Origin of the sequence: Priestia sp. Y58 (assembly GCF_029522095.1) — a bacterium.
GTDB classification, from domain to species: Bacteria; Bacillota; Bacilli; order Bacillales; family Bacillaceae_H; genus Priestia; species Priestia megaterium_E.
Map to the genome: position 1 here is coordinate 57,672 of NZ_JAKWFL010000004.1, position 57,671 is coordinate 115,342.

The 57,671-nt window shown below is 35.3% G+C and carries 48 protein-coding genes, 3 pseudogenes and 2 riboswitches (2 of these 53 cut by a window edge); of the genes and pseudogenes, 40 read left to right on the forward strand and 11 right to left on the reverse strand.

Features of this window, described 5'->3' with window-relative positions:
• The 4 genes from MMB68_RS13630 to MMB68_RS13645 all read left to right on the forward strand — a co-directional run.
• Positions 1–2,245: the 3' portion of an EAL domain-containing protein gene (locus tag MMB68_RS13630; protein WP_277549035.1), read on the forward strand. 287 nt of this gene lie to the left of the window's left edge; 2,245 of the gene's 2,532 nt are visible here — the last part of the coding sequence; the start codon falls outside the window, past its left edge; it ends in the stop codon at positions 2,243–2,245.
• Between the two features lie 57 nt (positions 2,246–2,302).
• Positions 2,303–2,947: a GTP cyclohydrolase I FolE gene (gene folE / locus MMB68_RS13635; RefSeq protein WP_277549037.1), complete on the forward strand. Its 645-nt coding sequence runs from the start codon at positions 2,303–2,305 to the stop codon at positions 2,945–2,947.
• Between the two features lie 48 nt (positions 2,948–2,995).
• Entirely contained in the window at positions 2,996–3,922 is a 927-nt protein-coding gene (locus tag MMB68_RS13640) for an NAD(P)/FAD-dependent oxidoreductase (RefSeq protein ID WP_277549040.1), read from the forward strand.
• Between the two features lie 525 nt (positions 3,923–4,447).
• The gene (locus MMB68_RS13645) at positions 4,448–6,892 is read left to right on the forward strand and encodes a sensor domain-containing protein (protein WP_277549042.1); all 2,445 of its coding nucleotides are present in this window, start codon (positions 4,448–4,450) and stop codon (positions 6,890–6,892) included.
• A 35-nt stretch (positions 6,893–6,927) separates the two neighbouring features.
• Here the strand turns inward: MMB68_RS13645 and MMB68_RS13650 are convergent, their stop codons facing one another.
• On the reverse strand, positions 6,928–8,430 hold the full coding sequence (locus MMB68_RS13650; RefSeq protein ID WP_277549044.1) for a glycosyltransferase family 2 protein: 1,503 nt from the start codon (positions 8,428–8,430) through the stop codon (positions 6,928–6,930).
• A gap of 24 nt (positions 8,431–8,454) precedes the next feature.
• Positions 8,455–8,540: riboswitch (cyclic di-GMP riboswitch) on the reverse strand.
• A 604-nt stretch (positions 8,541–9,144) separates the two neighbouring features.
• Here MMB68_RS13650 and MMB68_RS13655 point away from each other — a divergent pair.
• Genes MMB68_RS13655 through MMB68_RS13665 form a run of 3 tightly spaced genes read left to right on the forward strand, consistent with a single transcriptional unit; the run spans position 9,145 to position 12,609 of the window.
• On the forward strand, positions 9,145–10,524 hold the full coding sequence (locus tag MMB68_RS13655; protein ID WP_277549045.1) for an APC family permease: 1,380 nt from the start codon (positions 9,145–9,147) through the stop codon (positions 10,522–10,524).
• A gap of 52 nt (positions 10,525–10,576) precedes the next feature.
• Entirely contained in the window at positions 10,577–11,449 is an 873-nt protein-coding gene (locus MMB68_RS13660; RefSeq protein WP_277549047.1) for a carbon-nitrogen hydrolase, read from the forward strand.
• Positions 11,450–11,487: 38 nt separating this feature from the next.
• Positions 11,488–12,609, forward strand: a complete 1,122-nt coding sequence (locus MMB68_RS13665) for a class II histone deacetylase (protein WP_277549050.1) — start codon at positions 11,488–11,490, stop codon at positions 12,607–12,609.
• A gap of 161 nt (positions 12,610–12,770) precedes the next feature.
• Here the strand turns inward: MMB68_RS13665 and MMB68_RS13670 are convergent, their stop codons facing one another.
• Positions 12,771–13,598, reverse strand: a complete 828-nt coding sequence (locus MMB68_RS13670) for a hypothetical protein (RefSeq protein ID WP_277549052.1) — start codon at positions 13,596–13,598, stop codon at positions 12,771–12,773.
• Between the two features lie 400 nt (positions 13,599–13,998).
• On the opposite strand from MMB68_RS13670, the gene MMB68_RS13675 reads away from it, so the two are divergent.
• The 8 genes from MMB68_RS13675 (at position 13,999) to MMB68_RS13710 (ending at position 25,466) form a co-directional block, all read left to right on the forward strand.
• The gene (locus MMB68_RS13675; protein ID WP_277549053.1) at positions 13,999–14,142 is read left to right on the forward strand and encodes a hypothetical protein; all 144 of its coding nucleotides are present in this window, start codon (positions 13,999–14,001) and stop codon (positions 14,140–14,142) included.
• Between the two features lie 153 nt (positions 14,143–14,295).
• Positions 14,296–15,822, forward strand: coding sequence for an Hsp70 family protein (locus MMB68_RS13680; RefSeq protein WP_277549054.1), 1,527 nt, complete (start codon positions 14,296–14,298; stop codon positions 15,820–15,822).
• 3 nt (positions 15,823–15,825) lie between these two features.
• The gene (locus MMB68_RS13685; RefSeq protein ID WP_277549055.1) at positions 15,826–17,415 is read left to right on the forward strand and encodes an Hsp70 family protein; all 1,590 of its coding nucleotides are present in this window, start codon (positions 15,826–15,828) and stop codon (positions 17,413–17,415) included.
• Between the two features lie 12 nt (positions 17,416–17,427).
• Complete coding sequence (gene grpE, locus MMB68_RS13690; RefSeq protein ID WP_277549056.1) at positions 17,428–18,513, forward strand: nucleotide exchange factor GrpE; 1,086 nt, start codon at positions 17,428–17,430, stop codon at positions 18,511–18,513.
• Positions 18,510–19,988 (forward strand): Hsp70 family protein, encoded by a 1,479-nt coding sequence (locus tag MMB68_RS13695; RefSeq protein WP_277549057.1) that lies wholly within the window; start codon positions 18,510–18,512, stop codon positions 19,986–19,988. Before grpE ends, MMB68_RS13695 begins: the two co-directional genes overlap by 4 nt.
• 44 nt (positions 19,989–20,032) lie before the next feature.
• Positions 20,033–21,931, forward strand: a complete 1,899-nt coding sequence (locus MMB68_RS13700) for a TcaA NTF2-like domain-containing protein (RefSeq protein ID WP_277549058.1) — start codon at positions 20,033–20,035, stop codon at positions 21,929–21,931.
• Positions 21,928–23,175, forward strand: coding sequence for a beta-N-acetylhexosaminidase (gene nagZ / locus MMB68_RS13705; RefSeq protein ID WP_277549059.1), 1,248 nt, complete (start codon positions 21,928–21,930; stop codon positions 23,173–23,175). The genes MMB68_RS13700 and nagZ overlap by 4 nt, the downstream gene beginning before the upstream one ends.
• A gap of 38 nt (positions 23,176–23,213) precedes the next feature.
• Positions 23,214–25,466, forward strand: a complete 2,253-nt coding sequence (locus MMB68_RS13710) for a pre-peptidase C-terminal domain-containing protein (RefSeq protein WP_277549060.1) — start codon at positions 23,214–23,216, stop codon at positions 25,464–25,466.
• A 297-nt stretch (positions 25,467–25,763) separates the two neighbouring features.
• Here MMB68_RS13710 and MMB68_RS13715 read toward each other — a convergent pair whose 3' ends face one another.
• Complete coding sequence (locus tag MMB68_RS13715) at positions 25,764–26,078, reverse strand: hypothetical protein (protein ID WP_277549061.1); 315 nt, start codon at positions 26,076–26,078, stop codon at positions 25,764–25,766.
• A gap of 303 nt (positions 26,079–26,381) precedes the next feature.
• Between MMB68_RS13715 and MMB68_RS13720 the strand changes: the two genes are divergently transcribed.
• Together MMB68_RS13720 and MMB68_RS13725 are read left to right on the forward strand one after the other, a co-directional pair.
• Positions 26,382–27,107, forward strand: a complete 726-nt coding sequence (locus tag MMB68_RS13720; RefSeq protein WP_277549062.1) for a flagellin N-terminal helical domain-containing protein — start codon at positions 26,382–26,384, stop codon at positions 27,105–27,107.
• Between the two features lie 355 nt (positions 27,108–27,462).
• Positions 27,463–27,564 (forward strand): flagellin, encoded by a 102-nt coding sequence (locus MMB68_RS13725; protein ID WP_274863981.1) that lies wholly within the window; start codon positions 27,463–27,465, stop codon positions 27,562–27,564.
• 454 nt (positions 27,565–28,018) lie between these two features.
• On the opposite strand, the gene MMB68_RS13730 is transcribed toward MMB68_RS13725, so the two are convergent.
• On the reverse strand, positions 28,019–28,873 hold the full coding sequence (locus MMB68_RS13730) for a DNA endonuclease (RefSeq protein WP_277549063.1): 855 nt from the start codon (positions 28,871–28,873) through the stop codon (positions 28,019–28,021).
• Between the two features lie 109 nt (positions 28,874–28,982).
• Between MMB68_RS13730 and MMB68_RS13735 the strand changes: the two genes are divergently transcribed.
• Positions 28,983–29,171, forward strand: a complete 189-nt coding sequence (locus MMB68_RS13735) for a YjfB family protein (RefSeq protein ID WP_346780478.1) — start codon at positions 28,983–28,985, stop codon at positions 29,169–29,171.
• Between the two features lie 137 nt (positions 29,172–29,308).
• Here MMB68_RS13735 and pcp read toward each other — a convergent pair whose 3' ends face one another.
• From pcp to MMB68_RS13755, 4 genes are all read right to left on the reverse strand, one after another.
• Positions 29,309–29,950 (reverse strand): pyroglutamyl-peptidase I, encoded by a 642-nt coding sequence (gene pcp / locus MMB68_RS13740; protein ID WP_277549064.1) that lies wholly within the window; start codon positions 29,948–29,950, stop codon positions 29,309–29,311.
• 14 nt (positions 29,951–29,964) lie between these two features.
• Positions 29,965–30,930, reverse strand: a complete 966-nt coding sequence (locus tag MMB68_RS13745; RefSeq protein ID WP_277549065.1) for a DUF979 domain-containing protein — start codon at positions 30,928–30,930, stop codon at positions 29,965–29,967.
• Entirely contained in the window at positions 30,931–31,635 is a 705-nt protein-coding gene (locus MMB68_RS13750; protein ID WP_277549066.1) for a DUF969 domain-containing protein, read from the reverse strand.
• A gap of 192 nt (positions 31,636–31,827) precedes the next feature.
• Entirely contained in the window at positions 31,828–32,385 is a 558-nt protein-coding gene (locus MMB68_RS13755; protein ID WP_277549067.1) for an HPP family protein, read from the reverse strand.
• A 232-nt stretch (positions 32,386–32,617) separates the two neighbouring features.
• On the opposite strand from MMB68_RS13755, the gene MMB68_RS13760 reads away from it, so the two are divergent.
• Entirely contained in the window at positions 32,618–33,409 is a 792-nt protein-coding gene (locus tag MMB68_RS13760; protein WP_277549068.1) for a histidinol-phosphatase HisJ family protein, read from the forward strand.
• Positions 33,410–33,571: 162 nt separating this feature from the next.
• On the opposite strand, the gene MMB68_RS13765 is transcribed toward MMB68_RS13760, so the two are convergent.
• A complete protein-coding gene (locus tag MMB68_RS13765; protein WP_195695136.1) occupies positions 33,572–33,694 on the reverse strand; it encodes an anti-repressor SinI family protein in 123 nt (40 codons plus the stop codon).
• A 20-nt stretch (positions 33,695–33,714) separates the two neighbouring features.
• Positions 33,715–33,801: riboswitch (cyclic di-GMP riboswitch) on the reverse strand.
• A gap of 111 nt (positions 33,802–33,912) precedes the next feature.
• On the reverse strand, positions 33,913–34,248 hold the full coding sequence (locus MMB68_RS13770) for a helix-turn-helix domain-containing protein (RefSeq protein ID WP_277549069.1): 336 nt from the start codon (positions 34,246–34,248) through the stop codon (positions 33,913–33,915).
• 198 nt (positions 34,249–34,446) lie between these two features.
• Here MMB68_RS13770 and MMB68_RS13775 point away from each other — a divergent pair.
• A pseudogene (locus tag MMB68_RS13775) lies at positions 34,447–34,854 on the forward strand (phospho-sugar mutase); the annotation flags it as partial.
• A 122-nt stretch (positions 34,855–34,976) separates the two neighbouring features.
• On the opposite strand, the gene MMB68_RS13780 reads toward MMB68_RS13775, so the two are convergent.
• Positions 34,977–35,426 carry a VanZ family protein gene (locus MMB68_RS13780; RefSeq protein WP_277549070.1) on the reverse strand — a complete coding sequence of 150 codons (450 nt, stop codon included), beginning with the start codon at positions 35,424–35,426 and terminating at the stop codon, positions 34,977–34,979.
• Between the two features lie 305 nt (positions 35,427–35,731).
• On the opposite strand from MMB68_RS13780, the pseudogene MMB68_RS27530 reads away from it, so the two are divergent.
• The 20 genes and pseudogenes from MMB68_RS27530 to MMB68_RS13880 form a co-directional block, all read left to right on the forward strand.
• A pseudogene (locus MMB68_RS27530) lies at positions 35,732–37,409 on the forward strand (phospho-sugar mutase).
• A gap of 902 nt (positions 37,410–38,311) precedes the next feature.
• A complete protein-coding gene (locus tag MMB68_RS13790) occupies positions 38,312–38,554 on the forward strand; it encodes a hypothetical protein (RefSeq protein ID WP_277549071.1) in 243 nt (80 codons plus the stop codon).
• A 404-nt stretch (positions 38,555–38,958) separates the two neighbouring features.
• Positions 38,959–39,615 carry a sugar transferase gene (locus MMB68_RS13795; protein WP_277549072.1) on the forward strand — a complete coding sequence of 219 codons (657 nt, stop codon included), beginning with the start codon at positions 38,959–38,961 and terminating at the stop codon, positions 39,613–39,615.
• Positions 39,616–39,933: 318 nt separating this feature from the next.
• Positions 39,934–40,971: a glycosyltransferase family 2 protein gene (locus tag MMB68_RS13800; RefSeq protein WP_277549073.1), complete on the forward strand. Its 1,038-nt coding sequence runs from the start codon at positions 39,934–39,936 to the stop codon at positions 40,969–40,971.
• A gap of 200 nt (positions 40,972–41,171) precedes the next feature.
• The gene (locus MMB68_RS13805; RefSeq protein ID WP_277549074.1) at positions 41,172–41,972 is read left to right on the forward strand and encodes a glycosyltransferase family 2 protein; all 801 of its coding nucleotides are present in this window, start codon (positions 41,172–41,174) and stop codon (positions 41,970–41,972) included.
• 293 nt (positions 41,973–42,265) lie between these two features.
• Entirely contained in the window at positions 42,266–43,288 is a 1,023-nt protein-coding gene (locus MMB68_RS13810) for a glycosyltransferase family 4 protein (RefSeq protein WP_277549075.1), read from the forward strand.
• 59 nt (positions 43,289–43,347) lie between these two features.
• Complete coding sequence (locus MMB68_RS13815; RefSeq protein ID WP_277549076.1) at positions 43,348–44,253, forward strand: glycosyltransferase family 2 protein; 906 nt, start codon at positions 43,348–43,350, stop codon at positions 44,251–44,253.
• 16 nt (positions 44,254–44,269) lie between these two features.
• A complete protein-coding gene (locus MMB68_RS13820; protein WP_277549077.1) occupies positions 44,270–45,214 on the forward strand; it encodes a glycosyltransferase family 2 protein in 945 nt (314 codons plus the stop codon).
• Between the two features lie 6 nt (positions 45,215–45,220).
• Positions 45,221–46,531 carry a flippase gene (locus MMB68_RS13825; RefSeq protein ID WP_277549078.1) on the forward strand — a complete coding sequence of 437 codons (1,311 nt, stop codon included), beginning with the start codon at positions 45,221–45,223 and terminating at the stop codon, positions 46,529–46,531.
• Positions 46,532–46,536: 5 nt separating this feature from the next.
• Entirely contained in the window at positions 46,537–47,589 is a 1,053-nt protein-coding gene (galE, locus tag MMB68_RS13830; protein WP_277549079.1) for a UDP-glucose 4-epimerase GalE, read from the forward strand.
• A 212-nt stretch (positions 47,590–47,801) separates the two neighbouring features.
• Positions 47,802–48,056 (forward strand): annotated as a pseudogene (locus MMB68_RS13835) (hypothetical protein).
• 368 nt (positions 48,057–48,424) lie between these two features.
• Positions 48,425–49,558, forward strand: coding sequence for an O-antigen ligase family protein (locus MMB68_RS13840; protein WP_277549080.1), 1,134 nt, complete (start codon positions 48,425–48,427; stop codon positions 49,556–49,558).
• Between the two features lie 307 nt (positions 49,559–49,865).
• Positions 49,866–50,039, forward strand: a complete 174-nt coding sequence (locus MMB68_RS13845; protein WP_346780482.1) for a GDP-mannose 4,6-dehydratase — start codon at positions 49,866–49,868, stop codon at positions 50,037–50,039.
• Between the two features lie 810 nt (positions 50,040–50,849).
• Complete coding sequence (locus MMB68_RS13850; protein ID WP_277549081.1) at positions 50,850–51,596, forward strand: YveK family protein; 747 nt, start codon at positions 50,850–50,852, stop codon at positions 51,594–51,596.
• Positions 51,597–51,633: 37 nt separating this feature from the next.
• Positions 51,634–52,299, forward strand: coding sequence for a CpsD/CapB family tyrosine-protein kinase (locus MMB68_RS13855; RefSeq protein WP_277549172.1), 666 nt, complete (start codon positions 51,634–51,636; stop codon positions 52,297–52,299).
• Positions 52,300–52,794: 495 nt separating this feature from the next.
• Positions 52,795–53,562 (forward strand): tyrosine-protein phosphatase, encoded by a 768-nt coding sequence (locus tag MMB68_RS13860; RefSeq protein WP_277549082.1) that lies wholly within the window; start codon positions 52,795–52,797, stop codon positions 53,560–53,562.
• 312 nt (positions 53,563–53,874) lie between these two features.
• On the forward strand, positions 53,875–54,756 hold the full coding sequence (gene galU / locus MMB68_RS13865; protein ID WP_098660363.1) for a UTP--glucose-1-phosphate uridylyltransferase GalU: 882 nt from the start codon (positions 53,875–53,877) through the stop codon (positions 54,754–54,756).
• Between the two features lie 80 nt (positions 54,757–54,836).
• The gene (locus MMB68_RS13870) at positions 54,837–55,469 is read left to right on the forward strand and encodes a sugar transferase (protein WP_180230502.1); all 633 of its coding nucleotides are present in this window, start codon (positions 54,837–54,839) and stop codon (positions 55,467–55,469) included.
• 36 nt (positions 55,470–55,505) lie between these two features.
• Positions 55,506–56,942: a lipopolysaccharide biosynthesis protein gene (locus tag MMB68_RS13875; protein WP_277549083.1), complete on the forward strand. Its 1,437-nt coding sequence runs from the start codon at positions 55,506–55,508 to the stop codon at positions 56,940–56,942.
• 27 nt (positions 56,943–56,969) lie between these two features.
• On the forward strand, positions 56,970–57,671 hold the 5' portion of the coding sequence (locus tag MMB68_RS13880) for a glycosyltransferase family 4 protein (protein ID WP_277549084.1). 453 nt of this gene lie beyond the right edge of the window; 702 of the gene's 1,155 nt are visible here — the first part of the coding sequence; it begins with the start codon at positions 56,970–56,972; the stop codon falls past the right edge of the window.

The following is a 57,671-nucleotide window of genomic DNA, read 5'->3' on the forward strand; positions in this document are numbered from 1 at the left end:
ATTAGCTGAAAAACTGATGGTATCTCACATTACGTTATTAGCTCCTGTAGGAGATGATATTATAGGCGTGAAATCTTCTGATCCTAAAGAGATTAATATGTCTACAAAAGAGTGGGGCTACTGGTATACATCTTTTCAGCAGCTTCTTTCACAGCAGCCGGTTACTACCAAAAAAGGATTTGCTTTATCTCACTTTTGGAGCGGGCCGATTGAAATAGCTTCCAGCAACCCTAATCACATTGACAAATGGGGTTATTATTACGACGGGTCTACTAATTACATTATTGATCCTTATTTTCGAGATCGGCACGTACTGGATTTTGAAAAAAGGTTTGGTCCTACGAACGTGATGAACCGTTTTACGGAAAATCTTGAAGGCGTTCTCGAACTAACGGCTTTTAACCCGAAAAATTTCGGGAAAAGAAATCAAAACGTATATTTAAACGGCAATAAATATATTAGAATAAAAGATCAGCCGATTTGGTACGGTACATACACGTATCGAAATACCGAACGTGATAAAAAGTCCATTCAAAAGGCCTTAAAAACGGGAAAATCACAAAGCTATACTGCTGAAATTAACGATAAAAAAGTATTAAAAACATTGGTACCGATTAAAGAAAAAAACTCTCCAGCTTACGTGATAGGTGTAGTGTATGACTACGGGCTTATTAAAAAAGAGCTGCAGCAAGAATTAATCAAACATTTACTGCTGTCTCTTCCGTTTATCTTTATTGTTCTTGTTATCAGCTTTGTCTTCTCCACATCCATTACGCGGCCAATTAAACATATTATGGAGCACGTAAATCAAATCGCCAAAGGCAATTTTGGCAAGGTGCTGAATGTAAGAAGAAAAGATGAGCTGGGAGGACTTGTAGCAAACATCAACCACCTTTCTCACTTTTTAAAAACATATGTGGACGATTTAAAAAAGAGTCAGGAAGAAAGTGAGTACCATGCCTACCACGACTTTTTGACAGGATTGCCAAACAGAAGATATTTTAAAGAAGAATTAAACAGGCGCTTAATCGAGTCGAAGGAAAAGTCCATTCGTCACGTAGCCGTGTTATTTATGGATATAGACCGGTTTAAAGATATTAATGATACGCTAGGGCATTCAAAAGGAGATCAGCTTATACAGCTGATAGCCAACCGTATTAAAGATTGTCTGCCTCCTGCTAACAGCTTTCTTACAAGGCAAGGAGGAGACGAGCTTGTCATTTTATTCAGCGATTTTACGCCGGAAGAAGTTGAAGGTATCACCGAGAAGATCATGGCGTATGTTCAACAGCCCTGCTACATTGACAATGATGAAGTGTTTGTCAGTATTAGCAGCGGGTTAAGCTTTTATCCGGAGCACTCTACGAATTTGGACACGCTTATTACGTATGCAGATGTTGCCATGTATGCTTCAAAAAGACAAGGCGGCAGTAAAGTAAGTATTTATCATGATTCGTTAAATCAAAAACAAGCTGAAAAAGTTCACATCGAAACGCGCTTGCGAAAAGCAATTCAAAAAGGTGACATTGACGTTTACTATCAGCCGAAAATAGAAGCGAAGCGCAACGTAATCACCGGCGTAGAAGCATTAGTTCGCTGGAATGACGCAGAGCTTGGATTTGTTTCTCCAGAAGCGTTTATTCCTATAGCAGAAGAAGCAGGTTTGATTCAGTCTCTATGGGAAGTTGTCATGAAGAAAGCTTGTGCTCAAGTCAGCAAATGGAACAAGGATCGAAACGAAAAAATGACGCTAGCGGTTAACTTTTCTCCGCGGCAATTCCAGGATCCGATTGTATTGGTTAATGAAATACAGCACTTTCTTTCGCTCCATAGATTTGATCCCACATGGTTTGAAATGGAAATTACGGAAAGTACATTGTTGATGAACGCGGAAGAAACGATTAAAGCTTTACATCTGTTAAAGAAATATGGTATATCAATTTCTATCGATGATTTTGGAACCGGATATTCTTCATTGAGTTATTTGAAAAAATTACCAATTGATTGTTTGAAAATCGACCGGTCTTTTATCCAGGATATTCAAGAAGATTACAGCAACAGTGAAATTGCTCAGGCGATTATCAGCTTATCTCAAAGCTTAAAGCTGCAGGTAATCGCAGAAGGTGTAGAAGAAGAATATCAAAAAGCGTTTTTAATGAAAAATGGCTGTGATCACATGCAGGGGTACTTGTTTAGCAAGCCACTTGCTGCAGAAGATTTTGAAGCAGCGTTTTTAAATAGCTGAAGCAAAACCATCATTTAAAAATAAACTTACTAAGAAAAGGGAAGAGGACATAAAAAGATGGCACTTAGTACACAAAATTTAATTGCTCAAAAATTTTTAGAAACAGTAGGCACGAATTCAACTGAAATAGATAAAAAAATAGGTCAAGCTGACACATTTATGAATGCGGTGAAAGAACTGATTGATTTATGTGGAGATAATCCGGAAAGAGACGGCCTTGAAGAGACGCCGTACCGCGTGTTAAAGGCATTTTTAGAATACACGGAAGGCTATCGTGAAGACCCGAAAACTCATTTGGAAAAAACATTTGATGTGAATCACAATGAACTGGTATTGATACGCGACATTGAATTTCACTCAATGTGTGAACACCACTTTGCACCGTTCTTTGGCGTTGCCCACGTTGGGTATATACCGGATAAAAAAATTACAGGTTTATCTAAAATTGCTCGTACGGTAGAAGGATACGCAAAGAGATTTCAAGTTCAAGAACGCCTAACAAATGAAATTGCAGATGCAATCGAAGAAGTGTTAGAGCCAAAAGGAGTTATGGTGATTATTGAAGCGAAGCATATGTGCATGTGTGGAAGAGGAATTAAAAAATCTTCAGCTTCTACAGCCACTTCATCCGTTCGAGGCACATTTATGGAAAAACCAGAGGTTCGAGGAGAATTTTTATCTCTTTTACAGCGACAAATGTAAAGAAACAAAAAGCCATATAAGCTGAGAAGCAGAAGCGAGGTGAGCTGTATGCAACATGTTGACGTACTGATTATTGGCGGAGGACCCGCTGGAATCTCTGCTGCCGTGTGGTGTAAAAGGCTAGGCGTTGAGTGCTTGCTTCTTGAAGAGCAGGCACAGTTAGGCGGACAGCTGTTTACGATTTATAATGAGATTATTGATTATCCCGGAATACAAGCGGAAAATGGAATTGAGATGCAGCGTAAAATGGTTCAGCATTTTATCGATATGGACTGCTTATATGAAGCGAATACAAAAGTAATTTCCATTGACGAACGTTCTAAAACAGTAAAAGTAAAGCAGCACGAAACAGAAAAAGAAATTAGCTATACGTATCTTATTTTAGCAACGGGCTCTAGTCAGCGAAAGCTGGGAGTGCCGGGTGAGCAGCAAATGATTGACCGAGGAGAAGTGTATTCAGCTTCAGCAGACGGAGAACGGTTAAAAGGTAAAAGAGTTGCTCTCATTGGCGGAGGAGACCGGGCTTTTGAAGGAGCACATCTTTTAGTATCAAAAGCAAAAGAAGTATATCTGATTCATCGTTCTACGCATTTTAAAGCAAGAGAGCAATACGTTGAAAAAGTTCTTTCCGACCCCGGTGTTAAAGTGATGACAGACACGGAAGTGACGGCTATCCACGGAAAGCATCACGTCACATCGATCGATTTAAAGAGTAAAAACAGTGAAAGTAAAAACCTATCAGTAGACGCAGTGCTGATCAGACTAGGCGTAGCGCCCAATGTTGAACTTATTAAAGAAAAAGTCACCACTACACAAAGCGGACTCATCGTCATCAATGAAGTGCATCAAAGCAGCAACCCGGCTATTTATGCCATTGGAGACGCGTGCACGACTCCCTTGTTTTCTAGTATCAGCTCTTCAGCCGGTCAAGGAGCGATTGTAGCCAAGCATGTATCGAGTCTTTTGAATGATTGATAATATAAAAAAAGCATCTATCAAATCGATAGATGCTTTTTTACGTAACATAGTAGAAAAAACATAGCAGAAGTACGTTCACAGGCAGACAAATCGTTTGGAAAAAAGCAATGTAGTTTTTAGGCGCAGCGCTGATTCTTTTTACCAGTATACACTCGGTGATGAAATTAAAAAGAACGATGATGCAAGACACCAGTATATACGCCCAGACGTTCTGCTGAAACAAACGAGTAAAAAGAGGCGAGAAAAGAAGTAGAAAAGCAGCGGTTTGAAAAGAACCTCTAGAAAATAAATTATGTTTTTTAGCACTGTGAGTCAAATAATCCCTCCTTTACATGTTTTATTTTACCAAACAAAAAAGCCTTAAAAAATACCTTTGGATATATTTTCCTGATACGTTCCTCATTTCGGGAAAATAAAGTAAAATATATGTCAAATATAGCTTATAATAGTATAAAAGAAATAGATAAAAGGAGGCGCCATGAGATCTTGCCAGATAAAAACACGGAGAAGGAGCAGTCGATCATGATCATGAAACATCTTGATCGTTTGAATACGCAGCTTTTAAAAGAATACAGTGAAGGTATTTTTTTTATCAACTGTGAAGGCGATATCATGTTTAGCAACGAAGCAGCCTTCAAGCTAACAGGAAACGAGCACAAACAAAAAAGCCAGCAGCTGACAGCTCTTATACATAAGTCGAAACAACAGCAGGCACAAGAACTTTTTCAACGTGCTTTAAAAGGGGAAAAAGTTCATTTTTCAACGACAATCAATCACAAAACAAAAAAAGAACTTCATTTATATATTACGCTCATTCCTATTATCATAAGTGAGCAAGTAGCGGGAGTCTACGCCGTGTGCCGAGATGATTCAAAAGAACAGGAGCGCTCCAATCACATTTCTCAATTAGAGACGCATTTGAAAATGGAGCAAAAGCTTGCGAATGTAGGAAGCTGGTATTACGATGTGGCGGAAGATAAAAGCTATTGGTCGCCTCAGCTGCATAATATTTGCGGATTAAATCCTAATCAGCTCTTTACTCCTTCTTTAAAAGAAGTTCTTCAATTAATCAACAGCTGTGATCAAAAAAGGTTAGAAAAAGCAGTTATGGAGGCACTTTCAACGGGAGAAAGCTATAACATTGAATACACGCTGATACGGCCAAACGGTGAAGAACGTACGGTGTTTGAGCAAGCGGATGCACTAGTAGATGAGCAAGGAAACGTCATACAGCTAATTGGCGTTGTTCATGATATTACGGAATCGAAAGTGATTACAAACGAATTAAAGCAAAAAGAACATCAGTTTCAAACGATTTATAACAATTTGGATACCGGAATATGGTCCGTTGATGTGCAAAGCAATAAAGTGATTGTATGCTCCAGTGGTGTGAGCAACATTTACGGAGAAGATGCGATTAAATTTTTAGAAGATAGAGATCTGTGGGAAAGCTTTATTCATCCTGAAGATAAACCAGCTGTGGTCAAATCGCAGCATCAGCTGCAAAAAGGAAAAACGATTCGCCAGCAGTATCGGATCTACACAAAAGCGGGAGAGATGAAATGGGTAAAAGATCGATGTATTCCCACGCTTGACGAAAATGGAGAACTAGTGCGCATAGATGGCATCATTGAAGATATCACCGCAGAAAAAAAGTACATGGATCAAGTTGAATATCTTGCGACTCATGATCATGTGACAAACTTACCAAATCGAAGAAAGTTTGAAAAAGAATTAAAAAATTTCATTCGGCAAATGAAAAAAGAAAGAGATTCATTAGCGGTTTTTTATCTAGGATTGAATCGCTTCAAGCATATTAACGATACATTAGGACACGACGTAGGCGATCGCCTGCTGCAGTCTATCGCCAATCGGTTAAAAAAGTTCGTTACGCCAGATGTGATGCTAGCTAGAGTAGGAGAAGACGAGCTTGCGATTTGTTTTTTATCTCTTGCACACATAAATGAATGTCAAAAGCTAGCTGCTGCTATTTTTCAAGAAATTGAAAAAGAAATTACGATTGACGACTTTTCTCTGTACGTCACAGCCAGTATAGGAATCAGCATCTACCCGCATGATGGTGAAGATGTGAAGACCTTATTGACGAATGCCAACCTTGCTATGCGCCGTGCCAAAGAAATCGGGCGAAGCGACTGGCAGCTGTATTCGCCGTTAATGGACAGCGAGACGTATAAAAGCTATCATCTGGAAAAAGGACTGCGCAACGCACTTCTTCAAGATGAGTTTTTTATTGAATATCAGCCAAAGGTTCATACAAACAGCAGAGAGATTGATAGCATCGAAGCGTTAATTCGCTGGAATCACCCGGAATGGGGACGCGTATCACCAGAAGACTTTATTCCATTAGCGGAAGAAACTCATTTAATTATTGAACTCGGCGACTGGGTAATTAATCATGTGTGCAAGCAGCTGCAGCAGTGGAAGAATCAAGGGTTACAAACCGTGCCCGTTTCGATTAACGTCTCGTCTAAACATTTGCTGAAACGAGGATTTGTAGAGCACGTTCAACAAACGTTAGCTCGTTACAACATCGCCCCTTCATTCATTGAATTTGAAGTGACGGAAAGCTCTATTATTCAGTATGAAGAACACGTAAAAAAAGTCATGGACGAATTAAAGAAAATTGGCGTAACGTTTGCTTTAGATGATTTTGGCACCGGCTTTTCTTCGTTAGCACATTTAAAAGACTTCGAATTTAACACGCTTAAAATCGATAAAACGTTTATTCAACACGCGACTGATAAAGGAAAGCAGCAGGCGATTACAAAAAGCATTTTGTACTTAGCTCATGCTCTTAACATGAAAGTGATCGCAGAAGGCGTTGAAACAAAAGAGCAGCTTGAATTTTTACAAAAGCACGAATGTTCCTTTATTCAAGGCTATATCGTCAGTCAGCCGGCTGCTCCTCAAATAATCGCCGAATACTTAAAGAGGCGATTTCTATAAAAAAAGTGATGTCTCCACGGAGACATCACTTTTTTTTACGCTTGAATAGGTTTTCGAAGCGTCCAAATTTGGTAAAACATATAAAGAGACTGATAGATGGTCAAATACGTCAGCAAGATCCAGCCGTTCATTAAGTACGGATAAATGGCTTGCTGAACAGAAGGGCTCGTTAAGTAACCACGGAAATAAATGCACAGGACAACAATCATTCCTGTAAACGCAAAGCCCGTTAAAATGCCTTGCCCTAATTTACTGCGCGTTTTCCCGTTTTCCGCGTTATATTGATTCGCCCAGCCGTCTTTTTTATTCGCGGCAAGCCTCTCTAGCCACACTTGACCAAACGTAATTAAATTCACCCATAAATAAATTTCCGGACTAATCAAAAGACCGGCGAGTATCACATCAATCGGCCTGTGCATCGGCGTTTTGACAGCGAGCATAATATTTAACACAGAAGCTAACGCAATGGGAATGATCCAAAGCCACGACCAGTAAAATTGATCGGTCGCAAGTGCAGCCGATAACAATACAATAAACAGCAGGCGAATCAGCAAATCACACAGCGTCTTAACCTGTGAACGCCACAGCTTTCCTTTATGCTTGGTTCTGACGTCCAAATTTCCGTTTGTCAGTAAATCCACGGTTCCAGACTTCCATTTATTACGCTGTTCACGGTACGTGTGATAGCTTCTCATCGAATCCACAAAGCAACGAGCGCCTGGACTGATTAACGTTTTCCAGTTGGATTTTTGCAGCTGCCACGTCAGCAGCATATCTTCAACGTCGCTGTCATTTTGCCAAGGACCGTCAAGCTTATTTTCTTCCACTATATTTTGAAGCGCTTCAGGGCGAAACAGCGTAGCCTGACCGCCGAGTACGTACGTGCTTCCGCCGTGGTACTGAAGATCCAACAGCCAGCTCGCCATATCCTGCTTCTGCTGATGCGTCCACCACCGGGCTATCGGTCCGCCGTACTCGCCGCTTGCAAGCTTTTCCTCGTAATGGACATCATCTTTTGACAGCGAGCTTTTCTTTTTAGGCATTCTCATCGTATATTTTGCCATCACGCCGCCGATGTTTCGGGACGTCATTAAATCTTCCCATAAATTAATGAGTGCTTTCGGAGCCAAGCGGCTGTCTGCATCCATTCCTAAAATCGCTTTAATCGACTCTTTATACAGCTGCTGATATTTCGTCAGCGTCGTATTGTATAAATCCAGTGTATCTCCATATATCTTTTTCCAAGCCGTATTTAACGCGCCGACTTTTCGTTGTTTATTGCCTTCAGTGACCAGTACTTTTACATTTAAATCAAATTCATCTCCGGCCAGCTCCGCTTTTTCTTTTGTGCGGTCCGTACAGTTATCTGCAATCACAAATACATCAAGCTCCACATTATTTGGAAGAAGCTGATCGCCTAACCCGGCCAAGCAGTCGCGAATTGATTTCTCTTCATTGTGCGCCGGAATAAAAGCCACAATTCGTGGCCTCATATACGAAGCTCCAATACTTCCATTAACGACACGCTGATTGTTCATATTTTCCTTTTACCTCCTGATATATCAGGAAACCCAGCTATCCTAGTCCTAAAGACCTTAGACCTGAAGTTTTGCGTCCCAGCCTTTCAACTGGTTTGCCTTTAACTGAACAAGTTAAGTTCACTACTCTTGTTTTCTTTAAAGAACGAAACACACAAAATGATACTATATAACGAATTTCTTTTTTAGATTTTACCATAAAAATAGGTTGAATTACCCTAAAAAAGATTCGACAAAATTCGATAAGGAGTAAATTGTAAAATACAGATATAGCCTTATATCGGGTATTGGTTGTCTTCTTGTTTGAGCAAGCCAAAAAGTGAAAGGAAATAAAAAGAGTAATAGTTAAAATCTTGTTTTGTACGGTCCTGTGAATGGAGTGGGTAGAAGAAAAAGAATTGAAGTGAAAATGCGAGAGATGAACTCTGGAAAGCGATAAGTTAATAGGTAAGTGAATATGTAAATTACTTTATAATTGTATATAATAAATTTTTTTGGATGAATATGTTAAAAATTCTGACAAAAGTAAAGACAAAGAAAAACCTATCGATTATAATGATAGAATAATGAATGATAGTCATTCATTATTCTTGTGGTTATTTTTGGATTGAAGTTATATCAACCTATAAATGAATGATAGTCATTCATTTATAGGTATTAAAATTAGAAGGGGGTATTATATGAAAGTGATACTAGTTAAGCAGGTGAAACAAGATGAAAGGTAATCGAAATGCTACATTTGCTCGTACGTTAACGCTTCGATCACTCGTCATTTTAGGTCTTGCATATATGGCTCCAATGACGGTTTTTACTACATATGGAGTTGTAGCTCAAACTACGCATGGCATGGTTTCTATGGCATATGTCATTGCTCTTGCAGCGATGCTATTTACCGCATACAGCTACGGACGTATGGCTAAAGAATATCCTTTATCAGGCTCTGCCTATACGTATACTCAAAAATCTATAAGTCCTCACCTAGGATTTCTTGTCGGCTGGTCTGTGCTTTTAGATTATCTTTTTTTACCAATGATTAATTTTTTGTTGGCGGGAACTTTTTTATCAGCTGCGTTTCCGTCTATTCCATCGTCTCTTTGGATTTTACTTTTTATTGTTATCATCACTTGCATAAACGTATTTGGCATTCGAATGACAGCAAAAGTGAATGGAATACTTGTTCTTTTTCAATTTCTTGTAACAGCTCTATTTGTTATCTTATCGATTAAAAAAATGATAGAAGGAGAAAGTGATCTTTTGTTCTTTTCTTCTTTACAGCTTTTCGGCTCAGAGGATTCTTTTTCTTTTGTTCTTGCAGGAGCTTCAATTCTCTGTTTATCTTTCCTTGGATTTGATGCTGTGACTACACTGTCTGAAGAAACAGTTGATCCAAAGAAAAATGTACCAAAAGCTATTTTTCTCGTAGCATTTATAGGAGGAATACTTTTTATACTTGTTTCCTACATTACCCAGCTTGTTTATCCAAACTATCATTCATTTAAAGTTGTAGATTCAGCTTCGTTTGAAATAGCAGCTTATATTGGAGGAACGCTCTTTTCATCTGTTTTTCTTGCCGGAATTATTACTTCAACGATCGCATCAGGAATTTCTTCACATGCCAGTGCTTCGAGGCTGCTTTATGCAATGGGCAGAGAATCCATGCTGCCTAAAAGACTATTTGCATATATACATCCAAAATATAAAACACCATCGCGAAACGTTGTATTTATTGGGTTACTTTCATTAAGCGCACTTGCAATGGACGTAGTTACAGCTGCTTCCTTTATCAATTTTGGAGCGTTAATTGCATTTACATTTGTAAATATCTCTGTTATCTTTCACTATTATATCCGGGGAAAACAAAGAGATGTTAAAGGCACATGCCGTTATTTAATCAGTCCCATTCTTGGAGCAGCCTTTACAATTTGGCTATGGACAAGCTTAGATATAAAATCTATTTCGTTAGGGAGTATTTGGGTTGTTATAGGCTTTATTTATCTAGTATACAAGACGTCATTTTTTACAAAGGCGCCGCCTCAATTTACTTTTGGTGAAAAAACAGAGCCAAACCAGCTCAAAACCGAACATATATCTTGATGAATTACGTTATTAATTATCTGAAATTTCTAACATAAAAGGAGAGGTTAAAATGAAAGAAACAGTAAAAGTTGGTCTTATTCAAGTTAAGTGTGAAGAAAGCGTTGAAGCTAATATTAACTACACGTTCACAAAGATTAAAGAAGCCGCAGCAAATGGAGCTCAAATTATTTGTCTACAAGAACTATTTAATGCTCAGTATTTCCCTCAAAGTGTGTCACCGGCAGGATATGAGCTGGCTATACCAGCAGAGAGCGCCGTATTAAAAGAAATGGCAGACCTTGCAGCAGACTTGAAAGTTGTGCTGATTGTGCCTTTTTATGAAAAAGCAGCTAGAGGCGTTTATTTTAATAGTGCAGCTGTATTTGATGCAGACGGAACTTGCTTAGGAATTACAAGAAAGAACCACATTCCTGACGGGCCGAACTATCATGAAAAATATTATTTTGTTCCAGGAAATACGGGATACCCGGTATATGAAACGCAGTATGGAACAATTGGAGTAGGAATTTGCTGGGATGAATGGTTCCCAGAAGTAGCACGAATTTTATCGCTGCAAGGAGCGGATATTCTATTTTATCCTTCTGCTATCGGTTCAGAGCCTGATCATCCTGAACTATCAACTCGTCCTGCATGGGAAAAAGCTATTTCAGCACACGGGATTTCAAATGGTGTTTTTGTTGCTGCGGTGAACCGGGTAGGAACTGAAAAAGATATGACCTTTTACGGAGGAAGCTTTGTAAGCAATCCAATGGGAGAAATTCTACAGTCTTTAACGGATGAAGAAGGGATTCTGATTCAAGAAGTTGACTTAAAAGAAATTGATTCAACACGTAATTTGCTTCAGTTTATGCGTGACAGAAGACCAGATACGTACGAATTATTATTAAAAAAAGAAGCATTTCGCACGCCTTCAAATGTATAAGCCTGATTTCTAGTATAAAAAGAAAGGAGCCAAACAGAATGATACATAAAACAAGCTGGATTTGGGATGACCGATTTTTACGCCATGACACCCGCAAGATTCAGTATGTATTTGAAGGTGGAGAAATAGTAGAGCCTTGTGACGAATTTGAAAACAAGCATCGAATGAATGTAATCAAAGAAATGATTGAAAAAAGCGGCTTAGCACATCATTTAGTTAGACAATCACCTTATGAAGCAACGGATGAAGATCTACTTCGGGTTCATACTAAAGACCATATTCAGCATGTCCAAAAAGCATGTAAAGCGGGAACGAGAGAGATTGGACCTGAGGCATATGCATCTGCTGAAACGGAAGGGATTGCGAGGCTATCCGCAGGTGCCGTCATGAAAGCAGTAGATACCGTAATGGAGAGTGAAACAATAAGTAAAGTCTATGCTCAAATACGTCCACCAGGGCACCACGCGTCTTCAGACCAAGCAATGGGCTTTTGTTTTTATAACAATGTGGCTGTAGGCGCTGCCTATGCAATTGAACATTACGGGTTAGAAAGGGTTGTTATCTTGGATTGGGATGTTCATCACGGAAACGGAACGCAAGACATCTTTTATGAACGTGACGATGTACTTGCTATTTCGGTTCATGAAGAAGATTATTTTCCATTAGAATCTGGTCAGGTACATGAAATCGGACAAGGAAAAGGGGAAGGATATAATATAAATATACCCGTGCCTCCCATGACTGGAGATAAAGGCTATCAATATGTATTTGAATCTATCATCGCACCAGTTATTAAACAATTTCAGCCTGAGCTTATCATAATATCAGCTGGACAAGATGCAAATGCTTTGGATCCCATCTCTCGTTTAATGGTAACAAGAGAAGGATTTAAATATATGGCAAACAAAATGCGAGAATTAGCAGAATCATATTGCAAAGGAAGGCTTATTGTAGCACAAGAAGGAGGATATAACCTAGCATACCTACCTATTGCAACCATGGGAGTTATTGAAGGCCTTACCGGGGTAGATGTGAACTGGAAAGATCCGCACGTTTTGCCGCAAAGAAAAACACCACCTGCTTTATTCGAAGGAGTAGATAACGTTATAAACTATCAGAAAAGTTTTTGGAAGTTTGCTGAGAAGGAAAGCTTTTGTTGAGAAGAAGAGGATCTAAGCAATTAATAGCATTAATATGTTAGAAATAAATGATATCTCATGATAAAAGAAGGCTAGGATAAAATCGAGTCAATTAAAATGAAAGAAGCCGAGGCGAACAGATTTTTGTTCTTCTTGGCTTCTTTCTGATTCATTTTTGAAATTTAAAATCCTAATATATCTTTTCTGGACTGAGGTGTTTCAACAAAGAAACTTGGAGAGTTGTTCCATTGTTTTGCTACTTGTTCTCCTTCGTTTGAGTCATTGTCTATGTAAAATTTAGAACCCTTATATATGAAGGTGCCACTATTTTTGTTGAACTGATATGTGCTAAATTCCCATCCGATAGGGCCTCCATTCCAGTAATTAATGAGCTGGATGTTATTGTTTCCTATCGGCTTGGGTCGTGACGAAAAAGATAATTCTTGAGATATTTCGCCTTCTTCAAGGAACGTTGCTTTTGTTAATTTACCATCTTTTAAATAATAGGCAGGGCCGCCTTCTGAGACACTAGCTTCTCTTGTTGAAAAGAATAAGAAGTTTGGTTGATCCTTCAATAAAGTGAAGGTGAAAATCATGTTTCTTGTTTTGTTATATTGATAATCTTTCATTTTAACATCTTGCAGGTAAACAGATGATTCGTTCGTCGGTTGAATGCCTATTTGATAATCACCTTCAAATATTTCATCGCCTTCACTAATACCAGCCCATACATCATCTGGCCCTGCAATCCATCTTTTATCTTGTAAAGCAAGTACATACACGTTATAATCCTGACCTTTTGTATCTCTAAGTGAAGTGCTATAACGGCTTTTAAGCTTTGTTTCTTCTAAAGAAATCTTTTTACCTGTTAAATTAGCAGCCCTTTTATCCACTGTTATTTGAGCCGAGGATCTTTCATTTTTAGTTGGGTGCGCTTGTTTGGAGAACAATACGATAAGTAAACTGCTAATAAGAATTGCCGTTAAAGAAAGAAAAATAGATTTTCTCATATAAAAATGACCCTCCTCTTCGTTTCCCTCTAGTTAAAAATTCCTAGAACATCTTAACATAGAAATTAAACCTTTATTGCTTATCATGAAATTTTTGGTTATTTCATAAGAAGTTTACATATATCGTACTGGTAAATAGATTAATTTTCTATATTTATAAGTCTTAAGAACTTTCTTTTTTGTAAAAATTGTCGATATAAAATGAAGTTATTAGGTAATTTTTACTTAGCCATCAAAATATATAGAAAAAGGTGAAGAAATGCTTAATGGTTTTAAGTTCATATGCTTACTAATTCTTTCAGTAGTTGCTTTAACAGTATGCTCAGGGAAAAAAGAAATGGGCTAGCTAGAACGAGGGATGAAATGAAGATGAATATTAACTACATGGAGGTGAAAAGAATTGGAAGATTACAAAGTTCATTATTATGGTTCAGACCCTAATCTTATTTTAAACAATAATGAAACGGCGGCAACTATTGCTCAGCAAGAGGAGTTTGGTTCTCTTGATGAACTTGTTATTGGTGAAGATGAAGATATAGATTAAATTTTATGTCGTTATATAGCGGACAAAATAGATAAAAATATAGAGATTTTTACAATAATATGTAGTAAAATGTTAATTGTTTAGTTCTAAAGTTTTGTTAAATAGATATTTTTGTATTTTTTTATTCTTGAATAAGAAAAAAGGAGTGGTTATATGGGTTTATCTATTGGGATAGATTTGGGAACGAGTAATTCAACAGCTGCTGTATATCGCAGAGGAAAAGTTGAAAGTATTCCAATTGAAGGAAAAAAAGTGCTGCCCTCGGTAGTATCTTACAAAGACAACGGACAAATTTTAGTAGGACATTCAGCTAAAGCGAGATTATATATTGATCCTCAAAATACTGTTTCTTCTTCTAAGCGCTTTATTGGAGATTCCAATAAGCAATACCATATACATAATAAAGCTTTAACCCCAGTAGACATTGCTCAGGAAATCCTAAAAAAGATAAAAACCGAAGCAAGTAAATATTTAGGTGAAGAAGTAAAAGATGCTGTTATTACCATTCCGGCTTATTTTACAGATGAACAGCGTGAAGCGACTAAAAAAGCGGGAGAACTAGCGGGCTTTAATGTGTTAAGACTGCTTTCTGAACCTACAGCTGCAGCTATTGCCTACGGTCTTGATAAAGAAAGAAACCAAACGATTATGGTATATGACCTAGGCGGGGGAACGTTTGACGTATCTATCTTAAAAGTAGAAGGCAATTCATTTGAAGTTGAAGCCGTGGATGGTGATTCATTGCTTGGTGGTGACGACTTTGATGAAAAAATTGTGAGCTATTTATTAAGTAACGTTTCTAATGGGGCTGCTGCTAATCAAATGTCCCCAGGCTCGCTTTCTATGCAACGTCTTAAAGAAGCGGCAGAAGAAGCAAAAAAAGAACTTTCAGAAAGTGACTTTACGGATATATCTATACCAGATATTTTTGGAACTCATATTGATGAAGAAGTGGACGTTGAAACATTTAACAAAATGATTCAGCCATTGCTAGAACGAACGATCAATAAAATGAATGAGGTATTAGAAGAAGCTGATTTAACCAAAAGAGATATTAGCAGAGTGATATTAGTAGGTGGTTCTACAAGAATGAGAGCAGTGCAAGAAGCTGTAACTCAAAATATAAAAAAACCATACATAGCAGACAACGTAGATGAAATCGTAGCTCAAGGCGCAGCTATTATGGCAGCCAATTTATCGGCTCCTAGCATTGATGCAGCACCTGTACCTATAGAAGTAAAAGACGTTACGGCCCATTCATTAGGTATTGGTTTGTATAATCAAAATGATGAATACAGAATTTTTCATTTAATTGAAAAAAATACATCTATTCCATGTATGGGAGCAAATATTGGAACCACTAGATTTCCAAACCAAACAGGTGTGGAACTCCCGGTATATCGTACTGAGGATTATTTACCTCAAGATAAGGATTTGTTAGGTGAGTTAGTATTACCGGTTACGCCTAAGAAGGAGCTCATCCCTGTTATTTCTCTATTTGAGCTAGATGTTGATGGAATCTTAACATTTTCTAGTGCAGAACTTTCTCCTAATGCTTTTTTGGTGGAGAAATACCTACAAACTGGTGAAATGGATTTAGTAATGCTAAAAAATATGATTCAAAATAATGAGTTAAAAATTAAAAAAATTGTAATCGACACAAATAAACAGGAGGCTTAATTCATGGCAATTATCGAAAAAAACAGCCCGTATATTCTTGGAATAGATTTAGGAACATCCAATTCAGCAGTTTCTATTTATCGTAAAGGAAAACCACATATGATTAAGATGGGAAAAGAAGCAACGATTCCTTCTGTAGTCAGTTTCCGTTCTGAAGAGGATGTGCAGGTAGGGGAAACAGCAAAACGCCGAATTTTACTTGACCCGGAACGTACCATTTCATTTATAAAACGTGAAATGGGAACGGAGTGGAAGAAGGAATTCTTTGATAAGGCTTACCGTCCTGAAGACGTATCAGCGGAAATCTTATCTAAAATGAAAGAGTATGTTATTAATCAAGAAGATTTTGAATTAAATGGAACCCCTGCTTATGCAGTTATTTGTGTGCCGGCCAACTTTGATGATAATAAAAAGCGGGCTACTCGAGAAGCGGCTGAATTAGCTGGTTTGAACGTAACGTATTTATTAGAAGAGCCTGTAGCGGCAGCTATTGCGTATGGAATGGAAGTAGGCAGAAACCAAACGATTATGGTATATGACCTAGGTGGAGGAACGTTTGATGTATCTATTTTAAAAGTAGACAGTGTCTCCGAAGATTCACAGGCGAAATTTACTATTCTTTCAAAAGAGGGAAATCCTGAACTTGGAGGATATGACATTGATCAAGTGATCATGAATTTAATAGGAGAAGATTTCAAAGCAAAAAGCAATCTAGATCTTTTCGACTTAGAAGCTGACCAAGGGTTATCGGCTACTACGTTGTTAGAAGCTCAGCAGAAACTTCAAGAAGCCTGTGAGCACGCAAAAAAAGAGCTGTCTGAGACTGATTTTGTAGCTATAGAAATTCCAAATATTATTAAAGACGAATTTGGTAATGTTCACAATATTGATTATGAACTATCAAGAGAAGATTTTGAAGCAGCCATTAGTCCATTGATTGATCAAACGATAGATACAATGAAAAAGGCACTGACAAATGCTGAATTAGACGTTCGCGATATTTCTCGCGTTATTTTAGTAGGAGGCTCATCTCGTATTCCATTAGTGAGTGCAAAGATTAAGGAACTGCTAAATAAAGAGCCTTATTCTAACATTGATCCAGATACTGTAGTGGCTCAAGGTGCAGCAATCTTTGGAGCAAGTTTAGGTGTACCTACTGATAAGTTAGATGAAACGAATGACGGAGACGAAGAAGATAAGCCTAATACGGAAATTGAAATGAATAACATTGTTACTCATCACCTTGGAATTGAAATTGTTGGAGGGCGCTTTAACGAAATTATTGAAAAAGGTCTTGAACTAACGCAAGATAAGCCTTCTGTTTCAGTACAAAAAGAATATAGCACTCATCAAGATAATATGACGGAAATACGAATTACAGTGTTCCAAACACCAGAACCAGTAGACTATGTAAGTGACCCTCAGTGTGTGTGTATTGGAGAGTTCTTCTTAAGCGGAATTCCGGCAGCTCCCAAAGGGAAACATCGAATTCTAATTAACTTTGAAATCAATCAACAAAATGAAGTAATTGTAACCGCTAAGCTTAATGGAGACGACGAAGTAGTTAGTCAAATTACTATTCAAAGAAATTAGGAGCTGAATTAAATGATAGAAAAATCGGGACTGGTGCAAGAACTGCTCGTTCTTCAACAGCAGTACGAAGGCAGACAAAAAGAGCTGGAGAAATGGAAAGCTGAATTTGACCGTTTGAGTCAAGAAACAGAGCAGTTTATGTTTTCTTTTCATGAAAAATACGAGCAAACGACTATCGATGAAGAATTCACTGATGAATTGAAAGAGAAATTAGAGAACAGACTTGAAGGAATCAGGCTCTCGGATAAAAGTGTCGGTCGCTTGATTCGCAGGCTTAATCCTGAAAAAGAAATCGAAACAGCTACTTCTGAGTTTATCTTGGCAGAAAAAATTGGTGAACAAATTAATAAAAATCGACAAGTAGTTTCTGAAACAGAAGAAGTAGTATCAGACTCTGCATCCGATCTGCAGAATCAAGATGATGTTGAAACGACAGCGGAGGAAAATCATTCAGAAGCATTAGAAGTAGATGAAAACAACGCGCAAGAACATGACATTCAAAATCAACCGATTGAAGACGGTTCTATTGAAAAAGAAGCAGAAGTTACAGAAGAAACAGAGAGTGGAACTTATAGTGAAAGTGAAGCAGCGCTGTTAAAAGAAGCAATTCGTTCGAACCAAAACGTTCTTGAAGAAGTAAATGAAAGAATTGAAGCAGCTGAAAAAAGATTTGTTACATTTATGGAAAAAGGCGTCGCTCCTATCATCGACGGTCTTTACAGTGGGAGTAATTATGCCAATGACCTGCTAGTTGAACTAGAACAGCAAAATCACGAACAGTTCTCAAAAGTAAAAGAGTGGTTAACTATCTATCCGCGTTTAATGAAAGATGTTGAAGGGTTATTTAATGAGTTTCACGTGGAGCTTTACATTCCTCAGCCTCAAGACACGTTCGATGAATACAAACATGAACCTATTGGCGTTGTTGAAGATGATGAGCTAGAAGATGAGCAAATTAAAGAAGTTGTTCGATACGGCCTTATCTATCAAAAGGAATTATTTAATCAGTCTCATTTTCTCATTCGTCCAGCTCAAGTAATTGTCGTGAAAAATAAGTCAAAAGACCTTGTAGAAGAGAATAGAGGGAATGTTGAATGAGGCATGATAATGAAAAAAAACCGGTGCTAGGCATAGATTTAGGAACAACTTATTCAGCTATTGCTAGGTGGACGGAGAAAGGGCCTAAGGTTTATCAAAACCCCCGAAGAGAATATACATGGGCTTCTGTTGTTTATTATGATGAGCGTCAAGAAAAGCCGCTGGTGGGAAATTTGGCGCTAAAGCGTGCTTTAATTGACCCGGAAAATGCCATTATTGGGGTAAAGCGAATGATGGATGACGGGCAACAGAAAATTCAAGTAGGAAACAAAGAATTTACGCCTATTGAAGTATCATCTATGATTCTACGTGATGTATATGAATACGCAGAAAAAACAACTCCAGGATTCGATCCTGCAGGAGTTGTTGTGACGGTTCCTTATTACTTTACAGCGCTTCAGTGTACCAATACTTCTGAAGCTGCATCTTTAGCTAATCTAAATGTACTCGGTATTATCCAAGAACCGGTAGCTGCAGCGTTAGCTTACGGTGTTCATAATGAAGAAGCCCTTCGAGATGAAATCATTATGGTCTTCGATTTAGGTGGAGGCACGTTTGATTTAACCATTTTTAGATTCACCAATAGTCCCGAGCGTCTTTTATTTGAAGTACTGGCAACCGGAGGAGACGATCGTCTTGGAGGGTTAGACTTTGATGAAAGCTTAGCTGAGTTTATCAAAGTGAAAGCGAGTTTAGATTTTAACGGTCTAACTGTAGAAAACGAACTTAAAGCGAAAGCAGCATTGATGGAAGCAGCTAAAGAAGCGAAAGAAATTTTATCTTATGAAGAATACACGGATATTATTAAGCCTAATATTTTACCTGGACAGCATATTGAACTAGAAATTACGCGTGACGATTTTGAAGGATGTATCGCTCATTACTTTGAAAAAATGGACAGTATTATTGATAAAGTAATTGAAGAATCATCACTATCCCGAACGGATATTAGCCGAGTGATTAAAGTTGGAGGTTCCAGTCGTATTCCAAAGATTGATCAAATTCTCTCGCAAAAAATCGGGGACAATAAAATCTACGGAGATATAGATCCAGATTTATGTGTCGCACAAGGAGCAAGCATCTACGCAGCCTTTTTAGATGGACGCATTGAGTGGTCTAAAGAAATTGAAATTCAAACAGCTACTGCTCATGCTCTAGGTGTAGAAGCAGCTAATGGAGAATTTAGTACGCTTATTCCAAGTAATCGACGCACACCTTGTGAAGTGACAAAAGTGTATACCTTAGACACAGATTATTGTGAAGAACTAGATATTGAATTGTATCAAGGTTCCTCAAAGTATATTCGCAACAACAAAAAAATCGGTACGATTAATGTGACAGGGCTAAAAAAATGTAAAGCAGGCGAGTTAGACATTCATATTACGTTCCGAATTAGCCAGCAGCAGTCCGTTTCTGTCACGATTGTACAAAGAGAAAGTAATATTAGGAAAGTGGAAAGTGTGAAATTAACATAACAATAGTTTCATAACTTGTTAGATAAAGGATAAGGTGATCACTATTGAAAATAGAAGGCTATGATATAAAAAGAGAACTTTTTTCTTTTGAAAACGTGACAGTGTATGAAGTGATAAAGCAAAGTGACGGTAAAAAGTTTCAATTACGCGTCATGAAATTGATCAATGGCGAAGATAGAGCAAGTGAAGATCGCTGGTACCATCAATATGAAGATTATCAGCTCAATATTAACAACTACAAGTATCTTCCGCGTGTTTCAACCATTGCAACTCAAGATCAACTTTTTGTCTATGCTCTGCTAGAAAGTGAAGCAGGTCAGACTTTAAAAGAAAAAGGAAGTATTGAAATTCATGAAGTTGAATATTTAATTGATGCGCTTCGTCACCTTCATGCACAGCGTTTTGTACATGGATTTATCTGCCCAGAGAATATTTGGATGAGTGACGAAGGAAATCGTACAGTTTTATACGGCGCAGGAGAATATAAAGCTATTAGTAACAGCTATGACCCAAAGCAATCTTCTGATATCACACAGCTAGTCGATATCATCTCTGATTATTCAACTGTTAATGAAGAAATAATTGAAAAGTTAAAGGCTAAAAGTGATCTGTCTCTCGGAGAAATAGCGTCTATTCTAGACGAAGCAAAAGAGATGAATCCTAGAGTTCCCAAGCCAAAGCTAGTAGAACGGGAAGATAAAGTCATCCCTACGGCTCCTTCTATACCTGAAGAAAAAGAAGAGAAGCCAAAACCAAAAGAAAAACGGGAGGAGTATAAAGAACAAACAGAAGAACGAAAAGAAGAGAAAACAGAAAAAACGAATGAAGAGAAACGTTCAAAAGAGAAGAAAGCTGTACCATTCGTATGGAAAGCAATGACTGGTGTGTTAGTCGTTGCTGTCATGGTGCTTTTGTTTATGGTTGGTAAATCCTTTAATAATGAAGAACCGGCTCCTGTAGAACAAACAGCAGCAGAAGTTACGAAAAATAATCAGCAAGAAACACCAAAGGCTGATGAAGGTAATTCTAATGATGCAGGTACACAAGATAACACAGAGGCAGAGGAACAACCTTCTGTTCGACAAGAGCCCGCTCAAGAAGAGGAACCTGTTGAAGAAGAGGAAGGCCCCAGCTACACAGCACAGCAAGTTAGTGATTTTATGGCGGGGTACTCCAGTGACAGTATTGAAGCGGTGAACAGTCGAAACTTTACTGTTGTAGAAGATTCACTTGACCCTTCAGGTAAAGCCTATAAAGAACAGCGTGACTACCTTAAATATCTTGAAAAGAAAAACATTACAGAAGAAAGCTTAGGATTTACTGTTAACAAGGTTGTATCCGTCGATCAATCAACCTATAAAGTAACTACTCAAGAAGAATATGAGATTTTTTACGATGACGGTTCGTCAAAAATAAAGAGTTTTAGCAGTTCTTATATCGTAAAAGTTTTAGCAAATGGAAATTTGGCTGTTAACGAACTGTTATATACTCAAGAGCTCTCTTCTTCAGCAAATGAAGAAGCAGACGATAGCTCAACGGCTTCAATTGCGCCAACTATCCCAGCACAGCCTGAATCATCTTCGGATGATTCAGGAGCTATTGAAAGCACGATTCGACTTCATTATGGAAGTATTAGTAACGAAAATTTTTCAACAGCGTACAATTTGTTTTCTTCGTCATTTAAACAACAAGTAAGTCAAACGGTTTGGGAAAAAGGACTTCAGCAAAACATGTACGATGAACTAGGTGCAGTAGAAGTAAAACAAATAGATGCTAATCGAGCTACAGCATATATTGAAATGACTTCATATGACGATAACAACGATGGCACAACATTAGTACAAAAGTGGGTTGGAAACTGGAATCTCGTTCAAGAAGGTGGCAGCTGGAAACTAAATAAACCTGAACTAAAAAAAGTTAGCTCCAAGGTTGAGGCACAATGAAGCGCGTAAGCAAGATAGCGCTTCTTTTTCTAATGGCAATTTTAGTGATTACAGCAGTAAGTTCACTTGTGCTTAACACATCTAAGCCTAAAGTTGCTTCTGAGAATGTAAAAGGTGAGTCTAGTAAAAAAACAGCTCCAAAAACGGCATCAAATCATAAAAAACAAGATAGTGTGACAGAAAAGGTAGATAGCTTAATGGCCCGCATGACGCTTGAAGAAAAAATTGGTCAGTTAATGATAATCGGCTTTCAAAGCGGTGAAATGGATGAACATGTTCAAACGATGATTAAAGATTATCACGTAGGAGGCATCATTTTATTTGATCGCAATATGAAATCACCTGCTCAAGTAGCTGAACTAAATAACCACCTTCAGCAGCTGGCTCTAAAAAACCAACATCATATTCCTTTGCTGACGAGCGTGGACCAAGAGGGTGGAGCTATTACTCGAATGAAAGACCAGGTTTCTTATCTTCCTTCTCAACAGGAGCTAGGAAAAGAAAAGAATGCTGAACAAGTGTATGATACAGCTTATCGTTCTGGACACGAATTAGCAGCGATGGGATTTAATTTAAACTTTGCACCCGTTTTAGATTTATCTAACACCGACACACGTTCATTCGGAAAAGACCCTTATCTTGTGAACACTTATGGTAACGAAGTCATTAAAGGATTAAACGATTCAGGAATCACAGCAACCTTAAAACATTTTCCTGGAAATGGCCGGAGTGATATAGACCCGCATAAAGAAACATCTTCTGTAGAAGCAAATCAGCTCGATTTAGAAAATAGTGATATTTATCCTTTTAAGAAACCCATACAGAATGTAGATAACAATCGCTTTTTTGTAATGGTTACACATATTAAATATCCTGCTTATGACAAAGTAAATCCAGCTAGCCTGTCTCCAATTATTATTCAAAAGCTATTAAGGGAAAAGCTGGGCTACACAGGAATTGTTATCACAGATGATTTAGAAATGGGGGCGGTAAATAAATATTTCACACCTAGAGAAATGGGATACAAAGCATTAAAAGCAGGAGCGGATATTTTGCTTGTGTGTCATACGCTCGAAACGCAAGAAGAACTCTTTAACGGTGTAGTAGAAGCAGTTCAAAACCATAAACTCTCTGAAGCTCGTATTGATGAAGCAGTGAAAAGAGTACTGACTTATAAGTTAAGCGCTATTAATTCAACTTATTCGGATCCAGAGCTTGCTGAAAGAATAGTTGGGGAAAAGTAAGAAAATTAAAAAATATTTAAAGCTAAGGAGAATGTTAAATGAAATTCAAATTAAGTATTGTAATGGTTTGCCTACTGGCTTTCCTATCATTTTTTAATCATACGACTTATGCACAAAGCATAAGTGCCAATAAAGGAAATCTATCTTCAGGTATTGCTGTACAAGGTAAATTATTATCGAGCAAGGCAACGGACACTTATAAGTTTACTACCAATAAAGATGGAGAAGTTTATATAAGCTTAGATCAAACGACAGCAGGATTTTCTCTATATCTTTACAATGAGGGCGGAAAATCGCTAGGGGGAGGCTCTCACAGTTCTCGAGGGAAAAACAACGTGATTAAAAAGAATCTTGCTAAAGGCACATACTATATTAAAGTTACTCCATATAGCTGGAATGGAATTTCAAATGCAAGCTATCGCTTAAAAGCGACTTACCCTTCAGATACAACAAAGCCAGATAGCGTAAAAGTAACGGTAAAATCGAAAACGACAAATAGTGTGACATTAAATCTAAGCGCCCATGATGCTTCAGGGATCAAGCAGTATGAAATCTATCGAAATAATAAACTCGTAAAAACAGTAGGAAACGTAAAAGAATACACGGATGCAAACTTGCAGCCAAACACAACGTATACGTATAAAATCAAAGCGTTTGACCCTTTCAATAACGCGGCAGAAAGCGGAACTGTTTCAGCGAAAACACTACCTAAAGATACAACAAAACCAGATAGTGTGAAAGTAGCGGTAAAATCTAAAACAACAAATAGCCTAACGTTAAGTCTAAGCTCTCATGACGCTTCAGGGATTAAGCAGTATGAAATCTATCGAAATAATAAACTAGTAAAAACAGTAGGGAACGTAAAAGAATATACGGATACAAACTTGCAGCCAAACACAACATATACGTATAAAATTAAAGCATTTGATCCTTCTAACAATGCGGCAGAAAGCGGCAACGTTTCAGCAAAAACGTTACCTAAAGATACAACAAATCCAGACAGTGTGAAAGTAACGGTAAAATCGAAAACGACAAATAGTGTGACATTAAATCTAAGTGCCCATGATGCTTCAGGGATTAAGCAGTATGAAATCTATCGAAACAATAAACTAGTGAAAACAGTAGGGAACGTAAAAGAATATACGGATACAAACTTGCAGCCAAACACAACGTATACGTATAAAATCAAAGCGTTTGATCCTTCTAATAATGCGACAGAAAGCTCAGCACTTAATGTTAAAACAAATCCAAAAGGCGGTTTGCAGTCCGGTGTATTTGTAGAAGCAAAAATGGCATCAGGCAGTGCCGGAGACACGTATACTTTTACGACCAATAAAGATGGAGAAGTGTATATTACATTAGATCAAACAACAGCCGGTTATTCAATGTATTTATATGACCAACAAGGCAATGAAATCAGCGGGGATTATTATAGTACAAGAGGAAGTAAAATCGTTTTATATGAAGATATTCAAAAAGGCACATATTATATTAAGGTGGCACCGTACGGTTGGGGAGGGATTTCAAGTGCAACCTATCGTATAAAAGCAACATATGCAGGAGCAATTAGTCGGAATCCTTCAACGTTTGAGCCAAACGAGACGAACGAAACAAGTATGTCTGTTAATTCAGGACAAATATACACATCAACAAGTGAATCTAATATTGATCAAGATGCCTATCAGTTTACGACCAATAAAGATGGAGAAGTGTATATTACACTAGATCAAACAACAGCTGGCTATTCAATGTATTTATACAATCAATATGGTGAAGAGATAGATGGAGATTACTACAGTTCAAAGGGGAACAAAATTGTAATCAATGAAAGTATTCAAAAAGGAACTTATTACGTCAAAATTAAGCCTTATGGATGGAGCGGAACCACAAGTGCAACCTATCGCCTAAAAGCAACTTATCCAGGTACAATAAAAAGAGATGGAGCGACGTTTGAGCCAAATGAAACGATTGAAACTGCAATGAATGTAGTATCTGGTCAAACATACAGCTCAAGCGCATATTCAAGTATTGATCGAGACGTTTATCAATTTACAACGAAAAAAGATGGAAATGCCAAAATTGTATTAGATAATACAACGGGCGGTTATTCAATGTACCTATATGATCAATATAATCAGCAAATAGATGGAGATTACTATAGTTCAGCAGGTAATATTATAGAACTCAACGAAAATCTTTCGCAAGGTACTTATTATGTTAAAGTAACACCATACGGGTGGAGCGGCATATCTAGTGCAACGTATCGTATAAAAGCAACGTATATGAAGTAAGGAACATAGTTTGAAAAGACGCTTGAGCTTAAGCGTCTTTTTTTTATTTATAGATTTTGTATGAAAGCTAACTATTTCCATATATACATGGAAAGCTCAATCATTTATCGGAAAGTAGACAGTAAAGGTAGCTGTTTTGAAAAAGCACTTGTCGGTGGGGGGGTTAGCACAAGGCCATCATAATATTATAGGCTTTGAATCATATATATCTTTTCAGGAGTGGAAGGTAAGAATACTAGTTTTATAGTTGAATTCATGAAGGGGACAGGATAAAAGTTTATCCCGTCTTTTTTACTGTTAATTATTTAACATATGTAAAAAATCACTTAATGCTTCTTCTGTTAGGAATTTAAATGAATACCCAAAAGAAATTGGCTGTTTGCCTCCATTTAACCTCTTTGGAAAATGTTTTAAAGCTGTACTATGAATTTTTCCATCACTTTGACTTAAGTCAATATCAAATGAAAGAGGGCTTACTGCAATGTTTATTTCCTTTGTTGGCAGTAAATATACAATATCTTCAGTTTCTTGATGTTTGTATTCAACTTCTTTTGTTGTTTCATTTGTTAGTTCGAAATTATGAGTTTCAAAAATGTGACGCAAATTATGCATTAATAGGGCTCCTATTTTTTTATAGATTACAAATATTATACAAGAATGCAAGGGAATATTGTATAAGAGAAAGTTAACTAATCAAAATGTCACTCTAGTGCCAGCATTAATAAAATTTTAAAAGAAAATAAACAGAGACTGTAAACAACTGAATCTTAATGTCGATATATAGTATGAACATATTTCCTAGAGGTATGTGTTTGATTACTGTCATTCCTCGCTTAATCAATCAGTAAGCGAGAGGCTTCTTAAATACAAGGATGTAACCAAGAAGTAAAACCAATTATATGGAGGTAAAGGGAAATGAGAATTAATCACAATATTACGGCGTTGAATACGTATCGTCAGTTTAACAATGCAAACAATGCACAATCTAAATCAATGGAAAAGTTATCATCGGGTTTACGTATTAATAGTGCAGCCGATGATGCTGCAGGTCTTGCAATTTCAGAAAAAATGAGAGGGCAAGTTCGTGGGTTGGATATGGCTTCTAAGAATGCACAGGATGCAACATCTATGATTCAAACGGCCGAGGGAGGTTTGAATGAAACGCATGACATCCTACAACGTATGCGTGAATTAGCGGTTCAATCTTCTAATGATACAAACACTGCTGATGACAGAGCAGAAATTCAATTAGAAATTGATGATTTAACTAATGAGATTGACAGAATAGCAACTACTACACAATTTAATGGTCAAAATCTATTGGATCAAAAGGGTGGAACTGCTGGTGCATTTACATTCCAGATTGGAGCTAATAGTGATCAAACGTTAGAGGTAACATTCGCAGATATGCAAGCCACAGCACTTGGAGTTAAGAGTATTGATTTAGGAGATGCTACCAAATCGACAGCTGCAATTGATACTATTGATTCTGCAATTAAATTAGTTTCAGATGAACGTTCTCAATTAGGTGCTAAGCAAAATAGACTTGAGCATACAATTAACAACTTAAGTACATCTTCTGAGAATCTAAGTTCTGCGGAATCTCGTATCCGTGACGTAGATTATGTTTTAGCTGCATAAGCAGTAACAAGCACAGTCGTCCTAGCTGGTAACGGCTAGCGATTATTATCGGGTGAATTGCTGGAAACCCCTTAGAGCTTTTCTTACCACAACGTAGTTGGAAACGGCAAGCGTGATGGTGTGAAAAAAGAAAAGATTGGGCAATCAGCAGCCAAGCTCTTGTGAGGAAACTCTGGAGAAGGTTCAACGACTAGGATAAACCATCTAAAAGCTAGGCTCAAGATGATGAAATCCATAGGTGACACAATAACCATCAGTATTGTGGATCCGAAGTGCCCGGCCCCTACTTGTATAAGAGGGTGAAGATATAGTCTGGTCATTTATGAAAGTAAATGTTCGCACGATGGCGAAAGAAATGATGGAACAAACGAAGAATTCAATTCTGTCTCAAGCATCACAAGCAATGTTGGCTCAATCTAATCAGATGCCTCAAGGAGTATTACAACTTTTGAGATAACGATTAAAGGGCGTCTAACTTGGTAACGAGCTAGAGTATAACTGGGTGAACTGCTGGAACTTCCTAAAGCTTTATCAACCACAACGTAGTTGGAAACGACAAGCGTGACGGTTTGAAAATGATAAATATGATATAATGGATAATCAGCAGCCAAGCTCCTGTGAGGAAACTCTGGAGAAGGTTCAACGACTAGAGAATACGGTCTAAGGTAAAAACTATGACTATGAATCTCGTAGGGCAGTGAAAACTGTTCGAAGTGCCCAGCTCCATGAAAAACATGGATGAAGATATAGTCTATTCTGTAACTGAAAGGTACAGTCGCAAAGCAAGCGAATCAACAACCACAAGGAGTTTTACAACTTCTTCGTTAATAAAATTTTAAGGAATTCTAGCTTGGCTAGAATTCCTTTTTATATTTAATACAAAAAATTAAACGAGTAGTGCAAAATTTACTTTACAAAAGTTTTTTCTCCTTTAGTTCTCTAATCTTGTAAACAACTGACCAGTAAGTTCGATTAATTGCTCTAGCTATATTAGAGATTGATTCGCCCTCTTTATGCAATATGAGAATACAGTTAATTTCTTCTGAAGAGTAGGACCTGTAGCGATCAGAACTTGAAGCAATAATTTCATAGTTAGGATATTGCTCAAGGAGCAATTGTTTTTCTTCGTTATAGCGCCACTCCCAATTGGTTTTGTAAAACATGCTTGGACAGGTGTTGGTCACAGGAGAGATAAATTCTAAAAATGAAAAGGTATGTTGTACAGATGTAAACCTTAACATATGACCATATCCAGATGGAGTAGAGCATAGCTTAAAAGAATAATTGAAAGTATTGTGGATGTGTTTTTGTAGTAAGTTGAGCTCACGTACAGGATAACATTGAAGTGCTAACATAATAGAGGGTGTAAGGTAGATTCGTTTTTTGGTATGATTAATTCGTTTTGTAATTGATAGGGTACCGTCATCCATATACAAGACAGCCAAAAAGTGAGGTAGAGTACATGTTGGTAGTAACTTTTCAGGAATTTGTTTTTGATTTTTACTATTGTAAAAGTGTGGATATAGTTGTGTGAAAAGAGGAAGTGATCTAGAGCAAAGGCTATGACTCTTTTTATTGAAATATAATAAATCAGGAAGAAATAACTGTTTCCATTCACGATACTTTTCTTGAGCATGTCCATAATGTTCACGATAGCTATTATTTTTACGTCGACTGTTTTTATAAATTTTTGTTATTTCACCGTCACCCATAATACTAGCTATTAAAACATTTTGTTGAATGGGAGATAACTGATACAAATCCATTTCGTTCACCTCAATTTATAATTAAGAATGTATGTTCTTATTATAAATTATAATGTTAAATAATTAAAAGGTATAGTTTGTTTATAAGAAAAAAGAAAGAGAGTGCCCTATGGATATCGCACTTATATCAATGTCATTAAGCTATGGGAAAGTCCAACAGCAAGCTTCTCTATCAGTCATGAAAATAGCAATGGGAAACACCAAACAGCAAGGAGGAACTGTCCAAGAGTTAATAAGCAGTGCCAATGTTAAAAGCACTTCAACAGGCCGCACAGCCACATTTAGGCGGAAATATTGATTTGAAATTATAGTTTCGTCACTGCTGGATAAATAAAGTATAAGGACACTGAATATAGTGTCTTACTATGCAAAATGACCTTACTAGATAAAGTAAGATCATTTTTTATAAGATATTATTATGATTTAAACCATATTTTAATGTGTAGCCCCACCCGAAACCACAACATCCTCTTCAACCAAAATCGTCGTTTTTACCAAACTAAGCAACCCTTGCACAATCAAATCCAGCGACATACTCGCTTTCCCCGGATGGTTCACAGCTTGTTCAGGAAGATAAGGAATATGAACAAATCCGCCTTTAATACAACAGTTTTGAATCATGTTCATGAGCCCGTAAAACACATGGTTACAGACAAACGTTCCAGCGGTTTGAGAGACGCTGCTTGGAATGCCTGCTTGGCGCAGATTTTCGACAGCTGCTTTGATGGGCAGTGTCGAAAAGTATGCGGCAGGGCCGTTTTCGATAATAGGGCGATCAATAGGCTGCTGGCCGATGTTGTCAGGAATCCTCGCGTCGTCTACATTAATAGCAACGCGTTCGACCGTAATTCCTTCTCGGCCGCCTGCTTGTCCAATGCAAATGACAATAGAAGGGCTGATTTCTTCTATATACGTATGAAGCTTCGCGATTGATTCACCAAATACAGTAGGAAGGGGCTTAGCAATAATGTGGTAGCCTTCAACAACGACGTCATCTAAAGATTTTACAGCTTCTAAAGACGGATTAATACTTTCACCTTCAAATGGTTCAAAGCCAGTTAGTAATACAGTTGTCATTCTACTAGTCTCCTTTAAAAGTGGTATACAAGGTAGTACATTAATAGCGTATTAACAACAAAAACGGATAGCGCAATCGGCACTTGAGCTTTAATCACGGCATTTTTGTCTTTTAATTCAAGCAACATGGCGGGTACGATGTTGAAGTTCGCTGCCATTGGCGTTAACAGCGTGCCGCAGTAGCCAGCAAACATGCCGAGCGCTGCCATAATGGCTGGATTGCCTCCGTGCATGTGTACAATCAGCGGAAGACCAATCCCTCCCGTAATAACGGCAAACGCCGCAAAGGCATTTCCCATGACAATCGTAAATAGCAGCATTCCCAAGCAGTATGCAAGCACAGCAACAAACGCATAGTTAGTTGGAAGCACGTCACTCACAATATCTGAAACGACTGTTCCAACGCCTGATTTTGAAAAAATACCGCCAAGAGCTGCGAGCATTTGCGGTAAAATAACTGCCCAGCCAACTGCTTGAAGCAAGCGGCTTCCTTCTTTAACAGGCACGTCTATTTTTGCTTTTGTGACGCCCATCGAAGCGATAAACGCAATGACAGCTGCGATTGCTAGTGAAATTAATGTGACTTTTTCTGGATCAATTAACGCCCAGTTTCCAAATTTAATTTTGCCAAAAAGAAGAGTACCAATAATCGTAAAAATAGGAATAAATAAAGCCGGTAAAAAGATTCTATTTTTTAATCGCTGCGCGTGAGCTACACGTTCTTCAGCAGGCGTTTCGGCTTCATTAGACTTAGTTACTCGGTTGAATGAAGCAAGCAGCACCATAATAATAACTAAACACCCTACATAAAAAGGTGGAATCACGTTGCCAAATAAAAACGTAATGGAAAACAGTGCCCAAAATAGAGAAGATCCTAAACGGTTAGGATGGTTGTGATCGCGTGCGATTCGAATTGCGATAAAAGCAACAATAATACCGAGTAAGTAGTAAATCGTATCGAGCGTCAAGATGCTTTTCATTTAACTCGCCTCCGTCTTAGAAGATGATGTTGGTTTGTGCTTCGTCATTTTTTTGTGAATTCTTCGGTCTAACTGACGGAAACGAACGGCGCTGATCAGCAGCGCTGCGATGGCTGTTGGAATTCCCCAAAGCGCCATATCCCAGACGTCGACATGAATACCTACGGAGTCGAAGAACCCTTTCATTAAGAGAATTCCACCCGTTGCGATAAAGATATCTTCTCCGAAAAACCAGCCTGTATTTTCAGCTGCCGCTGCGTGAGCGCGAATATCTTCTTTTACTTTAGGAGGAAGCTCTCCGTATTTGGCACGAGCTGCGCCTTCAGACATAGGTGCTACTAATGGACGGACGGATTGAGCGTGTCCTCCGATATTTAAGCCGACTGCGGCTGAGATTTCACGGATAAAAAGATATATAAGTAAAACATTTCCAGATGAAGCGTTTTTTGCTTTTTTGATCAGCACTTCCGCTTGTTCCTTTAACCCGTATTTTTCTAACACGCCAAAGATAGGAAGAGTAAGTAAAATAGCCATAGACATATAGCGGTTATCAACAAAGAACTGACCGAACATCGTAATTACTTCATGCAGAGACAAGCCAGATACAAGACCAGTCACGATACCTGCAACAGTTACTACAAGCAGCGTGTTCAGACGAAATAAAAACCCCACTGCCACTAACAAAACCCCAATTAATTTCAACATAAAAAATCCCCCTCCAGTGTGTATAGACCGTGCTGCAAAGTCACCTCCATTGCTTTTCTAAAAAAACAAAGACGTCTTGAGTATAAACAATTCTGAAAATTAAAACAAGATACTTAAGGCATAAAATAGTTTGATTAGTGAAATAAGTGAAAAAGACAAAAAGCTTTGGAATCTTATATTCCAAAGCTTTTTCTAAACCCAATACCTGGGATACTGCCGATCTTGAAATAAATTATTATACGCAGTAGAAATCAGTACAACCACACATGCACAAATCATAATAATACCTAAGTATCCCCAGCCTGCTTGAGTATTAATTGCGACAATCGCGCTAGCTGCAGCGGGAGGATGAACGGTTTTTGTAAGAATCATTAAAATAAGAACAAAAGCAAGTACAATCGCTATAGTAATTAGACTTCGATGAAATAAGCTCCAAATAATAAGTGCGGAAACTGTCGCAAGCAAGTGTCCTCCAAGCACGTGACGCGGCTGTGATAAAGGTCCTTTGTGAGCGCCGAAGACAAGCACGCAGCTTGCGCCAATCGGAGCGAGGGCCATTGGGTAACCAAGCGCTAGTGCAATCGTGCTGCTGATGATAATCGCAATTAAGCCTCCAATAGAAGAAACAACCGCGTCTCTATAATTGATTTTCGGTTCTTCTTTTAGTTCTCCTTTCATCTTTTTAGCATAAGAGCTTAAGTAAGACAGAAAGGGGCTTTTTGTTTGAGCAAAACTTTTTTCAATCTGCATTTCTTCTTTCCTTTCTCCTTTGTAAGTAAAAGTTGTTTGTCAAGTTGTATGTCAGAACATCTGCTATATTAAGTTAGTTTATAAGAAAAGAAGGATTACTGGAAGAGGAAAAATATCTTTTTTTAGTGGAAATTCTTTTGATGAACGAAAAAAGGTGGGGGAGGCGGTAGAAGGGTCTCTATGTGCAGTGAGGGAAAGAGAAATGTATAATAGATTTAGAGGTGACTAAATTATGTATCTAGTAGACTACCATCATCACACAAACAATTCATTCGACTCACAGGCAGTCATGAAAGAAGTGTGCGAACAAGCTGTGAAAAACGGTGTAAACGAAATTTGTTTTACCGAGCACTTTTCATTAAATCCATTAGCGCCAACGTACGGTCATATGGATTTTGATAAATATGAACGAGAACTAGCGGAATGCAGAGAGCAATTTCAAGGCCAGCTAGTGATTAAAAAAGGAATTGAAATTTGTGAGCCACATTATTTAAAAGAGAAGTATCAAGAAACGATGAAGCAAGAGAACTTTGATTTTATTTTAGGTTCGGTGCATAATATTAATAACATCAAGCTTCGCAAACATTTGGAGCTGAACGACAAAGACGCAATTTACCGCGCATATTTTAATGAAATGTATAAGCTAGTAAGCGAAGCAGACATTGACGTGTTGGCTCATTTAGATTTAATGAAGCGCTACGCGTTTGAGCAATACGGCATTTACGACTTTGATCAATTTAAAGATATTCTTGCGGAGATTTTGAAAAAAGCCATTGATCGTAATATTGGAATTGAAATTAACACTTCAGGTATAAGAGGGAAGCTGGGCGAAGCGCTGCCGGCACTTGAAGTTGTTGGATTGTACCGGGATTTAGGCGGAGAAATCTTAACAATTGGATCTGATTCACATTTTGCAGAAACCGTAGGAGCACATATGAAAGACGCAGTTGAAATGGCGAGAGAGTGCGGGTTTAAGGAGATTTATACGTTTGACCAACGTAAGCCAAAAGGAATTCGCATTTAATATGAGTGGATTTGACTTTCTTCATTATTAATACACGAATCTCAGACTCTCTTCAAGCGTTTTTTGAACAGCTTGATTGCGACAGCCATTTCTATGAAAAAATGTTAGAAGAATAATATTATTTGCAAAAAGCACGCTCTAATATGAGCGTGCTTTTTTAATTTACTGTTGCTTGAACTCCGATAAAAATCTCCGGACTTCTTCGACGGTCAGCCCTAGCTTGCGAGCTGATTCCATAAGGCTTATCCATTCTTGATCAATTGACAGTACATTTTCTTTTTTCATTACGACTCATCCACCCTTTGCCAGGGAACCCAGCCGTCGTAGCCAAAAGCGACCTTAGACCTGAAGCTTTGCGTCACTATTTTTCAATAGTTTTGCCCTTATCTGGATAATTTGTAATAGTGTTCTTAGTATACAGTTATTTTACAAGATAAAATTTGTAAAAGGTGTCGAAATAGGTCGATTGTCATAAAAAAATTAAAAGTCAGATAATAGATTCATCAGTTTGATTTTCGGAACTTTAAATAGTACTGAAATTCAATAAATTCTTCTTTGGTCATGCCGTCTCGAATAGCTCTTTCAATTAAATAAAGCCACTCTTGATTGAGACTTGACTTTGAAGTTAGAGCTGGACGGCTGATATCCCCTTCAATTAATTCATCAATTGTTGTATGAAGAGAAGACGCAATTTTATCAAGCATTTGAAGAGAAGGGTTATTATTTAACCCTTTTTCTAAATGAGATAAATACGATTTTGAAATACTAGCTTCTTCAGCTAAGCGTGTAATAGAATAGCCTTTTTTTAATCGTAAATTTTTAATCTTTTCTCCTATCACTTCAGTTCATCCTCTTTTTATTGGGTTTTTTGTTCATTATAACGTATAAAAACGGTTTGTGACCGTTTTTTTATCAAAAATGTTCTTTATAAAGAATGATTTAATGTTTTTTATTATGAGAGATATCAACCAATTCACGCCCAGTTCATATAACCGGTGCACAATAAAAACAGAAAACAGTGAACAGGAGAGATAAACATGACGTGGAAAAACGAATGGACAAAGTGGATTACGCACAGCGAGCTGCCAAGCCAATTAAAAAAACAAATGAGTGAAATGACCAAAAGTGAACGAGAAGATGCCTTTTACAAACAGCTTGAATGTGGCACAGGAGGAATGAGAGGCGAGCTTGGTGCGGGGCCAAATCGTATGAACATCTATACTGTTCGAAAAGTCACGGCTAGACTTGCTGCATACATTGCAGAAAATGGAACGGGAGCCAAAAAACGAGGAGTTGTCATTGCGTATGATTCCCGTCATGGTTCAGCAGAATTTGCTTTAGAGGCATCTAAAATACTCGGAGCGCAAGGGATTAAAAGCTATGTATTTGAAGAGATGCATCCAACGCCAGAATTATCATTTGCGGTCCGCTATCTTCGCTTCATCTGCGATGGATTTAGCAAATATGTCGTAAGAACTGCAAGAATTGATTGAAAGGTTTAAAGTCTAAGAAAAAGCATGGAGCAAGTGCTCCATGCTTTTTCTTAGACTTTAAAGAGTAAAAGGTTCTACTTAGCAGCAGACCTTTTCACTTGATACAATAGAAACAATAGAATAGCTCCTCCAAAAGAATCAATCATCACGTCCACAATGCGCCCGTCTCGTCCAATAATAAAAGCCTGATGAACTTCGTCTAAAAAAGCAAATGCTGCAAGACATAGCCATGCTTTTATATAACGATAGCGTTGTTCCTTTAAATTCCAGTGGAAAATTAGCCCAAGTATGCCAAAAAAAGAAAGGTGAGCGATTTTTCGAAGGATGAATTCTAAATTAAAGCCATATGTATATGACGTATAAAACTCACTTCCGGGATGCAGAACAGACCAAAGAGTAGCGCTGTTATCCCAAACGGAGGAATTCGTCCATGTAGAAGGATCGGTTACTAACAGATTAGGGGTGTGCGAGAACTTGGATATGGACAAAAGTAAAAGAAATAGTAAGACACGTTTTAACATCATAAAATAACTCTTTTCTCTATCAAATTTTCTTTTAATCATAGAAAACATTTGAGGAAAATGCAAGGAATTAATAGGGATTTCGTTAGGTATGATACGGAGTGAGGTGTATAAAGGTGTGCGATAAAAAGGGAGAAATAATAATTATTAAATTCGATTTTTCGAAAAAAGGTTGCTTTTGGGTTATCCAAAAGTGTATTCATAAACAATCCATACAAAACAGATGTGATAGATATATAGATTCTTGAAATGAAGATATTAGTATGAGTTGTAACATTAAATACGACAGATAGCTTATATTAAACTCTATGTTGGAAGAACTTAAGAGCCAATTATGTTCAATGAGTGAAATTGAGAAAGAAGATGCTTTTTATAAAAGTCTAGAATTTGGTAAGGGTGGTATGAGAGGAAAGATTAGTCCTAGAACAAACCGTTTAAATATTTATACCATTCGAAAAGTAACGGCAGAATTAGCGCGCTATATAGAAACTCAAGGTGAAGAAGCAAGGTAATAAGGTGTAGTTGTTGCCTGTGATTCCGCCATAAATCGCCTTAAAGTAGCATAAACGCTTGGAGAGTACAGAATCAGAATCAAAACTCACGTCTTTGAAGAACTGCGCCTGACACCAGAGCTTTCATATGTCTTAAGCTATTTATACGCTTCTGTTGGCAATGTTATTATAGCTAGTCATAATTTCGCCTGAATACAACGGCTATAAAGTATAGGGAAAAGAAGGTGTACAGCCTCGGCCTGTTGTCGCTGATCACATCGTATCTTATATGTATAAATGCAATTGAAGATGAACTTGTACTTTTCTGTCAAATATAAAAAGGAATCTTTAAAAGAGAGACTGTTAGTTTATCTTGTTAAGAAAAGTAGATTCAGCTTACCTGAAAGGGTTAAAGATGATTTAAATAAATCATCCTGCGAAAGAACTTAAAAATGTGTATATACCGCTTCACAGTACTAGAAACAAATCTGTAACAGCTGGTTTAAAAACATGTGGATTTGACTATGTTACAGTGATGAAAGAATAGTGGCTTCCAGATCCGAACTTTTTAACAGTCTCATCACCGAATCTAGAAGAGCATAGTACATGTGATCTAGCTATTCAATACAAAAAAATGATTCAGATATATTAATGACAACTGACTCAGGCGCGGATTGTTTAGGAATTGTGGTAAAAAACCATAAAGGAGAATATGTCATTTTAACAGAAAACTAAACGAGTGCATTACTGCTACATTATCTACTTTCTCAAAAAAAGAAAAACGGCACTCTTTCTAAAAATAGCGTCATGTTAAAAACAAACGGAACATCTGACTCTGGTCACATGATTAATGATGAATTTTAAGGTAAAAACAGTAAATAAGCTAACAGGCTTTAAATTTATTGCAGAAAAAATTCACGAATACAATCAAACTGGTAACCATATGTTTCAATTTGGATATGAAGAAAGCTATGGCTGTTTAATTGGTGATTTTGTACTTGATAAAGATGCTGTACAAGCAGCTATTATGAACGCGGAAGTTACCGTTCACTACAAAGCATAAGGTAAATCTCTATATGATGGCTTACTAGAATTATTTGAAGCGTAGGGCTACTATAAAGAATCTTTACAGTCTATTTTGTTGAAAGGGAAACGAGGTATTGAGCAAATACAGCATATTTTATATTGTCCCGCTCTCACCCACCAAAAGAAATAGCAGGTATTAAAGTTCAAGCGATTGAAGATTATCAAACAAGTGAAAAAACGTCTATAGAAACCAAGACAATAGAACCCATTATGCTTCCGAAATAAAACATTCTAAAATTCTACCTAGCAGATGCTCCATGGTTTTGCGATCCGTCCTTCTGGTACTGAGCCAAAAGTGAAATTTTATTTTGGAATGACTGGAAAATCACTGTAAGAAGGTGAACAAAACAAGCAGCTACCTCAAGACAAAGTAATGGAATTAATTGATGATTTGTCAAAGGTTAAATAACGTAATACAAAAAGAAGCTTTTTTTTTGGGAAGTGCAATAAAAAAGAAAAACTTTTGTAATTAATTTTATAAGAAACCGAAGGATTAAGTACCTACAATTAGCGACAAAAATCCTGTATTTGAGGCGTGAATATTGTCATTTTGCACTTATATGATAAAAAAATACAGTTTTCGACAAAAAAAGCTATTTTAAAGAAGAAATTGTTATGATAACATTATTTTTGCTTTAATACTAAAGTTTTAGTTTTTTTGGGAAAATAAGTTTGGTTAAGAATATAGAACTATTTAAACATATGAACATGCAAAAAAACAACTTTTATTATCTAAAAGGCATGGCGTTCGTATGTTTATTTTGTGTTTTGAATACAGGTCTAAATGCTTATCTTTAATATAATAAATGGTGATATCTTCTTACCATTATCAAAGGAGATACTCCGCTATCTGTAAAGAGAAAATACATAAGTGCGCTTGCTGTCAAAGGTATATATGGGGGATGTCAACTTTCAATATATGTCTATATCTATGAAAGAGTTATCAATACTACAGTACAGCATGGAAATTTACAAAAGTCGCAAGGTATTGCAGATGCGACTACAATAACATTTTAAAATCAATTTAAATAATTATTGTTGACAATGTTAGATTCCTAACTAAAGCAGGGGTAGGTTCGCTAATTAAACCTAATTTAATATTTAACACGGCTATTGCTTTAGTAGTTGCATTAATGGTGAGATTAGATGTAGTACCTTGCTTAAGTATTTGAATAAAATATATAAAAGATTAAGACACCAAAGAGTAGAAGGGCTTTCTCTTCTTAGAAGCAATCGATATTATTAATGTGGAAAACAACATAAATAAAAGAGGTACAAAAATAAAGGCTAACAAAATGAGAGGTGATTCAATTGGCTCATAAATATAGATGTGGCATTTTCCAATTGAAAGGTAGAAGTTTAATTTGTTTAATAAGTCAAAAATCAACACAATCTGAATATTTTAAAATACTTACCATTCTTAGTGGTGGAAATATAAGTAAGGATTTTGCAAAGAAAACGAAGGAACTGCTTCACAGTGTTGAATTTCCAATTATCGGTATTATACTCAATAATAAAAGAGAACAAGAATCTACATGTTCTCACTATGGATAATAATATGGAGAAAATGCAGTTCGATAATTATCCTAAATCTATAAAAAAAACATTACGTTACATAAAACAAGATGCTTCTTTATCTCAATTAGAGACTCTGGAATTAATGCTTATAAAGTCCATCGAAATTAGGAAAAAAAAATTACAAAAAAAACATAACATAGGGGACTATGAAACCTAAATCTTAGATTAAATCATTTAAGAAACGATAGCAGGGTAGGCAAAACTAATGGATTTTTTGAAAAATTATACTGATGTACGACTTAAGCTCTCAATATGTTTTTATATATTAAAGCTAGTGTCGAAAGGGGTTAAATTAAATAAATATCTTCTAGGCTAGAGGGAACAATAGTTCAATAATAAAATAAATAATTTTTATATAATATGAAAGGTGGAAAACCAGTATGGAGGAAAGAGAAAGAGAAAGAGAAGGGTATTTTTTTGATGAGGGAATTAGGGCAGATTTAAACTCTTATAATCATCGATATTATTTTATATTAAAAGGTATTGGTGATTTTCTATTTGCTTTAATTTGTCTTATAATTACTTTGCCTCTTTTAATTCTATTCTGTTTAGCAATTAAGTTAGAATCCAAGGGACCTGCTTTTTTTCTACAAGAGCGAGTTGGACTAAATGGGAAAACCTTTTACATTATTAAACTGAGATCAATGAATATTAATGCTGAAAAAAATGGTGCGCAATGGGCAACAAAAGATGATCCTCGTGTAACAAAAATTGGTGCTTTCATTAGAAAAACTAGGATTGATGAAATTCCACAACTAATTAATATACTTAGAGGAGATATGAGTTTAATAGGTCCCCGTCCAGAAAGACCTATATTTACTGAGCAATTTAACAAACAAATTTTAGGATTTAAAAATCGACTAGCTATTAAACCAGGAATTACTGGGTGGGCTCAAGTAAATGGTGGTTATGATATCTCTCCTGGTGAAAAGTTAAAATTAGACCTCTTTTACATCCAAAATTTAAGTTTATTATTAGATATAAAAATCGTGATAAAAACCATCAAAGTAATCTTAACTGGAGATGGTGCTAGATAGGATTACTTAAATAAAGGCACGGCATGTTAAAAACATGGCCTTAAGTATAAATAATTTGATAGACAAATAATAAATTTTCATATCAGATATACTATGTAATTGATGTATAAAATTTTTCACTATAAACAAGAAAGATAATCAATTTAAAAGCAGATATTACAACTTGCGAATACATATTAAAATCATTATATAAAGATAATTCTAATTGTAGTTATTATAGTAGATTACTATTCATTAAAGCTTATAATATAACAAACGGATTTAAACTTTATTTATTATTATAATTAAAATTTAAATAAACCATGTGAGGATCTATCAATGAAAAAAGAAAAAATAAGTGTTATAATTCCTGTTTTTAATGAAGAAAGATTTATAGAGGATTTACTTTGGACAATAAATAAGCAGTCTTATCCGTTAGATAAAATAGAGGTAATTATAATAGATGGAGGATCTGAAGATAGTACTATTAGTTTAATTGAAGACATTTCAAAAGAAATTAACTATAAATTAATAACCCTGTATAACGAGAAGAAAATTCCTGTATCTGCATTAAATATTGGTCTTAAGTGCGCTCAGGGCGAAATAATAGTTAGGTTAGATGCTCATAGTAATTATGAGTCTCAATATATTGAGAAGGTAGTTTATCAACTAACTAATTCAAAAGAATACTGTAATGTTGGGGGAGTTGCTAAAGCAGTTGGATATGACAAAATTTCAAATGCCATAGCTTCAGTATTAAATTCCCCTATCGGAGTTGGTGGAGCTAAATTCCGATATGCACAAGAGCCAATCGAAACAGATACTCTATTTCCAGGAGCTTGGTGGAAAAAGGATTTAGTTAAAATAAAGGGATGGAATGAAGAATGGATTGTTAATGAAGATATGGAGCTGAATGTTAGATTAAAGAAAGAAACGAAAAAGAAAATAGTTATTATTCCTGATATTAAATTAGAATATTATCCAAGAAACTCATTTGGTAAATTATTGAGACAATATTATAGATATGGTTACTGGAGAAACAAAACCTCTAATAAACATGCAGAGTCGATGAGACTCTCGCATATAATTCCTCCATTTTTCATTATAACTCTAATAGCATTACCTTTATTAAGGTTAAACAATCTTTTTGTAGGTCTAAGTTTATTTTATTTGTTAACAATAATATTTTTTTCGATTAAATTAAAGGACAAAAATAATAGTTTATTCCATATTATACTAAGTATCATAATAACCCATTTCTCGTGGGGGATTGGTGCTATCCATGGCTATATGAAGTTTGGGATACCTTTTAAAGGTTTTTGGAAAGTCTTTAAAACCGTTTTTCTATCCAAAGTTAGATTTAATAAAATTTCATGATCGTTAAATATATTTTAAATTCTCTACCTTGAGAACGAATTATAATAATTAATATAGAAATTGAAGGTGAACATAGAAAGTGTAAAGTCTACTTCATATATCATGTATAGATAGGAAATTTAAGAAACTTTAAAGTTTCTTAAATAGGATTAAAATACTCATTAAAATATTATAACATTTTAATAAAAGAAGGTAATGCTATGGATATAGAAATGCTAGTATCAACAATGAATCAAACTAATTATGATCTATTGAAGCGGATGAATATAAAAAATAAAGCAGTGGTTATAAATCAATTTACAAATGATAAGTCTAAACCTCCTAAAAAAATTGATAATGAAACGCTTAAATTCATTAGCGTTTACGAAAAAGGATTAAGTAAAAGTAGAAATACTGCAATTGAAAATGCGGATAATAGCATTGGGATTATTTGCGATGATGATTTATACTACTATGATGATGTGAAGGACAGAGTAAGAACTGCTTATCAAAAAAATAAAGACGCAGATATAATAATATTTTGTTATGACACTGATGGCCGACATAAAAAAAACTTTGGTGGAGAAGCAAAACGATTGGGTTATCTAGGAACCATGAAAGTATCCTCAGTACAAGTGACTTTTAAAATTAAATCGATTAAAGAGAAGGATATTCGTTTTAATGAATTATTCGGCACAGGATCCTCTTATTATCAATGCGGCGAAGAAAATATATTCCTTTTTGAATGTTTAAAAAAAGGATTAAAAATATATTTTGAGCCTATATCCATTCTATCGATCGACGATAATGACGAATCAACCTGGTTTAATGGTTTTGATGATAAATCCTTTTTTGATCGTGGTGCAGTTTTCACTGCCATGAGCAGTCGCTTTTATCACTTTTTAATTTGGCAGTTTGCTATTCGTAAGTATAAGATATATCGACATGACATTGGCTTTATTGGGGCTATTAAGAATATGTATAGGGGTCATAAAGATTATTTAAATATGACGAATCAGTAATGTATAAAAATTGCAATCATTAGCAAAAAAACAGTGAAATAAGTATTGTTATCTCAACAAACAAGAGCAAGAAAACATAGTTTATAGTTAAATATGAAGCTAGTTCGAGAAGAGTATTTATTTCTATCACTAGAAGTAAATACAACTGATATTACTTCAATTAAAAAATAACATTAACCATATTTACTTAAAATATTCCAATGAAGGTGTTATTTCAGTAAAGAAACTTTATTAATATTATACATCACCTGGTAAATAGAAGAGGAAAAGCATCAGTTTGGGAGGAAATTAAAATGAGACTATTTTTTATAGGTGATTTTTACAGTGAAAATGGCCCTTCAAGTGTGAATAAAGCACTTAAAAAAATTATGCCTGACAATACTTTATATTCAGTGGAAACTAAACCATATAAAAGAATAATAGAACTATTAATAAAAATTAGACAAGCAGATTTAGTACTTTTTTCTGGCTTATCAAAAGTTAATATTATTGGTTTTAAAATTGCAAAACTTTTGAGAAAGAAAGCAGCTTATTTAATGCATGGGAGTCACCTCATTGAGGGCAAACTAAATCAAAACTTAAACAAAAGTTTAATGAATATAGAAAATAAAGTTTTGGAACTAGCTCCTGTAATCATATGCGTCTCTGAAAATTTTGTGAAATATGTAAAAGAATATTATCCCCAACACAGCGATAAAACGACATATGTAAATAATGGGGTTGATTGGAATATGATTGGTTTAGCAGAATATGAAAATACAAAAAGAAATAAAAATATGTTGCTATCTGTAGGAGGAGGCATACCACTAAAAAAAATTGAAATGATTTGTAAGGCTGTAAACCATTTAAATAGTAAAGAAGGATACAATTTAGAATTTACAGTTATAGGAACTAACGGGTCTGACACTCACAAGATTAAATCCTATCCTTTTGTAACTTACATTGAAAAGGTAGATAAAAGGAATATGGCCCATTATTACACAACCGCTCAATTATACATACAAAATAGTGAATTTGAAACTTTTGGACTTGCTACGGTAGAAGCATTAATATGCGGATGTAATATATTAATATCTAAGAATGTTGGAGCACTATCTATTATTAATGCACTTGAAGAAAATGATTTAATCTATGATATTAACAGTATAGAAGAAATTTCTAGAAAAATAGCACATAATTTACTAAACAATAATAATAGTAGATTAATAAAGAGCGTAGAAAAAGATAATACTTCTATAGAGGCGTCCTATAAAAAAATAATCTCTATTTTAGAAAAATCAAGAAATAGTGATGTAGTAAAAAATCATACTAATTAAAGATCAGTATTTTATTAGTAATAACCCTCCATTGTAAGTCGTATTAGAAAGGATAAATCATGGAAAAATTAACAATTTTCACTCCCACATATAACCGTGGTTATATTATAAGAAATTGCTATGAAAGTCTATGCCGTCAATCTAACAAGGATTTTCTATGGCTTATTGTGGATGATGGCTCCACAGATAATACTGAAGATATAATAAACTCTTTCATTAATGAAGATAAAATAAAAATAATCTATCATAAGCAAAAAAATAGTGGTAAGCATGTTGCTCATAACAAGGGAGTATTAATGTGTGAAACAGAAATGTTTGTTTGTGTAGATTCAGATGATTATCTATCAGATGACGCGGTACAGATAATTCATGAAACATGGGCTAATGTTGAAAATGATAAGAGTTTGGCTGGAATTATTGCATTAAGAGGTGAGAACACCCAACAAGTAATAGGTACAAGAATGCCACGTAATATTGAAAGGTCTTCAATTCTTGATCTTTATGAGAAGTATAAGTTCAAAGGTGATACGATATTAACATTTAAAACAGCTATATTAAAAATACATTTATTTCCTGTTTTTGAAGGAGAAAAGTTTGTTACCGAGGCTGTTGTATATGATCAGATAAGTCGGAAATATGATATGAAATTAGTAGATAAGATTCTATATTTATGTGAGTATTTAGATGATGGTTATTCAAAAAATATATTGTCTGTTCATAAAAAAAATCCAAAAGGTTACATGTTTTATTTAACACAAAAAGTTGAAAATGCAAAAAATTTTAGAGATAAATATAAAGCAGTTGCGTATTATGTTGCTGGATGTTTAGGAATGAAAAGTATATTTTATTACAGAAATTGCGATTATAAATTTTTAAAAATCATTTCAATTCCAAAGGGAATCTTAATATATGTTAAACCTATTATTAAAAGTACATTAGTTAAATATAAATTAGTAAAATTTTAGTACATTAAGGGTGAAGATGTTGAGTAATGATAAAGTAAGTATTGTAATTCCAACTTACAAAAGGGCAGATAAAATTGTAAGAGCATTGGAAAGTTGTATTAAGCAAGATTATCAAAATACAGAAATAATAATTGTAGACGATAATGGGAATGATTCAGAGTTTAGAGGTAAAACAAAATCTCTAGTAACCCCATATATTAAAAAATATGGGGTTAGATACATAGAGCATGCAGAAAATAAAGGAGGAGCTGAAGCTAGGAATACCGGTATTAAAGAGGCAAGAGGTTTCTTTGTTTCTTTTTTAGATGATGATGATGAAATGTTACCAAGTAAGATTTCTAAGCAAGTTAAGCTCTACAATGACAATAAAAATAAAAATGTAGGTCTAATTTATTGCTATTGCGAGGCAGTAAACGAAGACGGCGAACATAAAAAATATTATAATAACGATTTTCAACTAAATCCATTATATGAACAAATGTTGGAATGTATTGCTGGCACTTCTTTATGGCTTTCTCCAAAACATATTTTAGAAGAGGTTGGAGGTTTTGAGAATACCCCTTCCAAACAAGATACAATACTTTTATTAAAGGTCTTAGCTGCAGGCTATAATATTTTCAGGGTTGATGAACCTTTAGTAAAATATTATGAATATAATACTGGGAAAATTAGTGGTATAAGTGTAAATAATATAACGGGAGAGCGTAATGCGCGAATATTTAGTAGAAAATATTATTATAAATTAGACAGTACTAATAGAATATTAAACGTAGAATACCGTTTTTCTAAAAAGTTACTAACATTATATCTATTGAATGGATTAAATGATTTAGCAAAAGAAGAATTAAATAACATGATTAGAATAAGTCCATATTCACAAGACACTCTAAAAGGTAGGTTAAAATACTCCTTAAAAAATGCATATAAAAAATTTATTAAAAATAAAAGCAATCAACTCTAGTATACTATGAAGATTATAAAAAAAATTGTAGGTAATAGATTTGCCAATAATACATTATGGTTACTATTGGATAGGATTTTCCAATTATTACTTGGGTTAATTGTAGGCATATGGACTGCTAGATATTTAGGCCCTTCGAACTTTGGAGTATTAAATTATGGAGCCTCTATAATTACATTTTTTTCTGTAATATGTAGTTTAGGGCTAGAGAATGTAATCATAAAATATTTTGTCGATAATCCTAAAAAAAATAATACCATCCTTTTCTCAGCAATCGCAATAAGGACTATTACTGCTGTATTATCTATTATTGTTATTTATATAATGGTCTCTTTGATTCATTACGATGATAAAATAGTTAAATCAGTAATTATGTTACAATCTTTAGCTCTAATATTTACTTCCTTCGACACAATTGATTATTGGTTTCAATCTATATTAATGTCAAAATATGTGGTCTTAGCAAAGTCTATAGCAAGATTATTTGTTAGTATATGGAAAATATATTTATTAATATCGAATGCATCATTAGCATTCTTTGCATTATCTAGTACAATTGAAGCTTTAATATTGGGTATTATCTTGTTAGTTATTTATTTTAAAAAGAACAAAATAAATATTTCAATTTCGAAGAGATATTCAACAGAACTAGTTTTAGACAGTTATCACTTTATTTTATCTGGTCTTTTAATAAGTCTTTTCACTCAAACGGATAAAATTATGCTAGGTAATTTAATTGGAAAGGAAAGTGTGGGTGTTTATTCTGTAGCTGCAAATATGGCAACTTTATGGTATTTTGTCCCATTAGCTGTCATCAACTCTGCTCGACCTATTATACTAAAAAAGAAGCAAAATTCAATTCTGGATTATCAACGTAACTTGAAACAATTGTATGCATTTATTTTTTGGTTAGGAGTTCTAGTTTCATTATTTATTACACTATTCTCAAATATAATTATAAAGCATTTATATGGTCAACAATATATTGAAGCATCAGTTCCTCTCATAATTTTAATATGGTCAAGTATTTTTTCTTTACTAGGAACTGCAAGAAATATATGGATCGTGAGTGAAGGAGTAAATAAATATACAAAATACTACTTTTTAATAGGAGTAATTGCAAATTTCCTACTGAATTATATTTTCATTAATTTATTTGGTGCGTTAGGTTCAGCTTTAGCAACTCTAATCGCCCAAATTATTACTACAATAATAGCACCTATGTTGTTCAAAAAAACTAAAGAATCAACGTATTTAATGGGGAAAGCATTGCTTTTAAATGATGTAATTCCAAAAAATAAAAAATGGAAAAGGTGATAACATTGATACTTATTACAGGCGGAGCAGGTTATATCGGTAGCCACACTTGTGTCGAATTATTAAACGCAGGTTATGAAATAGTCGTTGTGGATAATTTCTCTAATTCTAATCCTGAAGTTATAAATAGAATAAAAAACGTAACCGGAAAAGATTTTGTTTTTGTTGAAGCAGATTTACTAGATCAAGAAAAAATAGAAGGCATATTCCATATTTATCAGATAGACGCTGTTATACATTTTGCTGGGTTTAAAGCAGTTGGGGAATCTGTGGAGATTCCACTTACTTATTATCATAATAATATTACAAGTACTCTATTATTATGTAGTATTATGGACAAGTTTAATGTTAAGAAGATGGTTTTTAGTTCGTCTGCTACAGTTTATGGAGATACGGATTTGGTACCTATTCAAGAAAATAGCCCCCTATCTGCTACTAATCCATATGGTAATACTAAATTAATGGTTGAACAAATTCTTAAAGATCTATCAACAGCTGATGATTCTTGGAGTATTGCTCTACTAAGATATTTTAACCCTATAGGAGCTCATATAAGTGGATTGTTAGGAGAAAATCCAAATGGTATACCTAACAACTTACTCCCTTATATATCCAAGGTTGCTTCAGGTGAACTTGAATATTTAAATGTATTTGGCAATGATTATCCAACAAAAGATGGGACTGGAATGAGGGATTACATCCACGTTGTGGATTTAAGTTTAGGACACGTTAAGGCTTTAAATAAGATATTATATTCTAAAGGAATAGAAGCGTATAACTTGGGAACTGGAAATGGATACACTGTCATAGAGGTTATTAATGCTTATGAAGAAGCTAGTGGTAAAAAAGTAGATTATAAAATAACTCCTCGTCGTCCCGGGGACATCGCGATAAGTTATGCAGACCCCAAAAAGGCAAAAAGAGAATTAGGTTGGGCAGCAATAAGGTCTCTTGACGATATGTGTAGGGATTCATGGAATTTTGTTCAGGTAAATCCAAATGGAATCAAAAAAACAAATATAGATAAAAAACTAGTAGTGAGTTCTGTGAAAAAATAATTTATTATTTACGATGGAAATTTGTTGCAATTTTTTATTAGAAGAGGATATGAACGTAAAAATTGCTGTGGCCGGAACTGTAGGTGTAGGATTGATTAGAATTGTATGTTTTACAGAATACGGTCATTCTGTCTTTCGTATAGGTATAGACAAAAATAAATATTATGAAATTAGGTAAAAATCCTGTTTATGACCCAAGTCTTATTGAATTAATGACCAAAAATATAGATAATATTAACTTTATGAAAAACTATAAAAATGCTTACAAAGATGCAGAAGTTATTTTTATTGGTGTAGGAACTCCTGAGAAAAATGATAGCTCTGCTAATTTAAGAAATGTTTAATCAGTTGCAATTCAAATTGCAAAAATTATTGAAAAAGATTGTGTTATAGTTGCGAAATCAACTGTACCAATTGGAACTAATGATAAAGTGGAAGAGGCTATTAAGACTAACCTTGTTTGTTAGTAATTTAAAGTACACTATGGTCTAAGGCAAGGATATTAAGTTTCTATGCTCTATGTCCTCATAACTCTAAAAAGGAACTTTTAAAATTCTCTCGCTTAACAAGTATCACATTTTAAACTTTATATTCTTTCATAAAAAGAATATAAAATTTTTAAAAGAACTCTTTTTAGTGGTAGACCAGTGCACTAATTGAATTTTCACTTTTTAAAGATTATGTTTTCGTAACACTTATCTCTAAGTTAGTGCATTTAGAACAAGATTATTATGAATTTCCAATAAACAAATAAGTTTTTTAAAGAAAAAAATTTAAAGGAAAAAACATTTAAAATGTAATCTCATTTGATTGTGTTTCAAATTGGAGGATAAAAATGAGTTTATCGAATAGATGGGTTGTAATATTTTTAATTCTTCCCCATTTAAGTATATATTATTATAGGCTTGATATAGTATATCAACTGACTCTTATTTGGCAATTTTTAGTTGTAATTATATCGTTATTTATACTATATAGAAATCTAACTACTTTTAATATTTTATTGATTTTTTATATGACTTTAGTTATATTTTCAGCATTTTTAAACGATACCTTTAATCCTGGGATTTTTTATTCCATTGCAGTATTCACGGGTTTTTGTATTTATATTTCTTATGCAATGAGAAATATAAATGAATTAATTAAAGGGTTATACTATTTATTTGCTACTGTTGTTTTTCTAAACTTTTTTACCCTACTAATAGGGGGGATTGCTGTAAGTCCGGATGGGTTGTCCACTAACTACTTGCTAGGAGGAAAAAACGCAATAGCAATGACTGCTTTACCAACTATTCCATTAATATATTTATATTCATATATGATTCATAATAAATTAAAGGCTTTTCCTTTTCTTCTAATTTTAATATGTGCTGTATCACTCTACCTATCGGAAAGTGGAACAGGGATTGTTATCTCATTTCTAGCCATACTTTTTGTTGTTTTACCCAAGAAGTACTTTCCCTCATTCACCACTTACTTTTGGACATACATCGTCGCTTTTTTCACAATAGTTGTTTTTCGATTACAAGAATTATTGTTCGGCGATTTTATAATAAATGTATTGCATAAGGATATGACTTTTACAGGCAGAACTTATATATGGGATTTAGTGCTTAATCTAATTAAAAAGTCTTGGCTAATTGGATATGGAAGAGGAAATCAAATAATAAGTCAGCATTTTGCTAACTTGAATGAGACTCATAACGGATTATTAGAGATTATGATGTATTCTGGTATTCTTGGTGTACTATTCTTTTTAATAATATTATTACTAGTAGGGCATAAATTAAATTCAAATAAAGATCATATACTCTCTAAAATACTATCATTTTCTATTTTTGCTTATTTGATAATAGGTTTAACAGAAAGTGTATTTTATAAAAAAGAATTTTGGATATTACTTGTTATTTCATATGGCATAAGACATATTATTAGAAGCTTGGACTTAAAGAAAGTAGCTCACAGATAGATAGCAGAATAGAATTGTTGAATTATTATTGAGAGTTAATAAATATAAATGTTCGATAGGTATAGTCTTAAGTTCCCTTGTAGTAACCAATAGATTTCTTAGTACTACCTTAAAGGTAACACTAAGAAACAATGTTGAAGATGGTAGAAACATAACCTAATTATAGTATTGGAAATCAAGATTTACTTGCATACGTGATGAATATTGGAAACTTAAAAGATATTGAAAGTCATGAAAACTACACATCTATGAAAGAAGTAATATTAACACTAGAGAGCTTGTAGATCATTTAGTTAAACATCAGGATATTGATGTAATTGTGAACTTTGCAGCCGCATCACATATTGCCCCCAGTATTACAGAGCCCGATATTTTTATCAAAAGTAATGTGTTAGGTATACAAATATTTTTAGGTATAGCAAAAGCTAATAACCTGAAGAAATATCTAAAAGTATCAACTGATGAAGTATACGATTCATGAGGCGAAACAGACTGTTTTAAAGAAGAAATACCTCTTGATTCAAACAGTTCTTACTCTACAAGTAAAACAGAGACGTAGATGCTTTTTAGTGCGTATTATAAGACATTGGTTATGAATGTTAATATTACAAGACGTTCAAATAACTATGGTCCTTATCATGTTACGGGGAAATTGGTCCATTGATGGTGACAAATGCTCTAGAGGGAAAAGAACTTCCTATCGATAAAGATGGCAAAACGTTCGTGGTTGATTGTATATAAAAGATCATTGTACGACTATTGATTTGGTTAATTATAAAGGAGAGCCAAGGAAAATTTATAGGGTAGGTCGCCACAACGAACAAATAATGAAATTGTATATTTAATTGTAGAAAAACTTAAAGTTCCAAAAGAATTGGTTAAGTTTGGAGAAGACCGACTTGAGCATAATCGCCTTTATGTAATCAACCCTGCTAAATTAATAAAAGAGCTTGGATGAAAGTAAAAATATACATTTAATTAATACAGAAATTATTGAGACAATTCAATGACGTTTTGACAATCAAGACTGATAGGCAGATATTAAATTATGTGATTACGTAAACTACTACCAAAAAATAATACAGTCATAAATAACGAGTTAAAAGTCTTGGTTACAGAAGCTAACAGACAGATTGATAAGGAGGTAGTTAAGCTCTTTACTAAAAAAGGTTTAAATAAAAACTATTAAACATTTATTTACAAAATTATATAGAAAATGCATGTGTTGTAAATTATAATAAATAATAGTTTATAAAATTTGCATTACTATTAAGGTATTCGGAGGTTACTCATGGAAGAAGCCATTGATTTAAGACAACTAATGGGAAGGCTTAAGAAGCGCTTCTGGTTAATTGCTTTACTTACAATCATAGCAGCAACAATTAGTGGTGTTGTTAGTTTTTTTGTCTTAACACCGATGTACGAAGCTAATACCCAAATTTTGGTTAATCAAGCGAAATCAAAAGAGCAGTTCTATAGTTCATACGAATTGCAAACGAATGTGCAGTTGATTCAGACGTACAATGATATTATCAAAAGTCCAGCAATTTTAGGAGAAGTGACAAAGGAATTAAACTTAGATATGACTCCTAAACAGTTAAGCAATCAAATTCAAGTGACTAATTCACAAGATTCTCAGGTTGCTCACATTGTAGTACAAGATACAAATGCTAGACTAGCAGTAAAAATTGCTAATACAACAGCAGCTGTATTTAAAAATGAAGTACCTAAAATTATGAGTATTGATAACGTAAGTATTTTAGCAAAAGCAGAGCTTGATGAAAGTTTAAGTCCAATTAAGCCACAGCCACTTTTAAATATTGCGATTGCGATTGTCGTAGGATTAATGGCGGGGATTGCTCTTTCATTTCTGCTAGATTATTTAGATAATAGCATTAAAGATGAACAAGACATCGATCAGATTATGGAACTCCCTGTTATTGGAGTCATCTCTCTTATAGATGAGGAAGAATTAAAAGGATCGTCTGTTTCTTCTCATTCTCTAACGCCAGCGAGAGGGGGAAGTCACAGTGTTTAAAAAATCTAAAAACGCGGGATCAAAGAAATTAGCTCATATGCGAAGTTTAATTTCATATCAAAAGCCGAAATCTCCTATTTCTGAGCAATATCGAACGCTGCGTACAAATATCCAATTCTCGAATGTTGATCGCAACATTCGTTCAATTATGGTAACTTCTTCGTTTCAAGAAGAAGGAAAATCCACCACAGCAGCCAATTTAGCTGTAGTATTTGCTCAGCAGGGAAAAAGAGTGTTATTTGTAGATGCTGATTTACGTAAGCCAACCGTACAGTATACATTTCAGTTAGAAAATCACATTGGCTTGACAAATGTGTTAACGAAGCAGACGACATTAGGTGCAGCGGTTCAAAATTCACTTGTCACAGATTTATGGATTTTGACGAGTGGTCCTATTCCACCCAATCCAGCTGAGCTTCTGGGTTCGCAAGCTATGGAAGAGTTATTGGAAGAGATGTACAGTCAATTTGATATGATCATTTTTGATACGCCTCCTGTTCTCCCGGTAGCAGATGCTCATATTTTAGCAAATCAATGCCACGGAATTGTCCTTGTGATGAAAAGCGGAGCAGTTGAAAAAGATGCAGCGTTAAAAGCCAAAGATATTTTGGAACATGCCGACGGTAAACTTTTGGGCGTCGTACTGAATCAGAAAAAACAGCCTGCTGATGGCCAATACTATTATTATGGAACTAAGGCATAATAACCTACAAAAAAACGCACTCAGTAAATAAATGATATTTACTGAGTGCGTTTTTGTCATGAATTTTTATAGGTCTAAAGAATCACTATTTTACGTTCGACTCGGAGAATTCAAAATTCACTAAAATACGATGATGGCAGTATTGTAAGCGATAACAACATTTAAATTATTTATGTATAATATAAAATAATCTGAAAAAATAAACAAGTCTGTAGTCTCACGAAAAAACGACTGATTATTGGTAATATATAAACTATATTATAGAAAATATCAGAATAAAATAAAAATGGATATTATATTAAAATGATATTTCTTTAGGCTTATAAGTGACCCTTTCGTGAATAATATGGACTATTTCAGAGACAAAAACAGACATGAAAAGTAAAAAAATGTGCTTTTCGTGAATTTCGACAAAATAAGACATTGAACCTATGAAATTCCTATGCTAAGATTAAGTGTAATTTTGGGTCTTTTGGATTAATGGAGGTGGAGGAAATGATTGATTTACATTGTCATATCTTGCCTGGTATAGATGACGGTGCTAAAGATATAGAAGACAGTATAGAAATGGCTAAGCATGCATTTTCTCAAGGGATTCGAACGATTGTAGCGACACCTCATCATCGAAATGGCAAGTATATAAATGAAAAAAAAGATATTGAGGAAAAAGTATCTTTTCTAAATAAAATATTAATTGATAAACAGATCCCTGTCACGATTTTACCAGGACAAGAATCTCGTATATTTGGAGAGATGGTAGAAGAGTACAAGAATGGAAAAGTTTTAACCTTAAACAATACGCACAAATACGTATTTGTAGAGTTCCCATCTAGTCAAGTGCCTCGATATACGGAACAGCTTTTATTTAACCTTCAATCAGAAGGGTTAACACCTATTATTGTACATCCAGAACGCAACAGTCGAATTATGGAAGAACCAGATATCCTTTATAATTTGGTAAACAAGGGGGCTTTAACACAAGTTACAGCTTCGAGCTTAACTGGTCAGTTCGGTAAAAAGATTCAAAAGTTTTCGAATAAACTGATTGAATGTAATTTAACTCATTTTGTGGCATCTGATGCTCATAATGTTACAAATAGAGGGTTTCTAATGGATCAAGCGTTTGATGCAGTTGAGCAGGAGTTTGGAATAGATATGGTTTATCTTTTTCAGGAAAATGCGGAAGCTGTTATTGAAGCAAAAATGTGTTTTAAAGAGCCGCCGGAAAAGATTAAAAGAAAGAAGATTTTAGGTATTTTTTAAACGTTTATGTAAGTTTACCTTACATAAATGTTATTTTTTGCTTTTAACTGGATTATTATTCTTTGTAAGATAAAAAAATCTAAAACTTAAAGATTTAGGTGATGTCTCCTAGCCGTTATCGACGGAGATACTCGATTGTGCTGTGGGTTATCAAGCCTTAGACGCTAGTCGTCAAAAGCACAATGTGAGGGAGGGTTAGATGCCCGCTTTAAAATTAAATACTTAGGTAAGGAATAATAGTTTATTTCTTACCTAAGTATTTAATTTAGATTAAGTACCTTCCCCATTACTCATTAAAAAGGAGAGAATACTATGAAAAAAGTAAGAAAAGCGATTATTCCAGCTGCAGGGCTGGGAACACGATTTTTACCGGCTACAAAGGCAATGCCGAAAGAAATGCTGCCGATTGTCGATAAGCCAACAATCCAATACATAATTGAAGAAGCAGTAGAATCAGGTATTGAAGATATCATTATTGTAACGGGAAAAGGAAAGCGTGCAATTGAAGATCATTTTGATTATGCACCTGAACTAGAAAACAATTTAATGGAAAAAGAGAAGTTTGATTTGCTGGAAAAAGTTCGCCAGTCTTCTAACGTAGATATTCACTATATTCGTCAAAAAGAGCCAAAAGGTCTTGGACATGCGGTTTGGTGTGCACGTAATTTTATTGGGGACGAGCCTTTTGCTGTATTGTTAGGGGACGACATTGTTCAAGCTGATACACCTTGCTTGCGTCAATTAATGGATGAATACGAAACAACATTATCATCTGTCATCGGTGTTCAAACAGTTGCAGACGATCAAACTCACCGCTACGGAATTGTTGATCCTATCTCAAATGAGGGCCGTCGTCATCAAGTGAATACATTTGTGGAGAAGCCAGCAAAAGGAACAGCACCTTCGAATCTTGCTATTATGGGACGCTATGTATTCACACCGGAAATTTTTAAATTCTTAGAAGAACAGGAAATTGGTGCAGGCGGGGAAATTCAATTAACAGATGCAATTCAAAAGCTAAATGAAATTCAGCGCGTATTTGCTTATGACTTCGAAGGAAAACGTTATGATGTGGGTGAAAAATTAGGCTTTATCCGTACAACGCTTGAATTTGCATTAAATCACGAGGAGCTGCGTGATGATGTGCGCAAACTAATTGATGAGCTTGCTCAATTAAATGCTGTAAAACAATAAGGAGTAAACGGGAGGGCTTGTTTTTGAGTGCATCAAAAGTAGCACAAAGTAAATCATCGGCTTCGTACCCAACTCAGAACATAGAAGCGGTTGTTCAACAACAACCTGCTTCTTATTACATAGGGAAACGGATTATCGATATTTCAGGTGCATTAATTGGAATTATTTTGTTATCGTGGCTATTTCTTATCATTGCAATTGCTATAAAAGTAGAAGACCCTAAAGGGCCTGTCTTTTTTCGTCAAAAGCGCATTGGAAAAAACGAAAAAGAGTTTCATATGTTTAAGTTTCGTTCCATGGTCTCTGATGCTGAAGAACGACTGAAAGATTTGCTTGAGAAAAATGAAACAGGAAGTATCATGTTCAAGATGAAGCATGATCCTCGTATCACAAAGATTGGACGTTTTATTCGAAAAACCAGCTTAGATGAATTGCCTCAGCTTTGGAACGTGTTAAAAGGAGAAATGAGTCTAGTAGGACCAAGACCTCCTATCGAAAGGGAAGTTGAACAATATTCTGAGTATGACAAGCAGAGACTTCTTGTAACACCAGGCTGTACAGGCCTTTGGCAAGTAAGCGGCAGAAGCAGTATAGGTTTTGAAGAAATGGTGGAGCTTGACTTGCAGTACATCCAAAAACGTACGATTGGATACGACATCAATATCATTTTAAAAACAGTCGGCGTTTTATTTGGATCAAAAGATGCATATTAAATGAACGATTAAATTCAGAAATAAATAGGTGAAATTATGTCTTCTTCAATGTCTCGTAATACTATATGGTCGTTTCTGAGTATTGTCGGCGTTCAGTTCATTAACATTATGACCAATGTAGCATTAGCCAGAATCCTGAGTCCAGAAACATTTGGAATTTTAGGGATGGCTATTGTGTTTGCTGGATTTGCATTTGTAGTGCAAGAGGCTGGCTTAAACTCATATTTAATCTTTAAAAAAGGTGATATTCAAAAAGTTGTCTCTACTACTTTTTGGCTGAATATCATTTTTTCTATTGTCATCGCGGGAGCTCTGTACTTTAGTTCAGGGGCTATCGCTGATTTTTATCGCGATACACACGTAATTACCATTTTACATTTTATTTGTATAGGGATTTTAGTAGGTTCGATTGGAAGTACCCATCGAGCGCTGTTAATGAAAAATAATCAATTTAAAGATGTAACAAAAGTCGATATCTTAGCTGAGGTAGTATCAAGCATCGCGGCTATTATCCTAGCACTCTATATCAACGGGTTATTGGCAGTATCAGCGAAATATGTATTTAGACCGTTCATTCAATCTTTAGTTGTTTTTAAATACTCTAAATACCGTATTCAATTTGCTATCTATATGGATGAGTTGAAGGACTTGTTCTTGTATAGCGCAAATGTACTGGGTTCTCAATTATTTATGTATATGAATAACAACGTAGATTTCTTTTTAGTAGGGCGTTTCTTAGGAGATAAAATCTTAGGAATTTATACACTAGCCTTTCAATGGGGAGCACTAGCTAGATATTATCTTTCAGGAGCTGTGATGAGGGTTGTATTTCCAGAAGTATCCAGACAACAAGATGATCCTAGAAAACTAAAAGATATGTATTTAAACGTCGTTTCAAAATTAGCCTTTATTACACTTCCAATTTGCTTCGGTTTAGCCCTTGTAGCACATGAGTTTATTTACGTCCTGTATGGAGAGAAGTGGATGGACGTTGTGCCTGTTCTTCAGTTGCTGCTCATAGCTGGGGGAATATCTTCTATCAGTGTAGTAGGGGGACCGGTGCTGCGAGGTATCGGGCGACCTGATTTAGAAATGAAGCTTAGTGTATTTTCGTTTGTTTCTTTTACGGCGTTAGTTCTTATTGGAGTAAAGCACGGCCTTCTAGCAGTTGCTATAGCAGAGTGCTGCCGTGTTGTTCTTGTAGAGACAACAAGATTATGGCTCATCAGAAAGCATTTAGGTGTATCTGTACGAGCTGTATGTAAGCAATTGCTGCCTACTGTGCAATCGTTAGTACTTATGATTATTGTACTGTATGGAATGAATTTATTAGAGATTGAAATAAACGTATTGATTCTATTTGTACTTAAAATTGCAATTGGTGCGGCTGCTTATATTGCCGGTTCGTTTATCTTTAATAAATCCCAGTCTAAATGGATTCTTAACTACGTTAAAAAGAAACAAGCAGCATAAACTTTTGTCGTTAAAAAGAGGGAGAGCATGAAAAAAAAGATATTGATTGTCAATAGCTTCTATTTTCCTACCATCGTAGGAGGAGCTGAAATTTCAACTCAATTGCTTGCAGAGGGATTGTCAGCAGATTACGAAGTGCATGTGTTAACAACGGGTGAACAAAAAAAGAAAATTTTCACAGAAGTTATTAACGGAGTCACGGTGCACCGTTTGCCTTCATTAAATATTTATTCGCCTTTAGATCGAAAAGATAAAGGAACGTTGAAAAAGTTAACCTGGCATTTTATTAATATGTATCAGCCCGCTCAGGCAAAGTTACTGACTAAAGTGTTAAAAGAAATTAAACCTGAACTCATTCATTCTCAGAATTTAATGGGGATCGGGACTTATCTATGGAATATCTGCAGCCAGCTATCTATTCCAATTGTTCATACAACGCGTGACTATGCTCTTATTGAGCCCGTCAATAGCGGTGTGGTCAATCGTTTCATTCATAAGGTCAATGTAAAAAGAAGCTTGAAAGTGAAGAAAGTGGTTGGTATTTCAAATTATATTTTGAAGTATCATCAAGACCATCAGTTGTTTCAACGCTCCGATGCAGACGTTATTGGCAATGTAGTAAATGCTGAGCGTTTCGAACGTATACAAAGAGTAGAAGGTGAGCCTTTAACGGTAGGGTACTTTGGCCAAGTGGCTTCTAATAAAGGCGTCATGATGCTCGTAAATACA

What these genes read in the sequence shown, in the direction of transcription:
- MMB68_RS13660 (WP_277549047.1), top strand. Translation starts at nt 10,577, where the DNA reads ATGAAAGAAACAGTAAAAGTTGGTCTTATTCAAGTTAAGTGTGAAGAA.
- MMB68_RS13815 (WP_277549076.1), top strand. Translation starts at nt 43,348, where the DNA reads ATGGAAAAATTAACAATTTTCACTCCCACATATAACCGTGGTTATATT.
- MMB68_RS13750 (WP_277549066.1), bottom strand. Translation starts at nt 31,635, where the DNA reads ATGTTGAAATTAATTGGGGTTTTGTTAGTGGCAGTGGGGTTTTTATTT.
- MMB68_RS13645 (WP_277549042.1), top strand. Translation starts at nt 4,448, where the DNA reads ATGATCATGAAACATCTTGATCGTTTGAATACGCAGCTTTTAAAAGAA.
- MMB68_RS13825 (WP_277549078.1), top strand. Translation starts at nt 45,221, where the DNA reads ATGAAGATTATAAAAAAAATTGTAGGTAATAGATTTGCCAATAATACA.
- MMB68_RS13840 (WP_277549080.1), top strand. Translation starts at nt 48,425, where the DNA reads ATGAGTTTATCGAATAGATGGGTTGTAATATTTTTAATTCTTCCCCAT.
- MMB68_RS13650 (WP_277549044.1), bottom strand. Translation starts at nt 8,430, where the DNA reads ATGAACAATCAGCGTGTCGTTAATGGAAGTATTGGAGCTTCGTATATG.
- nagZ (WP_277549059.1), top strand. Translation starts at nt 21,928, where the DNA reads ATGAAGCGCGTAAGCAAGATAGCGCTTCTTTTTCTAATGGCAATTTTA.
- MMB68_RS13695 (WP_277549057.1), top strand. Translation starts at nt 18,510, where the DNA reads ATGAGGCATGATAATGAAAAAAAACCGGTGCTAGGCATAGATTTAGGA.
- MMB68_RS13665 (WP_277549050.1), top strand. Translation starts at nt 11,488, where the DNA reads ATGATACATAAAACAAGCTGGATTTGGGATGACCGATTTTTACGCCAT.
- pcp (WP_277549064.1), bottom strand. Translation starts at nt 29,950, where the DNA reads ATGACAACTGTATTACTAACTGGCTTTGAACCATTTGAAGGTGAAAGT.
- folE (WP_277549037.1), top strand. Translation starts at nt 2,303, where the DNA reads ATGGCACTTAGTACACAAAATTTAATTGCTCAAAAATTTTTAGAAACA.
- MMB68_RS13860 (WP_277549082.1), top strand. Translation starts at nt 52,795, where the DNA reads ATGATTGATTTACATTGTCATATCTTGCCTGGTATAGATGACGGTGCT.
- MMB68_RS13755 (WP_277549067.1), bottom strand. Translation starts at nt 32,385, where the DNA reads ATGCAGATTGAAAAAAGTTTTGCTCAAACAAAAAGCCCCTTTCTGTCT.
- MMB68_RS13730 (WP_277549063.1), bottom strand. Translation starts at nt 28,873, where the DNA reads ATGGATTTGTATCAGTTATCTCCCATTCAACAAAATGTTTTAATAGCT.
- MMB68_RS13640 (WP_277549040.1), top strand. Translation starts at nt 2,996, where the DNA reads ATGCAACATGTTGACGTACTGATTATTGGCGGAGGACCCGCTGGAATC.
- MMB68_RS13875 (WP_277549083.1), top strand. Translation starts at nt 55,506, where the DNA reads ATGTCTTCTTCAATGTCTCGTAATACTATATGGTCGTTTCTGAGTATT.
- MMB68_RS13715 (WP_277549061.1), bottom strand. Translation starts at nt 26,078, where the DNA reads ATGCATAATTTGCGTCACATTTTTGAAACTCATAATTTCGAACTAACA.
- galU (WP_098660363.1), top strand. Translation starts at nt 53,875, where the DNA reads ATGAAAAAAGTAAGAAAAGCGATTATTCCAGCTGCAGGGCTGGGAACA.
- MMB68_RS13795 (WP_277549072.1), top strand. Translation starts at nt 38,959, where the DNA reads ATGGAGGAAAGAGAAAGAGAAAGAGAAGGGTATTTTTTTGATGAGGGA.
- MMB68_RS13685 (WP_277549055.1), top strand. Translation starts at nt 15,826, where the DNA reads ATGGCAATTATCGAAAAAAACAGCCCGTATATTCTTGGAATAGATTTA.
- MMB68_RS13820 (WP_277549077.1), top strand. Translation starts at nt 44,270, where the DNA reads ATGTTGAGTAATGATAAAGTAAGTATTGTAATTCCAACTTACAAAAGG.
- MMB68_RS13670 (WP_277549052.1), bottom strand. Translation starts at nt 13,598, where the DNA reads ATGAGAAAATCTATTTTTCTTTCTTTAACGGCAATTCTTATTAGCAGT.
- MMB68_RS13655 (WP_277549045.1), top strand. Translation starts at nt 9,145, where the DNA reads ATGAAAGGTAATCGAAATGCTACATTTGCTCGTACGTTAACGCTTCGA.
- MMB68_RS13765 (WP_195695136.1), bottom strand. Translation starts at nt 33,694, where the DNA reads ATGAAAAAAGAAAATGTACTGTCAATTGATCAAGAATGGATAAGCCTT.
- grpE (WP_277549056.1), top strand. Translation starts at nt 17,428, where the DNA reads ATGATAGAAAAATCGGGACTGGTGCAAGAACTGCTCGTTCTTCAACAG.
- MMB68_RS13710 (WP_277549060.1), top strand. Translation starts at nt 23,214, where the DNA reads ATGAAATTCAAATTAAGTATTGTAATGGTTTGCCTACTGGCTTTCCTA.
- MMB68_RS13745 (WP_277549065.1), bottom strand. Translation starts at nt 30,930, where the DNA reads ATGAAAAGCATCTTGACGCTCGATACGATTTACTACTTACTCGGTATT.
- MMB68_RS13805 (WP_277549074.1), top strand. Translation starts at nt 41,172, where the DNA reads ATGGATATAGAAATGCTAGTATCAACAATGAATCAAACTAATTATGAT.
- MMB68_RS13680 (WP_277549054.1), top strand. Translation starts at nt 14,296, where the DNA reads ATGGGTTTATCTATTGGGATAGATTTGGGAACGAGTAATTCAACAGCT.
- MMB68_RS13810 (WP_277549075.1), top strand. Translation starts at nt 42,266, where the DNA reads ATGAGACTATTTTTTATAGGTGATTTTTACAGTGAAAATGGCCCTTCA.
- MMB68_RS13720 (WP_277549062.1), top strand. Translation starts at nt 26,382, where the DNA reads ATGAGAATTAATCACAATATTACGGCGTTGAATACGTATCGTCAGTTT.
- MMB68_RS13855 (WP_277549172.1), top strand. Translation starts at nt 51,634, where the DNA reads ATGCGAAGTTTAATTTCATATCAAAAGCCGAAATCTCCTATTTCTGAG.
- MMB68_RS13735 (WP_346780478.1), top strand. Translation starts at nt 28,983, where the DNA reads ATGGATATCGCACTTATATCAATGTCATTAAGCTATGGGAAAGTCCAA.
- MMB68_RS13760 (WP_277549068.1), top strand. Translation starts at nt 32,618, where the DNA reads ATGTATCTAGTAGACTACCATCATCACACAAACAATTCATTCGACTCA.
- MMB68_RS13725 (WP_274863981.1), top strand. Translation starts at nt 27,463, where the DNA reads ATGATGGAACAAACGAAGAATTCAATTCTGTCTCAAGCATCACAAGCA.
- MMB68_RS13780 (WP_277549070.1), bottom strand. Translation starts at nt 35,426, where the DNA reads ATGATGTTAAAACGTGTCTTACTATTTCTTTTACTTTTGTCCATATCC.
- MMB68_RS13850 (WP_277549081.1), top strand. Translation starts at nt 50,850, where the DNA reads ATGGAAGAAGCCATTGATTTAAGACAACTAATGGGAAGGCTTAAGAAG.
- MMB68_RS13800 (WP_277549073.1), top strand. Translation starts at nt 39,934, where the DNA reads ATGAAAAAAGAAAAAATAAGTGTTATAATTCCTGTTTTTAATGAAGAA.